This is a genomic window from Rhodococcus sp. NCIMB 12038 (assembly GCF_002165735.1).
Taxonomy (GTDB): domain Bacteria; phylum Actinomycetota; class Actinomycetes; order Mycobacteriales; family Mycobacteriaceae; genus Rhodococcus_F.
Genome location: NZ_NHML01000003.1, coordinates 170,762 through 226,675, shown reverse-complemented (window position 1 = coordinate 226,675; position 55,914 = coordinate 170,762). Strand labels below are relative to the sequence as shown.

General features: G+C 68.2%; 58 protein-coding genes and 3 pseudogenes (1 of these 61 running past the window's edge). 23 read left to right on the top strand and 38 right to left on the bottom strand.

What is annotated here, in order from left to right:
* Nucleotides 1-37 precede the first annotated feature (37 nt).
* On the bottom strand, nt 38-943 hold the full coding sequence (gene dapA / locus CA951_RS04785; protein WP_087555756.1) for a 4-hydroxy-tetrahydrodipicolinate synthase: 906 nt from the start codon (nt 941-943) through the stop codon (nt 38-40).
* A gap of 109 nt (nt 944-1,052) precedes the next feature.
* Between dapA and CA951_RS04780 the strand changes: the two genes are divergently transcribed.
* Nucleotides 1,053-1,298: a hypothetical protein gene (locus CA951_RS04780; protein WP_087555755.1), complete on the top strand. Its 246-nt coding sequence runs from the start codon at nt 1,053-1,055 to the stop codon at nt 1,296-1,298.
* 74 nt (nt 1,299-1,372) lie between these two features.
* On the top strand, nt 1,373-2,716 hold the full coding sequence (locus CA951_RS04775) for an NAD-dependent succinate-semialdehyde dehydrogenase (RefSeq protein ID WP_087555754.1): 1,344 nt from the start codon (nt 1,373-1,375) through the stop codon (nt 2,714-2,716).
* Between the two features lie 78 nt (nt 2,717-2,794).
* Here CA951_RS04775 and CA951_RS04770 read toward each other — a convergent pair whose 3' ends face one another.
* Together CA951_RS04770 and CA951_RS04765 are read right to left on the bottom strand one after the other, a co-directional pair.
* A complete protein-coding gene (locus CA951_RS04770) occupies nt 2,795-3,694 on the bottom strand; it encodes an alpha/beta fold hydrolase (RefSeq protein ID WP_087555991.1) in 900 nt (299 codons plus the stop codon).
* Between the two features lie 143 nt (nt 3,695-3,837).
* Entirely contained in the window at nt 3,838-4,173 is a 336-nt protein-coding gene (locus tag CA951_RS04765; protein WP_087555753.1) for a carboxymuconolactone decarboxylase family protein, read from the bottom strand.
* A gap of 282 nt (nt 4,174-4,455) precedes the next feature.
* Here CA951_RS04765 and CA951_RS04760 point away from each other — a divergent pair, with 282 nt between their 5' ends.
* The 3 genes and pseudogenes from CA951_RS04760 to CA951_RS45055 form a co-directional block, all read left to right on the top strand.
* Nucleotides 4,456-4,869, top strand: coding sequence for a cupin domain-containing protein (locus tag CA951_RS04760; protein WP_087555752.1), 414 nt, complete (start codon nt 4,456-4,458; stop codon nt 4,867-4,869).
* A 168-nt stretch (nt 4,870-5,037) separates the two neighbouring features.
* Nucleotides 5,038-5,886 carry a zinc-binding dehydrogenase gene (locus CA951_RS04755; protein ID WP_256973327.1) on the top strand — a complete coding sequence of 283 codons (849 nt, stop codon included), beginning with the start codon at nt 5,038-5,040 and terminating at the stop codon, nt 5,884-5,886.
* A gap of 71 nt (nt 5,887-5,957) precedes the next feature.
* A pseudogene (locus tag CA951_RS45055) lies at nt 5,958-6,551 on the top strand (class I SAM-dependent methyltransferase); the annotation flags it as partial.
* Nucleotides 6,552-6,704: 153 nt separating this feature from the next.
* Here CA951_RS45055 and CA951_RS04745 read toward each other — a convergent pair.
* The 4 genes from CA951_RS04745 to CA951_RS04735 form a co-directional block, all read right to left on the bottom strand.
* Complete coding sequence (locus CA951_RS04745) at nt 6,705-6,911, bottom strand: hypothetical protein (protein WP_087555990.1); 207 nt, start codon at nt 6,909-6,911, stop codon at nt 6,705-6,707.
* Between the two features lie 212 nt (nt 6,912-7,123).
* Nucleotides 7,124-7,747: a maleylpyruvate isomerase family mycothiol-dependent enzyme gene (locus CA951_RS04740; protein ID WP_087555751.1), complete on the bottom strand. Its 624-nt coding sequence runs from the start codon at nt 7,745-7,747 to the stop codon at nt 7,124-7,126.
* Between the two features lie 116 nt (nt 7,748-7,863).
* A complete protein-coding gene (locus tag CA951_RS43295; RefSeq protein WP_179220111.1) occupies nt 7,864-8,016 on the bottom strand; it encodes a hypothetical protein in 153 nt (50 codons plus the stop codon).
* A gap of 78 nt (nt 8,017-8,094) precedes the next feature.
* Entirely contained in the window at nt 8,095-9,315 is a 1,221-nt protein-coding gene (locus CA951_RS04735) for an MFS transporter (RefSeq protein WP_087555750.1), read from the bottom strand.
* Nucleotides 9,316-9,384: 69 nt separating this feature from the next.
* Between CA951_RS04735 and CA951_RS04730 the strand changes: the two genes are divergently transcribed.
* Nucleotides 9,385-10,323 carry a LysR family transcriptional regulator gene (locus tag CA951_RS04730; protein WP_087555749.1) on the top strand — a complete coding sequence of 313 codons (939 nt, stop codon included), beginning with the start codon at nt 9,385-9,387 and terminating at the stop codon, nt 10,321-10,323.
* A complete protein-coding gene (locus CA951_RS04725) occupies nt 10,320-11,084 on the top strand; it encodes a 2-phosphosulfolactate phosphatase (protein ID WP_087555748.1) in 765 nt (254 codons plus the stop codon). Before CA951_RS04730 ends, CA951_RS04725 begins: the two co-directional genes overlap by 4 nt.
* A 47-nt stretch (nt 11,085-11,131) precedes the next feature.
* On the opposite strand, the gene CA951_RS04720 is transcribed toward CA951_RS04725, so the two are convergent.
* Entirely contained in the window at nt 11,132-12,097 is a 966-nt protein-coding gene (locus CA951_RS04720; RefSeq protein WP_087555747.1) for an NAD(P)-dependent alcohol dehydrogenase, read from the bottom strand.
* A 345-nt stretch (nt 12,098-12,442) separates the two neighbouring features.
* Between CA951_RS04720 and CA951_RS04715 the strand changes: the two genes are divergently transcribed.
* Nucleotides 12,443-12,895 (top strand): histidine phosphatase family protein, encoded by a 453-nt coding sequence (locus CA951_RS04715; protein ID WP_087555746.1) that lies wholly within the window; start codon nt 12,443-12,445, stop codon nt 12,893-12,895.
* A 22-nt stretch (nt 12,896-12,917) separates the two neighbouring features.
* On the opposite strand, the gene CA951_RS04710 is transcribed toward CA951_RS04715, so the two are convergent.
* Both CA951_RS04710 and CA951_RS04705 read right to left on the bottom strand, forming a co-directional pair.
* Nucleotides 12,918-14,171, bottom strand: coding sequence for an alpha/beta fold hydrolase (locus CA951_RS04710; RefSeq protein ID WP_256973326.1), 1,254 nt, complete (start codon nt 14,169-14,171; stop codon nt 12,918-12,920).
* 373 nt (nt 14,172-14,544) lie between these two features.
* The gene (locus CA951_RS04705) at nt 14,545-15,159 is read right to left on the bottom strand and encodes a hypothetical protein (RefSeq protein ID WP_179220110.1); all 615 of its coding nucleotides are present in this window, start codon (nt 15,157-15,159) and stop codon (nt 14,545-14,547) included.
* Between CA951_RS04705 and CA951_RS45050 the strand changes: the two genes are divergently transcribed.
* Nucleotides 15,052-15,291, top strand: a complete 240-nt coding sequence (locus CA951_RS45050; protein ID WP_087555744.1) for a three-helix bundle dimerization domain-containing protein — start codon at nt 15,052-15,054, stop codon at nt 15,289-15,291. The genes CA951_RS04705 and CA951_RS45050 overlap by 108 nt on opposite strands.
* Before the next feature lie 196 nt (nt 15,292-15,487).
* Nucleotides 15,488-16,861: a wax ester/triacylglycerol synthase family O-acyltransferase gene (locus CA951_RS04695; protein ID WP_087555743.1), complete on the top strand. Its 1,374-nt coding sequence runs from the start codon at nt 15,488-15,490 to the stop codon at nt 16,859-16,861.
* A 184-nt stretch (nt 16,862-17,045) separates the two neighbouring features.
* Here CA951_RS04695 and CA951_RS04690 read toward each other — a convergent pair.
* Nucleotides 17,046-17,360, bottom strand: a pseudogene (locus tag CA951_RS04690) (LysR family transcriptional regulator); the annotation flags it as partial.
* A 47-nt stretch (nt 17,361-17,407) separates the two neighbouring features.
* On the opposite strand from CA951_RS04690, the gene CA951_RS04685 reads away from it, so the two are divergent.
* Nucleotides 17,408-17,848, top strand: coding sequence for a protein-tyrosine phosphatase family protein (locus CA951_RS04685; protein WP_087555742.1), 441 nt, complete (start codon nt 17,408-17,410; stop codon nt 17,846-17,848).
* Nucleotides 17,849-17,931: 83 nt separating this feature from the next.
* Here CA951_RS04685 and CA951_RS04680 read toward each other — a convergent pair whose 3' ends face one another.
* From CA951_RS04680 to CA951_RS04670, 3 genes are all read right to left on the bottom strand, one after another.
* Nucleotides 17,932-20,205, bottom strand: coding sequence for a polyribonucleotide nucleotidyltransferase (locus CA951_RS04680; protein WP_087555741.1), 2,274 nt, complete (start codon nt 20,203-20,205; stop codon nt 17,932-17,934).
* Nucleotides 20,206-20,517: 312 nt separating this feature from the next.
* The gene (gene rpsO, locus CA951_RS04675) at nt 20,518-20,787 is read right to left on the bottom strand and encodes a 30S ribosomal protein S15 (RefSeq protein ID WP_015890377.1); all 270 of its coding nucleotides are present in this window, start codon (nt 20,785-20,787) and stop codon (nt 20,518-20,520) included.
* Nucleotides 20,788-20,897: 110 nt separating this feature from the next.
* Nucleotides 20,898-21,872: a bifunctional riboflavin kinase/FAD synthetase gene (locus CA951_RS04670; RefSeq protein WP_025432373.1), complete on the bottom strand. Its 975-nt coding sequence runs from the start codon at nt 21,870-21,872 to the stop codon at nt 20,898-20,900.
* Nucleotides 21,873-22,048: 176 nt separating this feature from the next.
* Here CA951_RS04670 and CA951_RS04665 point away from each other — a divergent pair, with 176 nt between their 5' ends.
* Entirely contained in the window at nt 22,049-22,762 is a 714-nt protein-coding gene (locus CA951_RS04665) for a metal-dependent transcriptional regulator (protein ID WP_124392845.1), read from the top strand.
* 4 nt (nt 22,763-22,766) lie between these two features.
* Here the strand turns inward: CA951_RS04665 and truB are convergent, their stop codons facing one another.
* From truB to rimP, 11 genes are all read right to left on the bottom strand, one after another.
* A complete protein-coding gene (gene truB / locus CA951_RS04660; RefSeq protein ID WP_087555739.1) occupies nt 22,767-23,684 on the bottom strand; it encodes a tRNA pseudouridine(55) synthase TruB in 918 nt (305 codons plus the stop codon).
* 38 nt (nt 23,685-23,722) lie between these two features.
* Nucleotides 23,723-24,406 carry a 4'-phosphopantetheinyl transferase Npt gene (gene npt, locus CA951_RS04655; RefSeq protein ID WP_087555738.1) on the bottom strand — a complete coding sequence of 228 codons (684 nt, stop codon included), beginning with the start codon at nt 24,404-24,406 and terminating at the stop codon, nt 23,723-23,725.
* Nucleotides 24,403-25,332, bottom strand: coding sequence for a metallophosphoesterase (locus CA951_RS04650; protein WP_087555737.1), 930 nt, complete (start codon nt 25,330-25,332; stop codon nt 24,403-24,405). The genes npt and CA951_RS04650 overlap by 4 nt, the downstream gene beginning before the upstream one ends.
* A 1-nt stretch (nt 25,333) precedes the next feature.
* The gene (locus CA951_RS04645; RefSeq protein WP_087555736.1) at nt 25,334-26,722 is read right to left on the bottom strand and encodes an MATE family efflux transporter; all 1,389 of its coding nucleotides are present in this window, start codon (nt 26,720-26,722) and stop codon (nt 25,334-25,336) included.
* Between the two features lie 12 nt (nt 26,723-26,734).
* On the bottom strand, nt 26,735-27,736 hold the full coding sequence (locus CA951_RS04640) for a bifunctional oligoribonuclease/PAP phosphatase NrnA (protein WP_087555735.1): 1,002 nt from the start codon (nt 27,734-27,736) through the stop codon (nt 26,735-26,737).
* An 11-nt stretch (nt 27,737-27,747) separates the two neighbouring features.
* Nucleotides 27,748-28,236: a 30S ribosome-binding factor RbfA gene (gene rbfA / locus CA951_RS04635; RefSeq protein WP_015890370.1), complete on the bottom strand. Its 489-nt coding sequence runs from the start codon at nt 28,234-28,236 to the stop codon at nt 27,748-27,750.
* Between the two features lie 112 nt (nt 28,237-28,348).
* A complete protein-coding gene (locus tag CA951_RS04630; protein ID WP_015890369.1) occupies nt 28,349-28,639 on the bottom strand; it encodes a DUF503 domain-containing protein in 291 nt (96 codons plus the stop codon).
* Between the two features lie 101 nt (nt 28,640-28,740).
* The gene (gene infB / locus CA951_RS04625; RefSeq protein WP_087555734.1) at nt 28,741-31,668 is read right to left on the bottom strand and encodes a translation initiation factor IF-2; all 2,928 of its coding nucleotides are present in this window, start codon (nt 31,666-31,668) and stop codon (nt 28,741-28,743) included.
* Between the two features lie 104 nt (nt 31,669-31,772).
* Nucleotides 31,773-32,126 (bottom strand): YlxR family protein, encoded by a 354-nt coding sequence (locus CA951_RS04620; RefSeq protein ID WP_072937877.1) that lies wholly within the window; start codon nt 32,124-32,126, stop codon nt 31,773-31,775.
* A 44-nt stretch (nt 32,127-32,170) separates the two neighbouring features.
* Nucleotides 32,171-33,202: a transcription termination factor NusA gene (gene nusA / locus CA951_RS04615; RefSeq protein ID WP_087555733.1), complete on the bottom strand. Its 1,032-nt coding sequence runs from the start codon at nt 33,200-33,202 to the stop codon at nt 32,171-32,173.
* Nucleotides 33,199-33,771 carry a ribosome maturation factor RimP gene (gene rimP / locus CA951_RS04610; RefSeq protein WP_087555732.1) on the bottom strand — a complete coding sequence of 191 codons (573 nt, stop codon included), beginning with the start codon at nt 33,769-33,771 and terminating at the stop codon, nt 33,199-33,201. The genes nusA and rimP overlap by 4 nt, the downstream gene beginning before the upstream one ends.
* A 197-nt stretch (nt 33,772-33,968) precedes the next feature.
* Here rimP and CA951_RS04605 point away from each other — a divergent pair, with 197 nt between their 5' ends.
* From CA951_RS04605 to CA951_RS04590, 4 genes are all read left to right on the top strand, one after another.
* Complete coding sequence (locus CA951_RS04605) at nt 33,969-34,496, top strand: hypothetical protein (RefSeq protein WP_087555988.1); 528 nt, start codon at nt 33,969-33,971, stop codon at nt 34,494-34,496.
* Entirely contained in the window at nt 34,493-34,936 is a 444-nt protein-coding gene (locus CA951_RS04600) for a ferritin-like domain-containing protein (protein WP_087555731.1), read from the top strand. Before CA951_RS04605 ends, CA951_RS04600 begins: the two co-directional genes overlap by 4 nt.
* Before the next feature lie 98 nt (nt 34,937-35,034).
* A complete protein-coding gene (locus CA951_RS04595) occupies nt 35,035-35,520 on the top strand; it encodes a nuclear transport factor 2 family protein (protein ID WP_087555730.1) in 486 nt (161 codons plus the stop codon).
* A complete protein-coding gene (locus CA951_RS04590; RefSeq protein ID WP_087555729.1) occupies nt 35,517-36,344 on the top strand; it encodes an SDR family NAD(P)-dependent oxidoreductase in 828 nt (275 codons plus the stop codon). Before CA951_RS04595 ends, CA951_RS04590 begins: the two co-directional genes overlap by 4 nt.
* An 11-nt stretch (nt 36,345-36,355) precedes the next feature.
* Here CA951_RS04590 and CA951_RS04585 read toward each other — a convergent pair whose 3' ends face one another.
* Both CA951_RS04585 and CA951_RS04580 read right to left on the bottom strand, forming a co-directional pair.
* Complete coding sequence (locus tag CA951_RS04585; protein ID WP_087555728.1) at nt 36,356-37,204, bottom strand: ABC transporter permease subunit; 849 nt, start codon at nt 37,202-37,204, stop codon at nt 36,356-36,358.
* Entirely contained in the window at nt 37,201-38,139 is a 939-nt protein-coding gene (locus tag CA951_RS04580) for an ABC transporter ATP-binding protein (RefSeq protein WP_087555727.1), read from the bottom strand. Before CA951_RS04580 ends, CA951_RS04585 begins: the two co-directional genes overlap by 4 nt.
* Here CA951_RS04580 and CA951_RS04575 point away from each other — a divergent pair.
* Both CA951_RS04575 and CA951_RS04570 read left to right on the top strand, forming a co-directional pair.
* On the top strand, nt 38,138-39,430 hold the full coding sequence (locus CA951_RS04575; protein WP_256973319.1) for a sensor histidine kinase: 1,293 nt from the start codon (nt 38,138-38,140) through the stop codon (nt 39,428-39,430). The genes CA951_RS04580 and CA951_RS04575 overlap by 2 nt on opposite strands.
* Nucleotides 39,427-40,095, top strand: a complete 669-nt coding sequence (locus CA951_RS04570; RefSeq protein ID WP_087555726.1) for a response regulator transcription factor — start codon at nt 39,427-39,429, stop codon at nt 40,093-40,095. The genes CA951_RS04575 and CA951_RS04570 overlap by 4 nt, the downstream gene beginning before the upstream one ends.
* 29 nt (nt 40,096-40,124) lie before the next feature.
* Here CA951_RS04570 and CA951_RS04565 read toward each other — a convergent pair whose 3' ends face one another.
* Nucleotides 40,125-41,570: an MFS transporter gene (locus CA951_RS04565; protein WP_087555725.1), complete on the bottom strand. Its 1,446-nt coding sequence runs from the start codon at nt 41,568-41,570 to the stop codon at nt 40,125-40,127.
* 103 nt (nt 41,571-41,673) lie between these two features.
* On the opposite strand from CA951_RS04565, the gene CA951_RS04560 reads away from it, so the two are divergent.
* Together CA951_RS04560 and CA951_RS04555 are read left to right on the top strand one after the other, a co-directional pair.
* Nucleotides 41,674-42,273: a TetR/AcrR family transcriptional regulator gene (locus tag CA951_RS04560; RefSeq protein WP_087555724.1), complete on the top strand. Its 600-nt coding sequence runs from the start codon at nt 41,674-41,676 to the stop codon at nt 42,271-42,273.
* Nucleotides 42,274-42,330: 57 nt separating this feature from the next.
* Nucleotides 42,331-42,978, top strand: coding sequence for an FHA domain-containing protein (locus CA951_RS04555; protein ID WP_087555723.1), 648 nt, complete (start codon nt 42,331-42,333; stop codon nt 42,976-42,978).
* On the opposite strand, the gene CA951_RS04550 is transcribed toward CA951_RS04555, so the two are convergent.
* From CA951_RS04550 to CA951_RS04530, 5 genes and pseudogenes are all read right to left on the bottom strand, one after another.
* Entirely contained in the window at nt 42,979-43,941 is a 963-nt protein-coding gene (locus CA951_RS04550) for an alpha/beta fold hydrolase (RefSeq protein ID WP_087555722.1), read from the bottom strand.
* A 271-nt stretch (nt 43,942-44,212) separates the two neighbouring features.
* Nucleotides 44,213-44,509: a hypothetical protein gene (locus CA951_RS04545; protein ID WP_087555721.1), complete on the bottom strand. Its 297-nt coding sequence runs from the start codon at nt 44,507-44,509 to the stop codon at nt 44,213-44,215.
* A 98-nt stretch (nt 44,510-44,607) separates the two neighbouring features.
* Nucleotides 44,608-45,009, bottom strand: coding sequence for a hypothetical protein (locus CA951_RS04540; protein ID WP_087555720.1), 402 nt, complete (start codon nt 45,007-45,009; stop codon nt 44,608-44,610).
* Nucleotides 45,010-45,144: 135 nt separating this feature from the next.
* Nucleotides 45,145-46,875, bottom strand: a pseudogene (locus CA951_RS04535) (acyl-CoA dehydrogenase family protein).
* 68 nt (nt 46,876-46,943) lie between these two features.
* On the bottom strand, nt 46,944-48,689 hold the full coding sequence (locus tag CA951_RS04530; RefSeq protein ID WP_087555719.1) for a proline--tRNA ligase: 1,746 nt from the start codon (nt 48,687-48,689) through the stop codon (nt 46,944-46,946).
* A 56-nt stretch (nt 48,690-48,745) separates the two neighbouring features.
* Here CA951_RS04530 and yaaA point away from each other — a divergent pair, with 56 nt between their 5' ends.
* Nucleotides 48,746-49,489 carry a peroxide stress protein YaaA gene (gene yaaA / locus CA951_RS04525; RefSeq protein WP_087555718.1) on the top strand — a complete coding sequence of 248 codons (744 nt, stop codon included), beginning with the start codon at nt 48,746-48,748 and terminating at the stop codon, nt 49,487-49,489.
* Between the two features lie 56 nt (nt 49,490-49,545).
* Here the strand turns inward: yaaA and CA951_RS04520 are convergent, their stop codons facing one another.
* From CA951_RS04520 to CA951_RS04505, 4 genes are read right to left on the bottom strand one after another with little or no spacing between them, the layout of a single operon-like run.
* Nucleotides 49,546-49,938 carry a universal stress protein gene (locus CA951_RS04520; RefSeq protein ID WP_087555717.1) on the bottom strand — a complete coding sequence of 131 codons (393 nt, stop codon included), beginning with the start codon at nt 49,936-49,938 and terminating at the stop codon, nt 49,546-49,548.
* On the bottom strand, nt 49,935-51,494 hold the full coding sequence (locus CA951_RS04515) for a tripartite tricarboxylate transporter permease (RefSeq protein WP_072937858.1): 1,560 nt from the start codon (nt 51,492-51,494) through the stop codon (nt 49,935-49,937). Before CA951_RS04515 ends, CA951_RS04520 begins: the two co-directional genes overlap by 4 nt.
* A 1-nt stretch (nt 51,495) precedes the next feature.
* Nucleotides 51,496-52,029, bottom strand: a complete 534-nt coding sequence (locus tag CA951_RS04510) for a tripartite tricarboxylate transporter TctB family protein (protein WP_087555716.1) — start codon at nt 52,027-52,029, stop codon at nt 51,496-51,498.
* Complete coding sequence (locus CA951_RS04505; RefSeq protein ID WP_143543021.1) at nt 52,026-53,015, bottom strand: tripartite tricarboxylate transporter substrate binding protein; 990 nt, start codon at nt 53,013-53,015, stop codon at nt 52,026-52,028. Before CA951_RS04505 ends, CA951_RS04510 begins: the two co-directional genes overlap by 4 nt.
* A 67-nt stretch (nt 53,016-53,082) precedes the next feature.
* Here CA951_RS04505 and CA951_RS04500 point away from each other — a divergent pair, with 67 nt between their 5' ends.
* The gene (locus CA951_RS04500) at nt 53,083-54,699 is read left to right on the top strand and encodes an ATP-binding protein (protein WP_087555715.1); all 1,617 of its coding nucleotides are present in this window, start codon (nt 53,083-53,085) and stop codon (nt 54,697-54,699) included.
* Between the two features lie 30 nt (nt 54,700-54,729).
* Nucleotides 54,730-55,404, top strand: coding sequence for a response regulator (locus CA951_RS04495; RefSeq protein WP_087555714.1), 675 nt, complete (start codon nt 54,730-54,732; stop codon nt 55,402-55,404).
* A gap of 29 nt (nt 55,405-55,433) precedes the next feature.
* On the opposite strand, the gene CA951_RS04490 is transcribed toward CA951_RS04495, so the two are convergent.
* A protein-coding gene (locus CA951_RS04490) for a serine protease (protein ID WP_087555713.1) crosses the window boundary here: on the bottom strand, nt 55,434-55,914 show its 3' portion. The gene runs 281 nt beyond the window's last position; only the last 481 of its 762 coding nucleotides appear in the window; the start codon falls outside the window, past its right edge; it ends in the stop codon at nt 55,434-55,436.

Genomic DNA, 55,914 nt, shown 5'->3' with positions numbered 1-55,914 from the left:
ATGAGTCGATCCAGATCTCAGTGCCCACTCGGCCCGGTCAGCGCAGCAAATCTGACGCGAGCAGCCCCGTCCGAAGCGCTTCGTACTCGCCGTCGTCGAGAGCAAGTAGCGGGGACCTCACGGTTCTGTTCTGCAGGACAGCGAGCAACTGCAGCGCCCCTTTGATCGTCGTCGCACCGTAGTTGGGGACACCCATTACCGCACGCAGAGCCGGCTGCAGGCGGGCATTGATCTCCCGCGCGGTTTCGACGTCCCCCGAGAAGAAGGCCTCGATCATGGCGCGGATCTCGTCGCCCGCCACGTGACCGAGAACAGAGACGACCCCGCAGGCCCCGTACGCGAGGAAACCCAGGGTGAGGCTGTCGTCTCCCGAGTAAACCGCGTAGCCCAATTCGCGCAGCATGATCGCTTGTGTGGGGTCGCCGGCTGCATCCTTCACCGCGACCACGGACGGCCAGTCCGCCATCGCCTCGAATGTCGAGGGTGCCAGCTTGGTGCCGGCCCGGCTGGGAATGTCGTAGAGCATGACGGGGGCATCGACGGCATCCACGACGTAGCGAAAGTGTTGCAGTATCCCGCCTTGACTCGGCTTGTTGTAGTACGGCGTTACCAGCAGCAGCCCGTCGGCACCCTGCATGACAGCCTGGCGCGCCAATTCCAGCGTGTGGCGGGTGTCGTTCGTCCCCACCCCGGCAATGATCTTGGCGCGGTCGCCTACCGCGTCCTTGACCGCTCGCAGTATCCGACCATCTTCGGCGGTGGTAGTCGTGGCGGCCTCACCGGTTGTCCCGGAGACGACCAGTCCGTCGTGTCCGTGGTCGACCAAGTGCAGGGCGATTCGGGCAGTCGCCTCCTCGTCGATCTCGCCATCCACGGTGAACGCCGTAGCCATCGCGGTAAGTACGCGCCCGAACGGGGCGACAGGCGCTGACGGGAGTGTCATTGCCCCAGTGTATGCGCCATCAAACGGCGACAGCGTTGACCGAACCGGTTATTCACTGACTGCAACCACCAAGGTCGGCCGGCGGACGACGACCGCCACGGTCGTAGCCGTGACAACCGGTGAGCTGGTCGCGGCGGCCGTCGCGAAACGCCACCCTTTCGGACCGGCGGAAGAGTTCTCGATCATGCGGTGCGGCAACACGATCGGAGCACCGGGCTGTTCTGAGGTGGTTCTGGCACAGGATGTCAGGCCTGGAGAGATGGCATCGGTGAGTCGCGACGGCAGCGATCTGGTGGGCTCGGCCGATGCCGTCTCCGTCGCCCACGGCCGCATGCACGAGCTCACAACCGAATAGTCCCGGTGACTACCCACGGCAGTACCTCGTCGCGCGTAATACTGGGGTACCCGACCCTTCCGAGGAGACGCGACATGAGCCTGTACGCAGTAGTGGACCCGGCCACCGGGAAGACGGTGCGCGAATACCCGACTGCCACCGACGAGGAGATGCAGGCGGCGTTGTCCGCGGCGGACAAGGCGCACCGTGAGTGGTCGCGGCGCTCGACGATTTCCGAGCGGGCTGGACTGCTCACGCGAGTCGCCGAGTTACACACCGAACGCCGCGACGAACTGGCCAAGATCATCCAGCGGGAGATGGGCAAGCCACTCGATCAGTCGCTGGGGGAAGTGGACTTCAGCGCCGCGATCTACCAGTACTACGCCGACAACGCCGGGAAGTTCCTCGCCGACGAGCCCATCGACCTGGTCGAGGGCACCGGTTCCGCGCTGATCCGGCGGCGCTCGATCGGTGTGCTGATCGGCATCATGCCGTGGAACTACCCCTACTACCAGGTGGCCCGGTTTGCGGGTCCGAATCTGGCGCTGGGCAACACTATCGTGCTCAAACACGCACCGCAGTGTCCCGAATCGGCGGCGGCGCTGCACCAGATCTTCAGCGACGCCGGATATCCGGAGGGCGCCTACGTCAACGTCTACGCGACCAACGAGCAGATCGCCGACGCGATCGCCGACCCGCGAGTCCAGGGCGTGTCGCTGACCGGGTCCGAGCGTGCGGGTGCGGCGGTCGCCGAGATCGCCGGACGCAACCTGAAGAAGGTGGTGCTGGAACTCGGCGGTTCCGATCCGTTCATCGTGCTCAGTTCCGATGACCTCGATGCCACCGTCAAGGCGGCGGTGGAAGGTCGTTTCGAAAACACCGGGCAGGCCTGCAACGCTGCGAAGCGATTCATCATCGCCGAGGACCTGTACGACGATTTCGTCGGCAAGTTCACCACGGAGGTGCTCGCCTCTGCAGACGGCCTCGCGCCGCTGTCGTCGGTCGCCGCCGCAGACCGACTGGCCGAGCAGGTGCAGCAGGCGATCGCCGAGGGAGCCACCATTGCGTCCGAGGGTGAACGGCAGGGCGCCTTCTTCCCACCCGCAGTCCTGACGAATGTGTCACCCGATTCGCGCACGTACCGGGAGGAACTGTTCGGGCCGGTAGCGACCGTCTACAAGGCAGGCTCCGAGGCCGAGGCCGTCGAACTGGCCAACGACACCCCGTTCGGTCTCGGTTCCTACGTCTTCACCACCGACCCCGATCAGGCCGATCGTGTCGCCGACTCGCTGGACGCGGGCATGGTGTTCGTCAACGCCGTCGGCGCCGAAGGAGTCGAGCTGCCGTTCGGCGGTGTCAAACGTTCCGGTTTCGGTCGCGAACTCGGCAAATACGGGATCGACGAATTCGTGAACAAGAAACTCATCCGCATCAGCTGAACCATCGACTCCCGAGTTTCGACACGCTCGGGGTGGAGGTCGGTATCGACGCCTCTGGTGGTCTGGGGCTCGATGCCTTCAGCGGCGGACCGCGACAACGTCTTCGTCGAGGAATCCCTTCAACCCGCCGCTGAAGACATCGTTGTCGTCGCCGGCGACCATGTGACCGGCCCCGGTGACGTCGATCAGCTTCGCGGTCGGGATCAGCTCGAGCAGTTCCTTCGCGCCTTCCTCACTGACCACGTTGGATTGCTTGCCACGAACGAGCATCGTGGGAACGGTGATCGCGGCCGCGGCGTCCCGAGCGCGTTCGTATCGTACGATCGAGTCGGATTGGCGAGTGGGTTCGTCGCCGACGCGCAAGAACTCCGGATCCCAATGCCAGTACCAACGGCCATCACGCAGGCGAAGGTTCTTGCGCAGCCCCTGCGGGTTGGGCTTGCGGACACGGTTCGGGGTATACGCCGCGATCGCCGCTGCCGCGTCGTCGAGGCTCTCGAAACCCTCGAGGCCACTGCGCATGAAGGCCATGATCTCCGCGGTACCGCTCGTTTCGACCTTCGGCGCGATATCGACCAAAACCAGGCCGCGAGCGAGATCGGGATTCTCCCCCTGCCCGATCAACGAGGTCATACCGCCCATCGAGGCACCGACGAGTACCGGCTTCTCCCCCAGCTCTGTGATGACCGAGGTCAAGTCGGCGACCAACGCATCGATGCCGTAATCCCCGTCCGGTGCCCACTGACTGTCTCCATGCCCACGGGCATCCAGCGCAATGGCGGACCAGCCGTCCGCCGCGAGACTGCGTCCGGTGTTTCGCCAGGAATGCCGGGTCTGCCCGCCGCCGTGCAGCAGCAGGACCAGGCCCTTTCTGCCGACGCCTGATCCGCCGTCACCCGGCGTCGGTGGATCCCATCGGTCGCCGGCAAGCATGACACCATCACCGGTGAATTCGGATTGTGCGACTACGGGATCCATGGAGTTCCTCACCAACATCATCGAGTCGAGCATTCTCCACCATGGTGCACCACGGGGTGAACAGTAATTCACCCGGTGCGGGTGTTGTGCGCCGTTTTAGCCGTATGGCGGTGGTAAACCCCAGCTCGGCAGATGCGACGACTTCAGCCTTCTGCGCCCTCCCGCTCGTCGACAACGGTCCGCAGTGCGCGTATCGCGGCGGAGGCGGACGGCCAGCCGGCATAGAACGCGAGATGGGTGATGGCCTCGCCGATCTCCTCCGCGGCCAGGCCGTTGTCCAGCGCCTTCCCGAGGTGGAAGTGCAGCTGATCGGGGCGGCTTTGTGTCACCAGCGAGGCGATGGTCAACAGGCTGCGATCGCGCGGCGGCAGCTCGGGGCGAGTCCAGACGTCGCCGAACAGCACATCGTCAGTCAGCTCCACGAGTTTGGGGGCGAGCGAGCCGATCGCTTGCTGAGCCCTGGACGGTTGATCCACCATTGAGTCCTTCCGAATGGACTGCACAGGAACGTATTACGTCTGCTTCCACGACGGTCGAGGACTGCCCGTCATGCAATAATATATAATCTATCCAAATGCGATCGTCAAACTCCGTGCACCCGAGCAACCGATCACGATGCTCGACCCAGAGCCACGCCCTGTGCCCTCCACGGCACGCGGGGCCGCAACGCTGAGGGAGGTACTGCGATTGCCTGGAAGAGCAGGCCCCCCGCGAGCTCGGGTTCGACCTCGACCTCGACACCGACAACTGAGGAGCACATCATGGAGTTCATCACCCCCGTCCCCACGGGCAAGGGTCCGGCCGGACAATTCACCGGCGACGTCTGGTACGACATCATCTACGCAGGCGAGGAACCCTCGCGGGCGCGGACGAACATGGTTCGCTTCTCCCCCGCCGCCCGCACGTTCTGGCATCGCCATGTCCTCGGGCAAACCCTGCACGTCGTCTCCGGTGTCGCGCTGGTCGGTACGCGCGACGGTGTCGTCTTCGCAGCCCACCCGGGCGAGACCGTGACCTGTCCTGCCGGTGAGGAGCACTGGCACGGCGCCGCCGAAGACCGGTTCATGGAACACCTCGCGATCTGGGAAGGCGACGGATCCGGCACGCTGGAGACGACCTGGCTCGAGGAAGTCACCGACGAGCAGTACCACGCACCGCGCACCCGCCGCCCCTGAACAAGCCGAACACCACAAGAGGAGATCACCTGTGACCGACACGATGCGCGCACTCGTCGGCGGGATCGGCCCCGACTGGGTCCTCGAGGAGGTGCCCGTTCCGCAACCCGGACCGGGTCAGGTCCTGATCCGGTCCGGGTTGCGGCGACCAACAACGCCGACATCCCGATGCTCACCGGAGCCGACCCCACCGCGGGCGGGCACGGCAGGAAGTACATCGCAGGGTTCGAGTACGCCGGCGAGGTGGCCGCACTCGGCGAGGGTGTGGACACCTGGCAAATCGGTGACGCGGTGATGGGGTCGATCCCGTCGGCCTTCGCGGAGTACGTGGTCACCGACCACCGATTCGTCCTGCCCCGCCCGGAGGGACTCGACCCGGAGATCGCCTGCGCGTTGCCGACGGGCCTGCTCACCGAACACGGCGCGCTCACCACCGCCGGGTTCACGGCAGGGCAGAGCGTGCTGATCACCGGCGCCTCGACCGCGATCGGCCTCATCGGAGCCCAGATGGTCACGGCGTTGGGTGCCTCGCAGGTGATCGGCACGACGCGCAGCAGCGCCAAGCGGGACCTGCTGACCGGCGTCGGCGTCGATTCCGTCATCGTGACCGGCGAGCAGGACCTGACCGAGGCGACGCTCGCAGCCACCGACGGCCGCGGCGTGGACGTCGTGCTCGACCATGTCGCGGGGCAGACCTTCGCGGACTGCCTGCGGGCGACGAAGGAGGACGGTCACGTGGTCAACATCGGCCGCGTTTCCGGTCCGACCTCGACGATCGACATCGATCACCTGTCCTACCGTCACCTCACCGTCCACGGAGTGTCCTTCGGGTTCACCCGTGACTGGGAGATGTCCGCAGTCATCGCCGGCCTCCTGCCCGAGGTCCTTCCCGCCGTCGCCCGTGGTGAGATCCGTCCGGTCATCGACTTGACCGTGGAGTTCACGCAGTTCCAGCGGGCTGCCGATCGGCTGCGTTCCGGGGAGGCGCTCGGAAAGATCGTGATCACCCTTCTCTGACGACCGTTGCGGCAGTCGAGCCGCCAGTGACGAATTCGGCTACGCCGCGCCAGGACCCAGCGGCGGCTTCGATGCGCCATGATCGGATCGTGGCGATATTCAACGACTACGACAAGTACGCGTCGGCGTACGACGCCGACATCGAGGACAACGTGTACAACTCGTTGTACGAGCGCCCCGCGATGCTGGCGCTGGTCGGCGACGTCGCCGGCCGGAGGGTGCTGGATGCGGGCTGCGGCAGCGGTGTGCTGGCGCAGGCGCTCGTCGCCGCGGGCGCTGCAGTCACCGGCGTCGATGTCAGTACGAACCTGCTCGCAATCGCCCGAAACCGCCTGGGACCCGACGTCCCGTTGATCCAGGCAGATCTCGGCCGGCAGTTGCCCATCCGGTCGTCGACCTTCGACGTCGTCGTCGCGTCGCTGGTGATGCACTACCTCCACGATTGGTCGACGCCGTTGTCCGAGTTTCGACGGGTACTCGCGCCGGGCGGGTGCGTCGTCATCTCGACGCATCACCCGTTCGTGGACTTCAGGCCGTCCGGGCAGGGCGACTACCTCGGAACGTTCGAGTTCACCGAGGAATGGGTCAAGTCCGGCGAGACCTTCCTCATGAGGTTCTGGCACCGGCCGTTGCACGCAATGTTCGACGCCTTCACCGCGGCAGGATTCACCGTCGAACGCGTCTCGGAGCCGCGCCCCGGTACCGCTGTGCGTGATCGCTCCCCCGAACTCTTCGAGCAGCTCAGCCGTGAAGCCCCGTTCATCTTCTTCATCCTGCGCAGCGGCGGCCACCAGCCCATGCCGGCCGGGGAGACGCTGTCAGGGAATATGCATCAGCTTTCCGGCGAGGGTGAACAGGCGGCGGGCGAGCCTCATGACGGGCAGGCCCAGGGGAATCAGGAGGATCGTGACGCACAGTATCCCGCCGACGAGCCACACCACGGCCGCGACGATCCCCAGCACCGTGCCGAGTACGGCCGTGAGGATTCCCAGCACCACATCGAGCAGGCCCTTTAACAATCGCATGATGACCTCCTGGTTACAGTCTGCGCGCATGCGGACCGGATCGCACCTGCCGAAAGTGGCCTGCACCAGCGATGCTCGGTTGTGTCAGACCACCCGCTCGAGTGCGCGGACGTCTGCATCCAGTTTCCTGTACAGCCAGTAGACGGCGACGAACGCGAGCCCGGAGGCCGCGCACAATCCCACGACCGAATCGCGCCCCCTGCGGGACGATTTCAGAGCGCCACCGCCAGCGTGCCGACTCCCGGTCCGTCGAGGTCGTCCAGCGCCACCTTCCGGCCGGAGACGGCCAGAAGGAGTGACAGGGCGTTGCCGCTCACTTCCGGGCCGTCACCGATGGATACGTCGGCGTCCGCGGCCGTCAGCCGGACACGGGCGACAAGTTCCTTGGCGCCGCCGAAGGACGCCGGGGTGCGCGTCTGCAGGCGGAGCGATCTGACGACTGCCTCCGCCGGGTAGGAGCGGGTGAGACCCAGCGGTCGACGGATGTCCTCACCGTGGACGACCTCCTCGACGAGCCGGCTGTCGAGGGGCGCCGGGGGTGTCGACGTGCGCGACGCCACCCGGCGAAGCCGCTCCAGCGTCTCCTGCGGCGAGGCACCGCGTTCGCGTTCCACGCCGCGAGCGTTCTGGCGGTCGAAGTCGAACCGCGCCCGGGCGAGCCCGACCACGAACCCGAGGCGCGTCGTCCGAGCCGTGTCGACCAGGTGAGCGACCACGTCGTGGACCGTCCACTCGCCGCAGAGCGACGGCTCGTCCCACCGCTCGGCGTCGAGGTTCACGAGGTCGTCGATCAGCGCGGCACGCTCCGCGTGCACCATCGACCAGACATCTTCCACGGCTCTCTCCTTCGGTCGGACACATCGTCTACCGTGTAGGACTCCCCGATCCGCGGAAAATCGTCGGTCACCCGGTCGCGAATTCGACGTCCGGCAACTCGGGTTCGAGTGTCCGGTCAAGACCGGCGATCGTCACAGACTTCGGTTCGGCCGTCGAACGTACACGCGCACAGCGGGTTCGGTTCCGCTCCCCCGAACAGTGCGACCGCCAATCCCAGGACACCGATGCCGCCGGACAGCACGGCACCGAGCAGGAATACGTCAGTCATCAAGCACCCTCCCCCTTGTCTCTCGTCCCCCATTACAACAGGTCTGCCCTCGGATCGTAGCCCCGGCCCACCGGGGATTCACCGCGGCGGGTTTGCCTTCGGGAGAAGCGCGAGGACGAGGGCCAGCATCGTCAGGACGAGGACGAGCACGGCCACGCCGCCCCACTGCCCGCTCGCCCAGGCGATACCTCCGACCCAGCCGAACAGGCTGGATCCGGCGTAGTAGGAGACGTTGTACAGCGCCGTCGCCTGTGCACGGCCCGTTGTCGCATGCGCGCCGACCATGCCCGATGCGACGGCATGGCCGACGAAGAGTCCGGCGGTGACCGCGGCCAGACCGAGGAGGATCAGGATCAGCGATCCGTCGAGGCTCAGCACCGTCCCCCCGGCCATGAAGGCGCAGGCCAGCGCGAGCACGGTTCGGTGGCCGAGCCGTCCCACCAGCCAGCCCGCGGCGCGGGAGCCCGCAGTGCCCGCCAGGTATGCGAGAAAGATGAGCGACACCACCGTCGGCGCGAGATGATAGGGGGCCGTCTCGAGGCGGAAGGGAAGGTAGTTGAAGACCGCCACCATGCCGCCGACGAGCAGCGCACCGATGCCGAACAGTGCCAATAGCCGGACATCCCGTAGGTGAACGGCGAGCCTGCCGCCGGACGGGACGGAGGAGCGCCGCCCCCGCCCGGCGGGTAACAGCACGATCAGGACGGCCATCAGAATCGCCAGGCCCACTCCGAGAATCGCCAGCGCGGGACGCCACCCGAGATGATCCGCCACCGGGACGACCAGAAGCCGACCGCTCAGCCCACCCAAAGATGTTGCGGCAACGTAGGAACCGGCCAGCACCGCCGTCCGCGCCGGAGCCGCGACCTCGTGGAGCAGCGTCATCGCCAACGCGGGCAGTCCACCGAGCGCCACACCCTGCACGAAGCGTCCCGCCACCAGGGCCTCGAACGTGGGAAGCCAGGGGACGGCCACGGCGAGCAGCCCGGCGGACGCCGCCGCATACCGCATCGCGGTGGGACGTCCGACTCGATCCGAGAACCGGGCCCACGGCAACACCGACAACGCCAGCCCGAGGGTGGCCGCCGAGACCAGGAGCGACGCCTGTGCAGCACTGACGGAGGCGTCGTGCCCTATCTGCGTCAGAAGCCCTTGCGGCGCATACATCAACGCGAAGGTCGCCAGGCCCGCACACCACAGGGCCGCCGAGAGTCGGCGGTCCCGATTCGACTCCCTCGGCAGATCTCGCGAGGCCACCGGCTCGCGGGTGTCCCTCTCGGTGAAATGCGTAGCGGACATGCCTTCGACGGTAAGGACACGACCGATGAATCCAATGCATGTTGGGCGAAGAACTCATACAGTTGGATCATGAATAGTGAGGGGGTCAAGGCCCTGCTGCCGCACCTTCCCGTCCTGGTCGCCCTCGGCGAGGTCGAACACGTGACCGTTGCCGCCGCGATGCTCGGAATGCCACAGCCCACGGTCAGCCGGATAGTCCGCCGGCTGGAGAAGCAACTCGGCACACCCCTCCTGGAACCGGACGGGCGGGGCGTCCGGTTGACGGATGCAGGCCGGACGCTGGTGCCGTACGCGCAACGCGCACTCGAAGCGGTCGTGGACGGCCTCGACGCCGTCCGGACCCAGGACCGACGGACGCGTGCAACCGTTCGGATCGCCTTTCAGACGTCGCTCGGCGAGCACCTCGTGCCCGAGTTGATTCGGATCGTCCGCGCAGAGGATCCGGCGATCCGGTTCGTCCTCAGCCAGGGCGCGCGGCGCACGTGCCTGAACACCCTCGTCGACGGGGAGGCCGACATCGCCCTCGTTTCTCGTCTCAACCCTCCGCCGGACGGACTGACGGTCACGCCGCTGTTCGAACAGCCACTCGTCGTCCTGGTGACCTCCGACCACCCCCTGGCCGTCTCGACATCGACGACGATCCGCGACCTCGCATCCGAGCCGATCATCACGCTCAAGCCGTGCTACGGCCTCCGCGGATCCGTCGACGACCTGTTCGCACGGGCCGGCGCTCTCCCCACGATCGCGTTCGAAGGCGAGGACCTGCGGACCGTGTCCGGCCTGGTGGCGTCCGGCTTGGGCGTGGGCATCATGCCGGCCGCCGACACTCCCCCACCCGGCTGCGCGCAGATACGCCTCGACGATCCCCGGGCGACCCGGGACATCGGTGCCGCGCTGCTGCCCGGCGCCCCGCGATCCGCGGTCAGCACGGTGCTCACCGCCCTCGTCGCGCTCACCTCGACGGAGAACCGTCACGACGAGCAACCGAACCCGAGGGAGTCGACGTGAACCGCGAACATCTTCAACTGAACTACGGACTGCGATTCGACTGGGGTCTGCCGGGGGCGAAAGCCGTCGGGGCCGCCGCCGATGTCGCGGTCGTGGTGGACGTCCTCTCGTTCACCACCACCCTGACCGTGGCGGTCGACGCCGGCATCGACGTGCTGCCGTACCGATGGAACGACGATTCGGCGGAGCGCTACGCCCGCGAGTCGGACGCGGCCCTCGCCGTCGGGCGCAGCCGCGCGTCGAACGGGCAGATCAGCTTGTCGCCGAACACGATTCGACGCACCACCGCGCCGCGCAGGCTGGTCCTCCCCTCGCCGAACGGATCTAGCATCTGCTTCGAACTCGGCACCGGAGCCGGGGTGTGCGTCGGAGCGTCCCTACGGAATGCAACCGCGGTCGCCGGCTGGATCGCCCGGCACTGCCCGCCGACGTCGGTGGTGTCGGTGATCGCCGCCGGTGAGAAGTGGCCGAGCGGCGAACTCCGGCCGGCGATCGAAGACCTGTGGGGTGCGGGCGCCGTGATGTACGCACTGACCGCGACCGGCTGGGACGCCGAAGCGTCGCCGGAAGCACTGATGGCCATCGCCGCCTGGCGCGCCGTCGCGGACACCCTCCCGCAGTCCCTCGCGGCGTCTGCGTCGGGACGTGAATTGCGCGCAGCGGGATACCCGGAGGACGTCGCCATCGCCGCCGAAGTCGACCGGAGCACCGCCGTCCCGGTCCTCGAGGACCGCGTCTTCCGAGGACGGGAAGCCGGTTGACCGTCGGATGCGGCCGCCTCGATGTTCCGTTCGGGTGCCGAGCGTTCTCAAGCGCTGACGGTGACCGTCACATTGCCGACCTTGTGGCCCAGGTCGACGTATCGGTGTGCGTCGACGATCCGATCCAGCGGGAAGTTGCGATCGACGACGATGCGGAAACGGTCGGATTCGATCAGTTCCTTCACGTAGGCAAGTGCGCTCTTCTTCTCGACGGACATCCCCGGTCGAACGGTTCTTCCGCCGCGCACCGCGGTCCACGCACCGAGCGGCCAGTTGATCAGACCGGTCGTGGGGAGGTAACAGCCGTGCGGCGTGAGTGCCCGTCGGCATCGCGCGAACGAAGTCGGGCTGACGGTATCGAAGATGACGTCGTAGGCCTCGTGGTGTGAAGTGAAGTCTTCCGTGTGGTAGTCGACGACGTGGTCGGCTCCCAGGTCGGTGACCAGATCGGCGTTACGGGACCCGCACACCGCGGTGACTTCGGCGCCGAGGTGTTTGGCGAGTTGCACCGCGGCGGTTCCGATGCTCCCGGAGGCGCCGTTGACCAAGACGTGCCGGCCGCTACGGACGTGTGCCTTGTCGCGAAGGAAGTACAGCGCCGTCGAGGGGCCGTCGACCGCGGCGGCCGCCTCCTCGAAGCCGATGCGGGCGGGCTTCCGCTCGAGCGACGCGGACTCGGGCAAGCAGATGTATTCGGCGCACGCACCCAGATGGAATCCGGCGAATCCGAAAACCTGGTCGCCCGTGGCGAACCGGCGTACGTCCGCGCCCGCCGCTTCGATAATTCCGGAAAATTCGAGCCCGAGCATCCGCCGATTCCTCCGCGGCCGGGTGACGCCGAGGACGATGCGTCCCCAACGGGGCGACCCCCTGCGCATGAGGGTCTCGGCCCTCGTCACCGTCGTCGCGTGCACTCGCACCAGCACCTCGTCCGGCTTCGGTGTGGGTCGCGCAACATCACGGACGCTGAGGACTTCCGGTGGTCCGAACTCGGAGTACACGACTGCCTTCACCGGCAAATCCTCCTCCCGAAAGCTCGTCCGACATCGTCGCCGATCGATCCCATCATCGCTCATCCTCGGGCCTCGACGAGACTATCAACTCGAATCCACCGTGGTGCCCGACCCGGCCACCGGGCTACGACGGATCCGAACCTACTCATATCCCAGGGAAGATGCTCGCGCCCAACATATTTTGCGACGTCCGGAGCACTATCGCGGAGGTCCTGATCGACGGACGTGGACTGGTCCCGGGCCGCGTGGACATGGATTGCGTGCCTTCTCCGGGTCGCGCACAGTCACACCTCGAAGCGCCTATGCTGACCCGCACACGCACGCTCTCGTCGAGGGAGGCCCGGGATGTTCGTCCTGCTCCGGCACGCCCATGCGATTGGAAAGCAAGACTGGAGCGGGCCAGATGCCGACCGGCCCCTCAGCGCCCTGGGACGTGACCAGGCCGCCGGCCTCGTCGACACACTCGCCGGAGTCCAGCTACGCGTTCTGTACTGCAGCCCGACGACCCGGTGCCTCGACACACTCGCCCCCTTGGCCGCCGCCCGTCGCCTACCCATCCACGAACATCCGCTGCTCGCCCCCGATGCGGTTCCCGACGAACTGTGCGCCGCGCTGGACACCGTCGAACTCGCCGGCACCCTGTGGTGCACCCACGGCGAGGTCCTCACCGGGCTGGCGGCATGCACCCGCGCCGACGGAACACGCATGTACCCCATCGGGCAGACTGCGAAGGGCGGAGCCTGGCTGCTGAATGCACATGCCCCACCGCGCTATATCGCGCCCGTCCCACCGCAGTAGAGCCACGCTGTGGTTTCGGCGCTCAGGCTATGCGCCCCGTGTTCGAGCGGGTCGGCTCACGGGCTGTGGTGGCGAGCTGCTCGCGGATCAGGCGGAGGGTGATTTCGGGCTGCTCGAACTGGGGTACATGCCCGCAGGCTTGCAGCGTCACCGACCTGGCGGCGGGAACGGCGCTCGTGACGTGACGGGCAAATCGGGCCGGAACGAGTGTGTCGTGGTCGCCCCACAGGAACAGCGCGGACACCTCGAGGACCGCGATCCGGTCCCAGAGGCCGGTCTCCCCGAACGGTTCGTCGAGATACAGGCCGAGCAGCGCCGACCACAGCGCCCGGCGACGGGAGGCATGCCGCAACGACAGCTCCCATTCGTCGGCTGCGGCCTCGTACCAGTGCCGCGGCACCACGCCCGGATCCGCCAGCAGAGCCCGCAGCCCGGCACGGGCCCCCGCGTGGAGAAGGCGCGGCGGCACGGCGAGGGGAAGGCGCGCCACATCCAGCGGAAGCACCCGGGCCAGTGAGGTCAGTCGGCGCCGGTGACGGAAGGCCATCGCCGGGCACAGCAGCACCAACCCGGTCACAGCGTCCGGGTCGCGCAGTGCGAGTTCGAGTGCGACGCGGCCGCCGAGAGAGTGTCCTATCAGCGCGGCACCGCGGGCGTCGACCGCATCGAGGAAAGCCCGCAACCAGCGATGCAACTGTTCGGGGGTGTAACGCCAGGCCGGGGCCGCCGAGGATCCGAACCCGGGAAGATCGGGGCAGATCACACGATGGTCCGATGCGAGGTCGGCCAGCACCGGCAGCATGGAGGAGTTGTTTGCGCCGAGACCGTGCAGCAGCACCACCGGCCGTTGGTCCGGGTCACCCGCTTCGAGGTAAGCCGTGCGCACCCCGTAGGCGCTGGTCTCGCGGGCGCGTGCCCGCGTCGGCAATTCGACGTCGGGCGCGAACGTACCGCCGATCGCGAGGACCGTTGTCATGCTGCCGCGGATCACGAGTGCTCCGGACAGGAAGGCGTCGGCCACGCTGATGCGGCCCGCGAGCAGGTCGCCGAGCGTGGCCGCGTCGGTGCGGACGGTGCTGGTCGGGTGTGCAACCCCGCCGCGTCGGTACGTGACGGTGCCTTCGTCGATGCGGACGGTCCATGTGCCGTGGTCGGTGATGTCCAGGTTCATCGTGACCCGCCGGTGGCCGAGCGCGCTGCGGGTGACATCGCGTGGCAGATACTGGGCGAGACAGATTTCCGGATCACAGCTCACGGGTGAGCGTGCCATGGTCATGACCACTCCTTACCGCTCCGATACCCACCGGTCCAGGTCGGATCGCTGAGGAGGCACTCCCTCGTGAGAAGTGCATCGGTGCGTTGCTCCTCGGGAACGAAGTTTGTCCGTTCCCTCCTGGTTTCAACGCCGACAAGGCACCGGCTAATCCTCCGGGTCCGCATTTCGGTACGGCCTCCTCGCCACGCGTCCGGCCGAGAACACCACTGCCACGACCACCAGATACGCCGCCCAGATCAGCAGGAACGGACGCAGCCATCCCTCGTCGACCGTCTGCCCCCGGTCCCCGGTCCCCGACGCAATACAACGCAAAGTTGGTGGAAATCCCGTCGCCGCCGCGGCGCGGGCTCCACACCCAACTCCACCGGTCCGGTCACAGCCGCTGCACCTCGATCACGACCGCGGTGACTCGACCATCACCGTAGGCCATAGCCCCTCGGTCCTGTTCACCGAAAATACCCGCCACTGCTCCCCCATCGAATCCGGTGTGCGCGAGGGCATCATCCACCAGCGCCTCGACACGACCCAGCGCCGGAACGTCGCCGAGCCGGAACGCCCGCGCATCGAGATCTTCCAAGGCGGAGACCATCACCGGACTGGCTTCGCTCAACGACTCGCCGTCAAAGGTGTACCGGTCGAGCTGATCCGGTTTCGCCGGGTTCCGGACTGTCACATCCAGTGTCTCGACCGGCGCCACATCGACACTCGTCACCTGCACGTCTGTAACGCGGTACCGGGCGGCAAGCTCCGCCAGCCCCTCACGGACGAGGGCGTTCGTCATGCCCCCGCCACGTGTCCGCATCGCAGCATCGAAATCCGCTCGATCAACAGCCCCGGAAACCCCTTCCTCACAGCGGCCGACGGGACGACAATTTCCGTTATGGACGTCACCGAGCGGCAACACATCGACGTGGTGCGCGCACACCTCATCCAGCGATACCAATACGTCGACCCCGGCCGGGTCGAGAATGCGGTCGAGACCGCCCATCATCGATTCGACAGCTGCCGGATCCGGGACTTCGTGCCCCTGCTCGTCGAACGCGCTGCGGTGAAGGCACTCGACAAATCCCTGACAATCGCGCCGTCCAGCGCGTACCCGAGAGTGCACGAGTCGCCCTAGGCCTCACACTGCTCCGACGGCGGGAACCCGCCGCGACTCCCACAATCCACGGACCTGCGTGCCTGCGTGCCTGCGTGAGGTCCGGTGTCGGTGGTGTCGACGGAAACCACGATCCTCACGGGCGCGGTGTGCTCTGCTGGGGACCACAGAGGCCGGGAGGTGGGACGTGCGAGCTGAGGTCGGCGGGCTGGCGCCGATGAGCCCGACCGAGGCGATGTTCTTGCTGTTCGAATCCCCGTCGCACCCGATGCACGTGGCCACGCTGGCCCTGTTCGATCCCCCGAACGACACCGCACCCGGTGCCCACGCCGCCGACATGGTCGAGCGCCTGCACGCGAACACCGAGGCCTCCGAGCTGTTCCGCAAATTGCCCATCCGCCCCCTACACGGGTATCCGTGGTGGCGGTCGGAAAGGGTCGTCGATCTGGGCTACCACGTGCGGCACAGCGCCGTTCCCGGCGACGGCACCATGGCCGAGCTGCTGCGGCTGGTCTCGCAGATGCACTCGATCCCGCTCGATCCGCAGCACCCGATGTGGGAGATGCACGTCATCGAGGGCCTCACCGACGGGCGCACCGCCGTGTACACGAAATTTCACCTGTCCCTGACCGACGGCGCCTCCGGGATGCGGCTGCTGCACCGTACGCTCTCGGTCGATCCGGACAGCCGGGACTGCCCGGCGCCGTGGAGCCCGTCCGTCGCGGCACCTGCTCCACATCAGTCACTGAACCCCCGCGGAGTGCTGTGGTCCGGCCTGGGCATCACGCGGGAGATGGCCGCCGCCGTCCCTACTCTGGTCCGCGCCGGCTACCACGGCCTGACCGAGGAGACTCTCACGCTGCCTCTGCAGTCCCCGCCGACGATCTTCAACGCCCCAACCGGCCGCGCCCGAAAAGTCGCCGCCCGATCCTGGCCCCTGAAACGGCTGCGCCGACTCGCCGCCTGCACCGGCGCACCGTTGGACGTAGTGGTGTTGACGATGTGCGCGGGAGCGCTCCGCACGTATCTCCTCGACCAATACGCCCTTCCCGACGCGCCTTTGACCGCGATGCTCCCCGTCCCGCTCGACCTCGGCGAGGGCCCCACCATCGGGCCGGGCGGCGACCGTGGGATCGGGGCAATGGTGGTGTCCCTGGCCACCGACGAAGGCGACCCACTCGCCCGCCTGAACCGGATCGCCGACTCCGTAGCGCACACCAGCGGAGTTGTCGCCGCCCTGAGCCGTACCCAATTTCAACTGATCAGTGCCCTGACATTGAGCCCGATCATGCTCGACCCGGTCCGCCGGGTCCTCGACGACATCCCGCCGCCGTTCAACGTGATGATCTCCTTCACCCCGGGACCGACCCGGCCGCGGTATTGGAACGGCGCCCATCTGGACGCCGTCTACCCGATCCCGACCCTCGCGCGTGGCCAGGCGCTGAGCATCACACTGACCAGCCGTTCCGGGCAGTTGCACGTCGCGGTGGTCGGCGACCGCACCGCGGTCCCCCACCTGCATCGGATCATCGGCCACCTCGACACCGCACTGACCGATCTCGACACGGCGGTCGGTGCGGCCTCCCCGTGACGCCGACGGCGCATTACGCGAATGGTCCCCCACGCACGGTCATCGGCGGCGTTCGGGCTCCGGTGCGATGGGATTGCCCTGCCAGCGGGTCGAGTCGGGCACTCGATCCCCGCGCATCACGAGAGATGCCGGTCCGACTCGGGGAGGGCACATCGAGCGTGCCGTCCGCAAGCTGGGGTCCGGTTCACCTCTCCCACAACGAGACCACGACGTCCGGGTGCACGGCACTCACCTTGGCCAGCACGGACGGCAGCACGTGCGTGCTTGCCGGCATGTCGTATCCGATGTTCAGGGTTCCCGATCGCCCTTCCGCGGTGGCCTTTGCATTCTGCGCGGCCTTCTCCATCCGGAAGACGATCAACCGGGCCTGAGCCTCGAATTCCTCGCCCGCAGAGGTCAACTCGACCTCGTGCGAATTCCGCGCGACGAGTCGCACACCCAGAGACTTCTCGAGCTTCTGCAGTTGCGCACCGAGGGACGGCTGGGTGAGATGCAGCCGTGACGCTGCCCGTCATGAGGACAGATCCCCCGCATAGAGTGACGGCCATGATCGACACCTGGGACGCCGACGCTCCCGGAATACTCCGCCTGCCGTCCGGGCGCCTCGTCCGCGGCCGGGGGCTGCGGCGACCGCTCCCCGACGGTCCCCTGCCCGATTACGCCGTCTACCTGCTGGGGCGCACACCGCCTCCGGTGCAGTGGGACTCACGGTGGGTCCGGTGGCCCGATTTCGCGCTGCCCCGGGACCGCCACGACACCCTGGATGCACTGGGCGAGGTGTGGCGCCGCGCCGCGTCCGAGCGGGTGGAGGTGGCATGCGGGGGCGGCCGCGGCCGGACGGGCACCGCGCTCGCCTGCATCGCCGTCCTCGACGGGGTGCCTGCGCGGGACGCCGTCGCGTACGTCCGGCAGCACTATCACCGGCACGCGGTCGAGACGCCATGGCAGCGGCGGTATGTCGGACGGTTCACCACCGCATCCTCCTGACCCCCCGACCCGTACGACACGAGAACGCCGACGGCCCCGCACGAGATTCGTGCGGGGCCGCCGGCGTGATGACCGGGAGAAGGCTACTTCTCGGCAGCCGCCTCTTCGCTCTGCTCGGCCGGAGCCGCAGCACCGTCTTCCTCGACAGGGATCAGCGAGATCTTGCCGCGGTTGTCGATGTCGGCGATCTCGACACGCAACTTCGAGCCGACACTCACGACGTCCTCGACCTTGGCGATGCGCTTGCCGCTGCCCAGCTTCGAGATGTGCACCAGCCCGTCGCGGCCGGGGAGGAGCGACACGAACGCACCGAAGGCGGTGGTCTTGACGACCGTCCCCAGGAAGCGCTCGCCGACCTTCGGCAGCTGCGGGTTGGCGATGGCGTTGATCATGTCGATCGCGGCCTGCGCGGACGGGCCGTCCGTCGCACCGACGAACACGGTGCCGTCATCTTCGATGGAGATGTTGGCGCCGGTCTGCTCGGTGATGGAGTTGATCATCTTGCCCTTGGGGCCGATGACCTCACCGATCTTGTCGACGGGAACCTTGATGGCCGTGACGCGCGGGGCGAACGGGCTCATCTCGTCGGGGGTGTCGATGGCCTCGGCCATGACCTCGAGGATGGTCGCCCGTGCGTCCTTGGCCTGCGACAGCGCGCCGGCGAGGACCTTGGACGGGATGCCGTCGAGCTTCGTGTCCAGCTGCAGCGCCGTGACGAAGTCCTTCGTGCCCGCGACCTTGAAGTCCATGTCGCCGAACGCGTCCTCGGCACCGAGGATGTCGGTGAGCGCGACGTACCGGGTCTCACCGTCGACCTGGTCGGAGACGAGGCCCATGGCGATACCGGCGACGGGAGCCTTCAACGGCACACCGGCGTTGAGCAGCGCGAGCGTCGACGCGCACACGGAGCCCATCGAGGTGGAGCCGTTGGAGCTGAGGGCCTCCGAGACCTGACGGATGGCGTACGGGAATTCCTCGACGCTGGGCAGCACGGGCATGAGTGCCCGCTCCGCCAGCGCGCCGTGACCGATCTCGCGGCGCTTCGGCGAACCGACGCGTCCGGTCTCACCGGTGGAGTACGGCGGGAAGTTGTAGTGGTGCATGTACCGCTTGGACGTCTCGGGTCCGAGCGAATCGACCTGCTGCGCCATCTTCACCATGTCGAGGGTGGTGACACCCAGGATCTGGGTCTCGCCGCGCTCGAACAGGGCGGAGCCGTGTGCACGCGGAACGATGGCGACCTCGGCCGACAGCGAACGGATGTCCGTGATGCCGCGGCCGTCGATGCGGAACTGGTCGCGCAGGATGCGCTGACGGACCAGCTTCTTCGTCAGCGAGCGGAATGCCGCGCCGAGTTCCTTCTCGCGTCCCTCGAAGTTCGGGGCGACCTGCTCGAGGACCTCGACCTTGACCTCGTCGGTCTTGTCGTCGCGCTCCTGCTTGCCGGCGATGGTCAGTGCCGCGCTGAGCTTCTCCGCTGCGGCGGCCTCGACGGCGGCGAACACGTCGTCCTGGTACGCCGGGAAGACGGGGAAGTCACCGGTGGGCTTGGACGCCTTCTCCGCGAGCTGCTGCTGCGCGGTGCACAGGCGAGCGATGAACGGCTTGGCGGCCTCGAGGCCCTCGGCGACGATCGTCTCGGTGGGAGCCTGTGCGCCGCCGTCGATCAGGGAGATCACGTTGTCTGTGGCCTCGGCCTCGACCATCATGATCGCGACGTCGGCGTCGTCACCGCTGCCGGAGACGATGCGGCCTGCGACGACCATGTCGAAGACGGCGTTCTCGAGCTGATCGACGGTGGGGAAGGCAACCCACTGGCCGGCCTTGTTGTCGTCCGACGTGATGAGTGCGACGCGCACGCCACCGACGGGGCCGGAGAACGGCAGTCCGGCGATCTGGGTGGAGGCGGACGCGGCGTTGATCGCGACCACGTCGTACAGGTCCTGCGGGTTCAGGCTCATCACCGTGACGACGACCTGGATCTCGTTGCGCAGACCGTCGACGAACGACGGGCGCAGCGGCCGGTCGATCAGGCGGCAGGTCAGGATCGCGTCCGTGGAGGGGCGGCCCTCACGACGGAAGAACGAGCCGGGGATACGGCCCGCGGCGTACATGCGCTCCTCGACGTCCACCGTCAGGGGGAAGAAGTCGAAGTGCTCCTTGGGATGCTTGCTGGCGCTCGTCGCGGACAGCAGCATCGTCTCGTCGTCCAGGTAGGCGACGACGGCGCCGGCGGCCTGCTGTGCGAGGCGACCGGTCTCGAAACGAATGGTGCGGGTTCCGAAGGACCCGTTGTCGATCACGGCGGTGGATTCGAACACGCCCTCATCGACCTCTACTGCGGAATTCTCTGACATCTCTTCTTTTCACTTCCCTCTCGTCTTCGCCGTACCCGCGGGGGCGTTCTCACCCTCCTGGCGAGAACTGCGCACCTGAGGGACATCCCCCTCTCGAGTTCTCGGGATGTCACTGTGCGGAGGCGGTCGTCGATCGAAGTCCGCCGGACCGTGTCCGGAAGACCACTACCGAAGACCGACACCACATTCTCGGGTGCATACGGTAGTGCTGCCCTCGGCAGCTAACACCGATAGCCAGCGAGGCCCAGTCTAAGCAAGGCCCCGCCGGCTACCGGAGTGATTTGCGATCGAAATGATCGCTGTTTGCGAAACTCAGCGACGCAGGCCGAGACGCTCGATCAGCGAGCGGTAACGCGCGATGTCGACCTTCTGGACGTACTTGAGCAGACGACGACGGCGTCCGACCAGCAGCAGGAGGCCGCGGCGGGAGTGGTGGTCGTGCTTGTGCATCTTGAGGTGTTCAGTGAGATCGACGATGCGCTTGGTGAGCATGGCCACCTGCGCCTCCGGCGAACCGGTGTCGGTCTCGTGCAGGCCGTACTCGCTCAGAACCTGCTTCTTTTCTTCGGTGGTCAATGCCACTTGTTCACTCCTGGTGATGACGTTCGCGTGCAAGGATCGAAACTCGGCGCGGCCGCCGCGAACCGCAGCGCACGCCAGCGGTCTACTTTACCAGCTGAAATGCGAGCGCTTTACCGCACGTCCTCCGACGCCGCCAGGATCGCGCGGGCGCGTTCGGCGTCCTTGCCCATCGCGACGATGAGGTCGTCGACGGAATCGAACTTCTCCATCCCCCGGAGACGTTCGACGAGGTCGACGGCCACGTGCTGGCCGTACAGGTCGGCTTCCCGGTCGAGGACGAAGGCCTCCACGGTGCGCGTCCGCCCGGAGAACGTGGGATTGGTGCCCACCGACACGGCAGCCATGTACCGCTCGCCGGACGTGACGGTGCCCAGGTCGACTCCGTGCCCGAGCACGGTGAACCAGGCGGCGTACACGCCGTCCGCGGGGATCGCGGCGTACATCGGCGGCGCGACGTTCGCGGTCGGGTACCCGAGCTGCCGTCCACGACCGTCGCCGTGGACGACGACGCCCTCGACGCGGTGCGGGCGCCCGAGGGCCTCCGTCGCGGCGGCCATGTCACCGGCGTCCACGCAGGAGCGGATGTAGGTGGACGAGAACGTGACCGCGTGCTCCGCGAGCAGTGTCACACCGTCGACCGCGAACCCGAACCGGTCGCCGATCTGCCGCAGCAGGTCGACGTTGCCCGCGGCCTTCTTGCCGAACGTGAAGTTCTCACCGACGACGACATCCGCCACGTGCAGGCGCTCCACGAGGATCTCGTGGGCGTACCGCTCGGGCGTCAGCTTCATGAATTCGGCGGTGAACGGCATGACACAGAACACGTCTATGCCCAGCTCCTCCGCGAGCTCCGCCCTGCGGGCGAGCGTCGTGAGCTGGGCGGGATGACTGCCCGGACGAACCACTTCCATCGGATGAGGATCGAAAGTCATGAGCACGCTGGGTATTCCACGCGTGCGGGCAGCCGCCACCGCTCGACTGATCAATTGGGCGTGACCTCGGTGCACGCCATCGAATACGCCGATCGTGAGAACACAACGACCCCAGTCGGCAGGAACCTCGTCGAGACCACGCCATCTCAGCACGAGTGGCAGCCTACGGTGCCGCGCGCCGATGTTCATCTTCGGACCGCCTGTCCGGCGGTCGGGCGTGGCGGGGAAACGTCACGACCTCGCGGTTCACGGTCGTCGGTAACGCCCCCCGGGGACGGATCAGGTGTGTCGATGTGTCTCGCCGGTAAGACTTGCCTAAGCTCGGGGGCGTGGCCGTGAACAAGAATGACCAGAGCGTGACCGAGGACTCGACCTCCGAGACCGGGGCGCTCTCGGCAGTGGCGCAGGACTACCTGAAGGTCATCTGGACCGTTCAGGAGTGGTCGCAGGAGCGGGTGTCGACGAAACTGCTCTCCGAGAAGATCGGGGTGTCGGCGTCCACCGTGTCGGAGGCCATCCGGAAACTGTCCGACCAGGGCCTCGTCGATCACGCCCGCTACGGGTCGATCGCCCTGACCGAGGCGGGTCGCGTCGCCGCCGTCGGGATGGTCCGCAGGCACCGCCTCATCGAGACGTACCTGGTGCACGAACTCGGGTACGGCTGGGACGAGGTGCACGACGAGGCGGAGGTGCTCGAGCACGCCGTCTCGGATCTGATGATCTCCCGGATGGACGCCAAGCTCGGTCATCCCGAACGTGATCCGCACGGCGATCCGATCCCCGCGGTCGACGGGTCGGTGCCCACTCCCCCGGCACGGCAGCTCAGCGACTTCGTCAACGGTGAGAGCGGCCGCATCGCCCGCATCTCGGACTCCGACCCGGCCATGCTGCGGTACTTCGACTCGGTGGGTGTGGCACTGGACGTCACGGTGACGGTGCTGGAGCGACGCGACTTCGCCGGCACCGTGTCGGTCCGGATCGGCGTCCAGGAAGACACCGTCGAGCTCGGAAACCCCGCAGCCCAGGCCATCTGGCTGGTGTGAGCGGCTACCTCAGGGTCGCGGGACGGACCACCATCACCGAACTCGCCCGCTTTCCCCGCTCCTGGAGCAGCGCGATGGTGTGCCCGCTCGGATCGATCGCGGCGTAGACGCCCTTGATGCCGATCGGCTCGAGCCAGCGACCCTGACTGATCGCTTCGGCTTCGTCCGCGTCGACCTGCCGGTGCGGGAACGCGGTCTGCGCGGCGGCGTCGATGTCGAGACTGACACCCGGCTCCTCGGCCAGCTGTTCCAGCGTGCGCGCGTGCTCGAGCGTGAACGGACCCACCCGGGTCCGTCGCAGCGACGTGAGATGCCCGCCGACGCCGATCAACGCGATCCCCAGATCACGTGCGAGAGCGCGCACATAGGTTCCGGACGAACATTCCACCTCGACGTCGAGGTCGACGAACGTGCCCTCGGTGCGCCTGGCGATCACCTCGAACCGGGACACCGTGACCGACCGGGGCGCGAGTTCGAACTCCTCCCCCGCCCGGATCAGCGCGTGCGCCCGCCGGCCGTCCACCTTGATGGCGCTCACGCTCGACGGGATCTGCTGGATGTCCCCGGTGAGGGTGCGCACCTGCGCCGCGATCTCCTCGTCCCTCACACCGGAAGCATCCGCCGACGCGACGACGTCACCCTCGGCGTCGTCGGTGGTGGTGGCCTGCCCCAACCGGATCGTGGCCGTGTACGCCTTGGTGGTGAGCGCGAGAAGCCCCAGCAGCTTCGTCGCCCGCTCGATACCGAGCACCAGCACCCCGGTGGCCATCGGGTCCAGAGTGCCCGCGTGGCCGACCTTCCGGGTGCCGAGCAGCTTGCGGCACCGGGCCACCACGTCGTGGCTGGTGACGCCCGCGTCCTTGTCGACGATGAGCAGTCCGGCGCCGACGAGACCGGAAGAGGGCTTTTCACGTGCAGACACGAGGCCCGATTCTGCCAGCCGCCGTCACGGCACCGAAATCAGTGCACCGCAATGGCGGTGATGATGAGTCCGTCGGACACCATCCACCGTCCGTCGAACGAGGCCAGCGGCGGTCCGTCGACGGTCTCCCCGGAGATGAGGAGATCCGAATGGAACGTGCCCGTGCCATCGCCGGACGCCTCGAACGTGATGTGCGCGTCCTCGAACCCGAGCCACCGGGCGGTCAGCGGGAACCATGCCTTGTACGTGGCTTCCTTGGCGCAGAACAGCAGCCTGTCCCGGTGCACCGGATCACCGGTAGCCGAGCGCCACTGCCCGGAGTCCGCCGCACCCGACAGCCAGTCGCGTTCGGCGGGCAGGCTCACCGCGTCCAGCACCCCGTCGGGCAGCGCGTCGTGCGGTTCGGCGTCGATGCCGACGGACCGCACCTGCATCGCGTAACCGAGCGCCGCGCCGCGGTAACCGTCGCAGTGAGTGAGGCTCCCCACCACCCCGCGCGGCCACACGGGGGAACCCTTGTCGCCCCGCAGAACAGGGGCCTGGTCCACACCCAGCTTCGTCATCGCCAGGCGGGCGCAGTGACGTGCGGTGGTGAATTCGCGTCGCCGCTTCTCCACCGCCCGCCCGATCAGCGCCTCCTCCTGCGGGTGCGGACGCAACCCCGCCGGATCCTCGAACAGTTCCGAGGACACCACACCGGCAGGCAGAATTCTCTCGATCACAGAGCCCCCCTCGCCCGCATCTTCTCCACTTCGGCTTCCTGTTCGGGAGTGACCTTGAAATGGCCGCCCCATTTGTTCAGCGTGCCCGGCGGATACTCCGGCACCGGGAGGATCTGCCGCAGCAGATTGTCCGGCAGCCCCCGCCGCTGCCACTCCCGCGGATAACCGAGCGACACCTCCTCGAACCGCACCCCGTCGTAGTAGGTGGTGCGCGGAATGTGCAGATGCCCATACACGGCACAGACGGCGTTGTACCGGGTGTGCCAGTCCGCGGTCAGTTCGGTGCCGCACCACAGGGAGAACTCCGGATACCACAGCACCTGCGTCGGCTGACGCACCAACGGGAAGTGGTTGATCAGAACCGTGCGGGTGCCGGCGGGCAGGGCGTCCAGCCGCGCCTTCGTCGTCTCGACGCGGTTGCGGCACCACGCGTCCCGGGTTCCGTACGGTTCGCTCGACAGCAGGAATTCGTCCGTGGCCACCACGTTCTTCTCCCGCGCGATCGCGAGGCCCTCCTCCTTCGTGGTGGCGCCGTCGGGCAGGAACGTGTAGTCGTACAGCAGGAACATCGGGACCAGCGTCACCGGGCCGTCCTCCGCCTCCCACACCGGGAACGGGTCCTCGGGGGTGATGACCCCGATCTCGCGGCACATGGTGACCAGATAGTCGTAGCGGGCGGCGCCGTGGATCTGCACCGGGTCCTTCGCCGTCGTCCACAGTTCGTGGTTGCCCGGAACCCAGATGACCTGCGCGAAACGACTGCGCAGAAGTTTCAGCGCCCACCGGATGTCGTCGGTCTTCTCCGAGACGTCCCCGGCGACGATCAGCCAGTCCTCGGGCGAGTCCGGGTAGATGTCCTCGGTGATCGGACGGTTTCCCCGGTGCCCCACATGGGTGTCGCTCACCGCCATCAGTTTGGGTGCCACGTCAACCACCTTTCCGATCGTGCTCCGCCGCCGGACCGCTGTCCGATCCGTGCCGTGCCTGCAGGTCGGCCCCGACCACTGCCCAGCGGCCCGTTCCGACCCGCCACACGACCGCAAGCATCCGAAGAATTAAGAACACCGTCAGGCCCGTCCAGATTCCCCCCAGGCCCCAGTCGTTCAGCATCGACAGCCAGATCAGTGGCAGGAACCCGGCCAGCGCGCAGGCCAGCGTGGCGTTCCGGAGGAAGGCGACGTCCCCGGCCCCGAGCAGCACGCCGTCGAGCGCGAACACGACGCCGGCCACCGGCATGATCGCGACGAAGAACCACCAGGCGACCGCCATCTCGTCGAGAACGGCCCGGTCGGAGGTGAACAGTTCGGGGATCACGCCGTGGCCGAGGGCGAAGACCAGGGCGAGTCCGGTCGCGAAGATCGTGGACCATCGGGTGATGCGCCACGACAGTCGCGTCGCGCCGGCGGCGTGCCCGGCGCCCAGTGCGGCACCGACGAGCGCCTGTGCGGCGATCGCCAGGGAGTCGAGGGTGAGGGCCACGAGGTTCCACAGCTGCAGCACCACCTGGTGGGCGGCGACCGCAGCGGCGCCGAACCGGGACGCGACGGCGGCGGCCGAGAGGAAGCACGCCTGGAACGCCAGGCTCCGCAGGATTAGGTCGCGGCCGAGAACCATCTGAGCCCGCATGACGTGCCACCGCGGCCGCAACGGCACCCGCTCCACCACCAGCGCCCCGACGAACAGACTCGCGGACACAGCCTGCCCGATCACGTTCGCGACCGCCGAGCCCTCGAGTTCCAGCCGCGGCGCGCCCCACAATCCGTGCACCAGCACGGGGCAGGCGACAGCGGACACGACGAGACCGGCGATCACGAATCGCAGGGGCCGCACCGTGTTCTGCACACCGCGCATCCAGCCGTTGCCTGCCATCGCGATCAGGATCAGCGGGGCGCCGAACACGGCGATCCGCAACCAGCTCCCGGCGGCCGCGGCGATGTCGGAGCCGCCGGCGATCGCCGACGTGACCGGCCGTCCGAACAGGTGGACCAGCGCGATCACCACCGCGCCGATGCCCAGCGCCAGCCACGTGGCCTGCACGCCCTCCCGGACCGCGCCGCGCTCGTCGCCGGCGCCGTGCATGCGGGACGCGCGCGCCGTCGTGCCGTAGGACAGGAACGTCAGCTGGGTGCTGACCTGAGCGAGGATCAGACCGCCGACGGCAAGACCCGCGAGCGCCAGCGCACCCAGCCGGCCGACGACGGCGATGTCGAAAAGCAGATAGATCGGTTCGGCCGCGAGCACACCGAGCGCCGGCAACGCCAGCCCGAACACCGTCCGGGCGGTCGCGTCGCCCGTGATCTCCGAAACCTCAGCCAACGATTTCGGACCTCAGCCGAGCGATTCGACGAGCGCGGTCACGATCTCGTCCGCCGAAGTCACGGCCGTGTAGCCGGCAGCGAACCGGTGACCGCCGCCGCCGAGGTACCCGGCGACGATCGAGACGTCCACGTCGGACTTCGACCGCAGCGACACCGAATACGTGCCGTCGGCCGCCTCCTTGAGGACCGCCGCGACCTCCGCCTCGGACGTCGTCCGGACGATGTCGATGACGCTCTCGATCTCCTCCGAGCGCAGATCCCCGACGTAGGCCTGCCGGATGACGGCGTAGACGAGTCCACGCCCGCCCGCCGCCTCGGGGACGAGCGTCGCCGACCCGAGCACCGACGACAACATCGGCAGCCACCCGAACGGGTGGGTGTCGAGCAGGCGACGGGCGATGCGGGCTCCATCGATGCCGGTGGCGAGGAGCCGCTCCGCGAGAGTGTGCGTGCCGGGCTGCACCCAGCGGAACGAACCGGTGTCGGTCACGAGACCCGCGTACAGGCAGTGCGCGAGATCGGCGTCGATGTCCACACCCCACACGTCGAACATCTGCGCCACGACCGCTGTCGTCGACTCCGCCGACTCGTCGATCAGGTTCATGCGACCGAACCGGGTGTTGGACCGGTGGTGATCGATGACGAGGGTCTCCCCCGCGTTCGCGAGCCGGTCGGCGAGCTTCCCGAGACGTCCGGCGCTGCCGCAGTCGACGGTGACGAGCAGATCGACATTGCGGCGCACCTGGTCCGCCGGCACCAGCAGGTGAGTGCCCGGCAGTTCCCGCATCGACTCCGGCAGTTCGTCGGGCGCGCCGAACGCGACCTGCACCGGAATCCCTTTGCGCTCGAGCACCAATGCCAGGGCGAGTCCACTGCCGATCGTGTCGGCATCGGGTTGGACGTGGCACAGAATCGTCACCGACGTCGCGTTCTCGAGAACGGCGACCGCCTGCGGCAGAAACACCTCGTGGCGATCGAGATCAGACAGGGACGTCTCCTGAGTGTGGGTCATGTCGGTTCGTGTCAGTCCGCCTGGCGGGAACGGGACGGCTCGTCGACTTCGGCGTCGTCCGCGTCCTCGACTCGGGGTTCCTTGTACGGATCGGGGTCACCGGCCGGCGACGCACCGGCCGCGACCCGCGCGACCTCGTCGTCGGCGGCGCGGGCGCGGGCGAGGAGTTCCTCCATGTGCCGTGCCGTGTCGGGGACCGTGTCCGCGACGAACGTCAGCGTCGGCGTGAACCGGACTCCGGTGCCTGCACCCACCTTCGAGCGCAGAACGCCCTTCGCCTTCTCCAGTCCCGCGGCCGCGGACACGAGGTCCGGTTCGGACTCGAGGTCGGCGCCCATCACGGTGTAGTAGACGGTGGCGTCGTGGAGGTCGGCCGTCACCTTGGTATCGGTGATCGTGACGAACGCCAGGCGAGGGTCCTTGATTTCGTGGTCGATCGCCGTCGCGACGATCGTGCCGATGCGCTTGGCGAGTTTTCGTGCCCGGGCGGGATCCACCATGACAATCAGACTCCTCTCCCTGGCCGCTCGATAAGTTGTGAAGTTGCGGTGTAGCTGTAGTTCATTCTGCACGCCGGGCCGCGGACGCGGCGGGCGGGCAGGGCGCTCCGAATCAGTCCTCGGGGCCGAAAATCCTTCGCCGGACCGCAAGGAGTTGCAGTTCCGGCATCCCGGCGACGTGCCGTTCGCACGTGTCGAGCACCTCGTGTACGTGATCGACCGCCGAACTCGCCATCGTGACGCCGAGCATCGACCGGCGGTACCGATCCTGTTCCCCGGTCTCCGCCGCCGAGACGCCGTAACGTCGCAGCTCCGCCAGAACCGGTTTGACCATTGCACGCTTCTCTTTGAGAGATCGCACGTCACCGAGCAAGATGTCGAGCTCGAGCGCACCGACGTACAAACTTTCCTCCTTCGGGGAGACGTGCGCTCCCCCGGCCGATCGACTCGGCCGGAGAAGCGCACGCCGGATGACGCTGCTACGTCACCCCAAACGGATGGCGACTAGTCGCGCGGCTTTTCCCGAAGCTCGTAGGCCTCGATGACGTCACCGACCTTGATGTCGGAGTAGGTGAGCGTCAAACCGCACTCGTAACCCTCGCGTACCTCGACAGCGTCCTCCTTCTCCCGCTTCAGCGAGGAGATGGTGACGGTCTCGGCGACAACCGTGTTGTCACGCAGCAGCCGGGCCTTCGCATTGCGACGGATGGTACCCGAGGTGACGAGGCAACCGGCAATGTTGCCGACCTTGGACGAACGGAACATCGCGCGGATCTCCGCCTTGCCCAGCTCGACCTCTTCGTAGATCGGCTTGAGCATGCCCTTGAGAGCCTTCTCGACTTCGTCGATGGCCTGGTAGATCACCGAGTAGTACCGGATGTCGACGCCCTCGCGGTTCGCCAACTCGGTCGCCTTGCCCTCGGCGCGCACGTTGAACCCGATGATGATCGCGTTCGACGCAGCGGCCAGGTTGACGTTGGTCTCGGTGACGCCACCGACACCACGGTCGATGACCCGCAACTGCACCTCGTCGTCGATCTCGATGCCGTGCAGGGCCTCTTCCAAGGCCTCCACGGTTCCCGAGTTGTCGCCCTTGAGGATGAGGTTGAGCTGCGACGTCTCCTTGAGAGCCGAATCCAGGTCCTCGAGGCTGATGCGCTTGCGGCTCTTCGCGGCCAGAGCGTTGCGCTTCCGCGCATTGCGCCGGTCGGCGATCTGACGGGCGATGCGGTCCTCGTCGACCACGAGCAGGTTGTCGCCTGCACCGGGGACCGACGTGAAGCCGACCACCTGGACGGGACGCGAGGGCATGGCCTCGAGCACGTCGTCGCCGTGCTCGTCGACCATGCGGCGCACACGTCCGTATGCGTCGCCGGCCACGATCGAGTCGCCGACCCGCAGCGTTCCGCGCTGGATGAGCACGGTCGCGACGGGGCCGCGTCCACGGTCGAGGTGCGCCTCGATGGCGACACCCTGAGCGTCCATGTCCGGGTTGGCCCGCAGGTCCAGGGCAGCGTCCGCCGTCAACAGCACCGCTTCGAGCAGTGCGTCGATGTTGGTGCCCTGCTTCGCCGAGATGTCGACGAACATGGTGTCTCCGCCGTATTCCTCGGCGACCAGTCCGTACTCGGTGAGCTGCTGCCGGATCTTGTCCGGGTTCGCGCCTTCCTTGTCGATCTTGTTCACCGCGACCACGATCGGCACGTCGGCCGCCTGGGCGTGGTTGATCGCTTCCACCGTCTGCGGCATGACGCCGTCGTCGGCGGCGACGACCAGGATCGCGAGGTCGGTGGCCTTGGCACCACGGGCACGCATGGCCGTGAAGGCCTCGTGACCGGGGGTGTCGATGAACGTCACGAGACGCTCGTTGCCGTCGAGCTCGGTCAGCACCTGGTAGGCACCGATGTGCTGCGTGATGCCGCCGGCTTCGCCCTCACGGACGTTTGCCTTACGGATCGTGTCGAGCAGTCGGGTCTTACCGTGGTCGACGTGGCCCATGACGGTGACCACCGGCGGGCGGGACTCGAGGTCCTCTTCGCCGCCTTCGTCCTCGCCGTAGGTGAGGTCGAAGCTGTCGAGCAGCTCGCGGTCCTCGTCCTCCGGGCTGACGACCTGGACGACGTAGTTCATCTCGCCGCCGAGCAGTTCCAGCGTCTCGTCGTTGACCGACTGGGTCGCCGTCACCATCTCGCCGAGGTTGAACAGTGCCTGCACCAATGCTGCGGGGTTCGCGTCGATCTTCTCCGCGAAGTCCGACAGGGAAGCACCGCGGGCGAGGCGAATGGTCTCGCCGTTGCCACGGGGCAACCGCACGCCGCCGACGGCGGGCGCCTGCATGGAATCGTATTCCTGGCGCTTCTGACGCTTCGACTTGCGACCACGACGCGGGGCGCCACCGGGACGACCGAAGGCACCTGCTGCCGCACCGCGCTGACCGGGGCGTCCACCGCCACCGGGACGACCGCGGAAACCACCTGCGGGTGCTCCGCCACCGGGCGCGCCTGCGCCGGCACCGGGTGCTCCGCCGCCGCGGTATCCACCGCCGCCGCCACCACCGGGACGACCGCCGGGGGCTCCGCCGGGACGGCCGGGACGACCGCCGGGAGCGGGACGTGCCGAACGAGCAGGCATCGCGCCCGGGTTCGGGCGAGGAGGCATCGAGCCGGGGCTCGGACGAGGTCCACCCTGACCCGGTGCCGGACGGGGACCGCCCTGACCGGGAGCCGGACGAGGTCCACCCTGACCGGGAGCCGGACGGGGACCGCCCTGACCCGGTGCGGGACGAGGTCCACCCTGGCCGGGAGCCGGACGGGGTGCACCCGGACGCGGCGCGCCGGGAGCGGGACGGGGTGCCGGACGCTCGGCGGGAGCCGAGGAGTACGGGTTGTTACCGACGCGCGGGGGCTTCGGTCCGGGGCGGGGTCCGCCGGGCTTGGCGCCCGTGGACGGAGCCGCGGGGGCACTGGCGGCCGCCGGGGCGGCCGGGGCTGCGGGTGCGGCCGGAGCCGGGGCAGCCGGGGTCGGGCGACCGGGCTTGGGAGCATTGCTCGCCGGTGCAGCCGGGATGGCTGCGCTCGCTGCGGGTGCGACCGGTGCCGGGGCCTGAGCCTCGGGAGTGGCCGCGGGTGCTGCTGCAGCGGGTGCGGCCGGAGCCGGGGCTGCCGGCTTGGGGCCGGGACGGGGTCCGCCCGGCTTGGCCGAGGTCGCGGGGGTGCTCGGCGCACCCTCGCCGGGCTTGGCAGCCGGACGGGCTGCGGAATCAGCCGACTTCGCCGACGGGAAGGACTCCCGCAGACGCCTGGCGACGGGCGCCTCCACTGTGGAGGACGCCGACTTCACGAACTCGCCCTGCTCCTTGAGCGTTGCGAGTAGTTCTTTACTTGTGACACCGAGTTCTTTAGCCAACTCGTGCACGCGGGCCTTGCCTGCCACTGCTCTCCTCACTGATGAGGTCGAGCAGGAGGCTCCCTGAGAGGGGCCCGCACGACCTCGGGTTATCTCCGATGGACGATCATCGCTGGTGCTTCACGGTGTGCTCATGAGTGCTTGTGCCTGTTCTGTTCGAGAGGTACTGCTCTGGGTGGGTGCCCTGCGCGTACCCAGTGGTCGACTTCTGACGTGTCGACACTTCCGGACACTCGCAGCGCTCTGCCGAATGCTCGGCGTCGTTCCGCGAGACTCAGGCAAACCTCGACGGGGTGCAGCCACGCACCTCGACCGGGAAGCCTGCGCCTCGGGTCCGGGGCGAGAACATGACCTTGCGGCCCGCTCTCACTAACCACAACCCTGAGCAGATCGACAGCCAGCGCGCGCTCCCTACATCCTATGCATGTTCGGACCGGTGAACCGGTAGGAACGCGCGCGGAATCGGGATGCTCATGCTGAACCATTGACCACTCTACCGCCGACTTGCCCCGATCTCCGCATTCCCGGCTCAACGACTGGTCGCGGCGGGTCCGCCTGCCGACTCGGGAGCGGGTGCGGCGTCGCTGCGGATGTCGATCCGCCAACCGGTCAAGCGCGCAGCAAGACGGGCATTTTGCCCTTCCTTGCCGATGGCGAGGGACAGCTGGAAGTCCGGGACGACGACACGCGCGGCCCGCGCCTCGGGATCCACGACAGTGACGGAGACCACTTTCGACGGTGACAGCGCGTTGCCGACGAACCGGGCCGGGTCGTCGTCGAAGTCGATGATGTCGATCTTCTCGCCGGCGAGTTCACTCATCACGTTGCGCACCCGCTGACCCATCGGCCCGATGCACGCACCCTTCGCGTTGAGCCCCTGCACCCGCGACTGGACGGCGATCTTCGACCGGTGGCCGGCCTCGCGGGCGACGGCGATGATCTCGACGGAGCCGTCCGCGATTTCCGGGACCTCGAGCGCGAACAGTTTGCGGACGAGGTTCGGGTGGGTGCGCGACAACGTGATCTGCGGTCCGCGCTGGCCACGGGCGACACCGACGACGTAGCACTTGAGCCGCTCGCCGTGCTCGTAGTTCTCCCCGGGCACCTGCTCGGCGGGCGGGATCAGTCCTTCGGCGCCGCTGGCCTCGCTCCCGATCCGCACCACGACCATGCCGCGCGAGTTCGCCCTCGTGTCGCGCTGGATCACGCCGCCGACGATCTCACCCTCGTGGGTGGAGTACTCGCCGAAGCTCCGCTCGTGCTCGGCGTCGCGCAGCCGCTGGAGGATGACCTGGCGCGCGGTGGTCGCGGCGATCCGGCCGAACCCTTCCGGGGTGTCGTCCCATTCCTCGCCGACCATGTTGCCGTCGGCGTCGACGTCGTGTGCCATCACCCGCACGATGCCGCTCTTGGTGTCGACGTCGATCCGGGCGTGCTGCTTGTGCCCTTCGGTGTGCCGGTAGGCGGTGAGCAGCGCCGTCTGGATCGTCGAGATGACGGTCTCGATCGAGATGCCCTTGTCGGCTTCGATGGCGCGCAGCGCCGCAATGTCGATATTCACTTGTCCAGCCCCTCTACTACTTCTTCATCTTCCGACGCGTCGGCGTCCGCAGGTGCCACGCGACCCTCGGGTATCCCGCCCGCGAGTTCCAGCTCCCTCGGGTCGGGTTTCGAGAATTCCACCTGCACAACAGCTTTCTGAATATCCGGGAGCGCGATGCGCCGAACGTCCGGACCGGTGCGCGAGCCGATCACCACCGCGACCGAGTCGCCGTCGAGGGCCCCGATCCGGCCCACGACGGTCTCGTGCGCGAGGTCGATGCGGGCCTTGCGGCCGCGGGCACGGCGCCAGTGCCGCTCGTGCGTGAGCGGCCGGTCGATACCGGGAGAGGTGACCTCGAGCGTGTACGGGGACTCCCCGAAATCGGACACCGAATCGAAGACCTCGGAGATCGCGTGGCTCAGGTTCGCGACCGCGTCGAGTTCGAGTCCGGCGTCGCTGTCCACCATGATCCGGACCGCGCTGTGCTTACCCGCGAGGGTGACCGCAACATCCTCCACGTCGTAGCCCTGACGTTGCACCAGATCGGAGATGAGCTCCGTCACCCTCTCCTTGGATGGAACCGGCATCGGGGAAGCTCCTCGTTTCAGTTGTCGCTCGTCGTGTGTCGTGGTCTGCAGGTCATCGTGCCGCACAGGGCAGCGCCTCGAACCCGCCGGGACGGGTTCGAGCATCTAAGAGTAACGCCGATTCGAGGCGCCCGTGACCAGCCCCGGTGCTCGATTCCCGGGATCGCGGCCCGACCTGGCACCATGGACCGGTGCTCATGCCCACCGTCTCCCGGCCCCCGACTTCCGGTCCGGCCGTGTCCCGGCGCACCGCTCTCCGGTTCGCAGCAGCCTCCGCGTTCGGCGTCGCGAGCGTCCCCCTTCTGGCGGGATGCGCCGACGGCGAGGACGCCGATGTCGAGGTCGATTCACTGCTCGCGCAGTCGCGTCTGGCGCGTCGCGACGCCGCGGGCGCGGCGGCGACCATCGCACTGCTGCCCGACCGTGGCGCCGCACTCGAACTGGTGCGCGCCCAGCGGACCGCGCACGCCGACGCGTTGGACGCCGAAATCGCCAGGGCCGCAGGAACGTACCCGGACGGCACCGCACCGACGACGTCCGCTCCCCCGTCGGCGACACCGACCGCACCCGCACCTCCGCCCGGTCTCGAGCAGTTGCGGGCCGACCTGGCCGAGTCGCAGCGCAGTGCGGCCGACTCGGCCCGCGCGCTGACCGGGTACCGCGCGGGACTGTGTGCGTCGATCAGCGCCGCGTGCGGAACGTACCTGGCGGTGGTGCTGCCGTGACGACACCCACCGAAGCCGAGAGCAGGACCCTCGGCGACGCGCTGGCCGCCGAACATTCCGCGGTGTTCGCCTACGGGGTCGTCGCCGCCTTCTCGAACCCCACCCGGGCGGCGCAGGTGGCCACCGCCGCCGCGGCCCACCGGGCCCGCCGGGACGAACTCCTGGACACGCTGACCGCGGCGGGCCTGACGGCCCCGGCCGCCGAAGCGGGCTACACGCTGCCGTTCCCGGTCGCCGACCCGATCACCGCCGCGCAACTCGCGGCCCAGGTCGAGGCGGACACCGCCGTCGCGTGGCGGGCGGTCGTCGAGCACGGCGAGACGCCGGACACCCGCACGCTCGGCGTGACCGCGCTGACCGACACCGCCGTCCGGGAGGCCACCTGGCGGGTGGCCCTCGGAACCGATCCGGTGACCGACCCGTTTCCCGGCCAGCCCTGACGCGCAGGTTCCCGCCCACCGGGAATGTGCCCCCACCCGGCGCGCTCCCGGCCTAGCGTCTCTCCCGACACACTGAACGGCAACGGGAGGACGGCGGCGTGGACGAACGCTCGGTGGAGCAGCGTGTGGCGGACCTGGAGCGGGTGACCGCGATCAAGGCCCTCAAGTACCGCTACTGGCGAGCGTGCGACGGCAAGGACCCGGACGCGTTCCGTGCCTGCTTCGTCGCGTCCGGGGCGTCCGTCGACTTCGGCCCGCTCGGCCGGTTCGACGACGCCGACCGGCTCACGGACATCTTCCGCAGGATCGCGCTTCACGAGGTGGACGGCAAGCACGTGATTCTGGACATGCACCACGGCTTCCATCCGGACATCGTGCTGCACGGCGACACCGAGGCGACCGGTACGTGGACGCTGCAGTTCCGCCAGGTCGATCTGCTGAAGCGGACGGAGATGGTGTCCGCCGGCGAGTACGACGACGCCTACCGGTTCGAGGACGGCGTCTGGCGAATGTCGCGATGCCACTTCACCACTCGATGGTCGATCACCCGCCCGCTCACCGAGGACACGGCGGTCGTCCAGTGAGCGCCGGGGTAGCACTGGTCACCGGGGGAAGCCGCGGCGTCGGCAAGGGTGTCGCGACCTCGCTGGGAGCCGCCGGGTGGACCGTTTACGTCACCGGGCGCGGCCCGGTCACCGCGGACAGTCCGCTGTCGGCGTCGGCGCGAGCGGTCACCGACGCCGGGGGCACCGGCATCGCGGTGGCCTGCGATCACCGCGTCGACGAGGAGGTGCACACCCTGTTCACCCGGATCTCGGACGAGCAGGCGGGCCGACTCGACTTGCTGGTCAACAACGTGTGGGCCGCACCCGAGGGATTCGGCGGGTTCAGCACACCGTTCTGGGAACGACCCCTCGACGACTGGGACTCGCTGATCGGCGTCGGACTGCGCGCCCACTACGTCGCGTCCGTGGAGGCAGCCCGGTTGATGGTGCCCCGGCGGTGCGGGTTGATCGCGAATATCTCGTCGTTCGGAACCCGGGGGCATCTGCACTCGGTGCTCTACGGCATGTCCAAGGCCGGGTTGGACAAGATGGCCAGCGACATGGCTGCGGAGCTGGCGCCGCACGACGTCCGTGCGGTCTCACTGTGGCCGGGCATCGTGCGCACGGAGATGATCGTCGCCAGCGGGATGGAGACCATCGCCGGCTTTCCCGTCGCGGACGCCGAGTCTCCGGAGTTCGTCGGCGAGGTGATCTGCGCCCTCACCGCGGACCCCACCCTGCCCGAGCGGAGCGGCCACACGTTCGTGACGGCGGAGCTGGCCGTCGAATACGGCATCACCGACACGCAGGGCCGCACCCCGCCGTCGCACCGGGAACCGTTCGGCGGCGGCCCCCTGTTCTGAGTCGCCGACTCTCAGTTCACGTCGCGGCGGCGGACGAGCCAGAGCGTGCCCACCGCAAATGCGGCGACGTAACCGGCCAGGACGAGTACCGACGTGCTGCCGTCGAGGATGTTCAGGACACCGGGGGTGGTGTCGCCGCCGAAGTCGCGGAGGGAGCCGGCCAGCGAGCCCGCGGCGGTGCCGGGGAGGAGGTCCGTCACCACCGACACGGGGTCGAGGATGGCGGCGACTCCGCGGAGCAGGTTTTCGACCACCAGCACCCACACGAGGCCGAGACCGACGGACAACGCGGGCCCCCGCGCGAGGGCGCCGACGAGGACACCGGCAGCGGTCCACATGGCGAGGATGAGCATCCCGGAGGCGAGCGCCTTCAGCATCGGTGAGGCGGCAGGCAGATTCGCCGGCTCCGACTCGACCGTGGCGATGACGGTGGCCACCCCGACGTCGACTGCCGCCACGGTGAGGACGAGTCCGATCACCACGGTCAGCAACGCGAGGAGCGTTCCGGCGAGTGCGGCCGATCGCGAAGGCCCCTGGGTGAACACGGTCTTCCACGTCCCCCACCCGTAGCCGCTGCCGATGGTGAGGGCGCCGAGGATGAGCATCAGCGCACCTCCGAACATAGCCATGCCCTGGGTGAACACCTGGGGCACCGCCGAGGGCAGCATCTGCGCGAGCAGCACGTCCGGGGGCGCGGACGACGCCATGTCGGTAGTGCCGCCGGTCTTGAACGTGATGTAGTTGAACAGGTAGACGAAGACCAGGTTCAGCACGATCCACGCGGCGAGCAGCACCCACATGGACGGCCATTTCCGCAGTCGGAGAAGCTCGGCTCGGGTGCTGGCGATCACTGCGTTCATGACATTCTCCTCGGATCGTTGCTTGCCGTGCGGTCGCCGGGACTGCCGTCCGACGTCATCGCGAAGAAGACGTCCTCGAGCGACCGCTCCCGCCGGGACAACTCGTACAGGTCTATTCCCGCGTCGACGAGAACACGGGCCACCTTCGGCGCCAGTTCCGGCGACACGGCGACGGCGAGCGCGTCCCCCCGCGTGTCGACGACGTCGGGTCCCAGCAGCTCCTCGAGCACCACCGCCGCCCGTTCCCTCGGATCGGCGCGCACCAGCAGGCTGGTGCCACCGCGCAGTTCGGCGACGGTGGACTGCGCGATCAGCTCCCCGCGCGAGATCACGCCGACGCGATCGCAGATCTCCTGCACCTCGCTGAGCATGTGGCTGGAGAGCATGACGGAATGCCCGGAATCGGCGAGTTCGACTATCAGTTCCCGCATCTCGGCCATCCCGGCCGGGTCGAGCCCGTTGGTGGGTTCGTCCAGGATCAGCAGGTCGGGTTCGCCGAGAAGTGCGGCCGCGACACCGAGACGCTGCTTCATCCCGAGCGAGTAGGTGCGGAAACGGTCGTGTCCGCGATCGCGCAGGCCCACCCGGTGCAGCGCGGATTCCACCGCGTCGTCCGGCAGCCGGCGATACCTGCTCAGTACCCGCAGGTTGTCACGACCGGAGAGGTAGGGGAAGAAGCCGGGGCCTTCGATCAGCACCCCGGTGCGGGCCGCCGCCGTGCTGTCACCGGGTGCGCACCCGAAGAGCGTCGCGGTCCCGGAGGTCGGCCGGACCAGGCCAGTGAGCATGCGCAGTGTGGTGGTCTTGCCTGCACCGTTCGGGCCGAGGAACCCGTACACCTCACCCGTTCGCACGGTCAGGCTGACGGCGTCGACCGCCGTGTGTTCGCCGTAGCGTTTGGTCAACCTGTCGGTGACCACGATGTCGGAAGTCATGACTCCAGCCTCGACTCCGCGGACGACGCGCACATCCGCCTGCGCGCGTCACCTCACGTACGTGTCGCGGACGATGACAGCGTCGCCGGAACCGGTCTACGTTCGGGTGGTGCACACCGACCGGAGGGACACGTCGATCGCCCCGCGGGACGCCCTGATCGCGCTGGGCGTCGCAATCGTGCAGGTCGTCGGCAGTGTGGGCGCCAACCACAACCAGTCGTGGGCGACGCCGCTGGACGCGGGGGGCTTCGTGTTGGTGCTGTGCGGTCCGCTCGCGTTGCTCTTCCGGCGACGGTGGCCGGTCACGGTCCTGCTCGTCGTCCTGGCCGTCACGGTCCTGTACGTCGCCCAGGGTTACGGGTACGGCCCCGTGTTCCTGTCGCTCGTGGTCGCGTTTCTGAGCGCCGCGACGGCCGGGTCGCGCTGGCACACGTATCCGATCCTCGCGGTCGGTTACGTGCTGATCGTCTTCGCCGTGCCGGCGGTGTCCGCTTCTGAGGCCCCGTCGCTCCTCGCCCTCACCGGTATCGCGGCCTGGTTGCTGGTGCTCCTCGCCGCCGCCGAGATCATCCGTCAGCGCCGCGGGACGCTCGACGCCCGCAGGCAACGCGCCGAGGCGGCGCAACGCAGCACCCTGGACGAGCAGCGCCGCCGGGCCAGCGAGGAGCGGCTCGCGATCGCCCGTGAGCTGCACGATGTTCTGGCACACAGTCTTTCGCTCATCAACGTGCAGGCGTCGGTCGCACTCGAGCTGTGGGACAGCAGACCCGAACAGTCGCAGGAGGCACTGTCCGCGATCAAGGTCGCGAGCCGCGACGCGATCGGCGACGTCCACGCGCTGCTGGCGTCGCTGCGCGGCGGCGACGACAGCCCGCCCACCGCGCCCACCGCCGGGATCGGGGACCTGGACAGCGTGGTCGAGCGCGCCCGCGCCGCGGGTCTCGCGGTGACGACGGTCGTCGAGGGCGCACCGCGGCCGTTGCCCGTCGTGGTCGACGTCGCTGCGGCGCGCATCGTGCAGGAGTCGCTGACCAACGTGGCCCGCCACTCCGGCGGCTCGTCGGCCGATGTCACGGTGACGTACTCACCCACGTCCGTCCGCGTCCGGATCGATGACGACGGACGAGGCCCGGACGGCGCATCGACCGGTGGCGGCGGAAACGGCATCCCCGGCATGCGGGAACGCGCCCGCGCCCTCGGTGGTGAGCTGACCGCCGGGAGCGGACCGGGCGGCGGTTTCCGGGTGCAGGCGACGCTCCCCCTCGCCCACGACCCGGCGGGCCGGGCATGACGATTCGCGTCCTCGTCGCCGACGACCAGGCCCTCGTGCGGGCGGGTTTCGCCGCCCTGCTCGACGCCCAGCCGGACATCACCGTGGCCGGTCAGGCCGAGAACGGGGAGCAGGCGGTGAGCCTGACTCGCACACTGGTTCCCGACGTCGTCCTCATGGACATCCGGATGCCGGTGCTCGACGGACTGGAGGCGACCCGGCGGATCGCTTCTGATCCTGCGCTGTCCGGTGTGCGGGTGGTGGTGCTCACCACGTTCGAACTGGACGAGTACGTGTTCGAGGCCATGCGCGCGGGGGCGACGGGTTTTCTCGTCAAACACACCGAGCCCGCCGAACTGGTGCGGGCGGTCCGCGTGGTGGCCGACGGGGATGCCCTGCTGTCGCCGTCCGTCACGCGGAAGCTGGTCGCGGAGTTCGCGACTCACGCCAAACGGCCGCCCCAGTCCAGTCGCCTCGACGACCTCACCGATCGTGAACGCGAGGTGATGATCCTGATCGCCGAGGGTCTCACCAACGCCGAGATCGGTTCGCGGCTGTTCCTGAGCCCGGCCACCGCCCGCACGCACGTCAGCCGGATTCTGCTGAAACTCGGTGCCAGGGACCGCACCCAACTGGTGGTCCTGGCGTACGAGTGGGGCCTGGTCCGGCCGGGCTGGCAGGACTGACGACCGGCCCGGCCCGCTCAGGTCGACTTTCACGTCGACGCCAGGACCGCCTTCGATCGTCCGGGCATGAGGGCGGCGGCGACGACCGCGACCGCCACGGATCCGGCTCCCACGTACAGGGCCGGCGCGAGGGCGTCGATGTATCCCGTCGGCGTGAGACTGCCGCCCGCCCCGAGGAACACCGCGGTCAGCAACGCGATCCCCAGCGCGACTCCGATCTCCCGGAGCGTCGCGTTGGTCGAACTGGCCGTGCCGTGGTCGGCCTCGGGCATGTCGGCGAGGACGGCGGTCGCGTTGGGGGCGAACGTCAGACCCATTCCCGCACCGGCCATCACGAACGCCGGCACCATACTGGAGTAGGTGGCGCCGGGAACGATGAGCGACGCCATCCAGAGCAGTGACAGTCCCTGCAGCACCAGGCCGGTGACGAGGAGCGTCCGGACGCCCAGCCGAGGCGCGAGCAACCCTGCGATCGGCGCCACCACCATGGGGGCCGCCGTCCACGGGAGCGTCCGCAGGCCTGCCTCGAACGGGGTATACCCCATGACGATCTGGAGGTACTGCGACAGGAGGAAGACGGCACCCATCATTCCCAGCGTGAACGTCAGCCCGATCACGTTGGCCAGGGAGAACTGGCGGGACCGGAACAGCCGCAGCGGCATCACCGGAAACGGTGTGCGCAACTCGCGCACCACGAACGCCACGAGCAGCACCACCGCCGCGACGAGGGCGCCGAGAACCGTGGCATCGGTCCAGCCGTCGTCGTTGCCGTGCACGATGCCCCAGACTCCGAGGAACACCGCGGCGCCGGCCAACACGACGCCGAGCGGATCCAGCGGTTGCCGCTTCCCCTTCGACTCGCCGAGCGCATAGAGCGCCAACGGGATCGCGACCGCGGCGACGGGAACGTTGATCCAGAACACGGCCTGCCACGACACCCCGTCGACGACGGCGCCGCCGATCACCGGGCCGAGAGCGATTCCGAGGCCCGAGACGCCGCCCCAGATCCCGATGGCGAGGGCCCGCTTGGCGAGCGGCACGGCGCCGGCGAGCAGGGTGAGGGAGAGTGGCATGATCGCGGCCGCGCCGACGCCCTGGACGGCACGCGCCGCGATCAGCATCTCGGAGGTGGTCGACAGCGCCGAGGCGATCGATGCCAGCGCGAAGAGCACTATGCCCCAGAGGAATACACGCCGGCGGCCGAGCCGGTCGCCCAGCGCCGACAGCGTCAGCATCAAGGTCGCAAAGGCCAGCGTGTAGGCGTTCATGAACCACTGCAACTGCCCCACCGACGCACTCAGGTCGCGTTGGATCACCGGCAGGGCGCTGGTCATCACCAGGTTGTCGAGGGTGGCCATGAACATCGGGATCGAGGCGGCGGCGATCGCCAGCCACACCGGCACCGTCCGGCCGCTGCGATGCCCCGGGGGCGGCGGCGCCGATTCGTGTTCGAGGCGTTCGGAGAGTGTCGTCATGACGGGACCTCACATCCGAGTCGTGGGTAGAGGAAATCAGAAGTTGTAAGCATCAGATGATTACTTATTTCGCAGACTAGTAATCAACTGATAACATGTCAACATGGCACCGCCCGTGAAACAGACCCGTATGAGCGCGACGGAACGGCGCGAACTCGTATTGGCCGCCGCCTCCCGCGCGTTCGCCAGGGACGGTTATCACGGCACCAGCACCGACGCCGTCGCACGCGAGGCGGGCGTGTCGCAGCCGTACGTGGTCCGCATGTTCGGTTCGAAATCGCGGCTGTTCGCCGACGTCTTCGACCGCGCGATGTCGCGGATTCTCGACACCTTCGAGCCCTGGTTCGACGGTGTCGCCGCCGACCCCGAGAACGACGAGTCGTGGCTCCCGATGGGCGTCGCGTACACCCAGTTGCTCGAGGACCGCGACCTCCTGCTCGTGATGATGCACGGCTTCACGTCCGGCGCGAACCCGGAGATCGGCGCACTGGCGCGCGACTGGATGTCCCGGCTCTACACGCAGATCCGCACACGCACCGGCTGCAGCCCCGAACGGGCCCGCATCTTCATCGCCAACGGAATGCTGCTCAACACCCTGCTCGCCATGCAGGTACCCGAGCATGCCGGGCAGGATCCGGCGCTCGAGGAACTCGCCGTGTGCGCATTCGGAAACACCCTGGACGCCGCAGGCTCCGAGAACTGATCCGTGATCGGCGATTTCCGCTCTTGATCTTGCTCATCGGACACACTGGAGGGCACGATGGAAGCGTGCGGAAGGGGTGTCCCCGTGGACCGAGCCGTTGAGTCTCGACTGAGCTATTCCGACAGGGAGGGTCACCACCACACCGTGGACCTCTCCCCCACTTCCGCGCGCGTCACGATCGGACGGTCGCCCGGCTCCGATCTCCTTCTCACGGAGGACGACGAGGTCTCGCGACTCCATGCCGTGCTCGAATGCGTCGGCTCGCACTGGACCATCCTCGACGACGGACTTTCCCGTAACGGCACGTTCGTCAACGGCGAGCGGCTCGCGGGCAGGCGGCGGCTCCGGCAGGGCGACAGCATCCGCATCGGCGGAACCAAGATCCGGTACCTGGAATTCGGTGGCGCTCTCGACGAGGCCACCCGAATGGGGACCGACATGCCCGACGTCCGGTCCCTCACCGACACCCAGCGGGCGGTCCTGACGGCGCTCTGCAGGCCGTACAAGCACGGCGCCGCGTTCGCGAATCCCGCCTCGAACCAGCAGATCGCGCAGGAACTGTTCCTCAGCGTCGACGCGATCAAGACTCACCTGCGCGCACTGTTCGCGAAGTTCGGCGTCGGCGATCTCCCGCAGAATCAGAAGCGGGTCAGCCTGGCCGAGCGGGCCATGCGCAGCGGCATCATCAACGAGCGCGATCTCTGATCAGCACGCGGCCATCAGCTCGCGGTCGCGCGCGGCCGTCTCACCGTGGGCGATTCGCTCGACGAGTCCGATGATGGCGAGCGCGACGTCGGCCGCGCGGTCGAGGATCACCGAGTGTCCCGCGCCGTCGACGCTCACGAGTTCCGAAGCGGGGAGCTTCGAGGCCATCGCGACGGAATGCTGGAACGGGGTCAGCATGTCGACCGAGCCGCACAGGATCAGTGACGGAATGTGCGCGAGCGCCGTCAGGGAGTGCCGCTCGTCGAACCCGAGCAGGGACTCGAGGAAGCTCGACATGGTGACGACGGACGTCGTGTTGACCATGGCCGAGACCAGAGCCGCGAGCCGCGGATCGACGACCCGGTTGCGGGCGCTCGCCGCGCGGGCGATCGCCGTGCAGACGGTGCGACCCACCCGCTTCGATCCGTGCACGACCCGCGGTGCCCGCCGCACCGCGGTGCGGAACAGCGACACCGCCGGGCTGCGCAGGTGGCGACCGAGACCGGCCTCGGCGAGATCGCACGCTGCGGTGGAGATCAGGGCCATGCCCACGATCCGCGAGCCGATCGTGTGCGGGTTCTGCCGCGTGTAGGACAGTGCGGTCATCCCGCCCATCGAGTGCCCGACGAGGACGACCGGACCGTGCGGTGCGACGGCGTCCAGGACGGAGCCGAGGTCGCGGCCGAGCTGATCGATCGTGTAGGTGGCGGCCGGCGCCTCCCCCGACTCGCCGTGCCCCCGGTGATCGTAGAAGACCATGCGAACATCGTTGCGCCAGAAGCGGACCAGCTGTTCGCGCAGTGCCCACCAGGATTCGGTGCGCAGGCAGTGACCGTGGACGAACACCACCGTGGTGGCCGCGTCGGGCGAACCGAACTCGCGAACCGCGAGCGGGACCCCGTCGTCGGTCCTGACCGTGAGACGACGACCTTCGTGCTCATGTGCAACCGGGGTGTTCGTCATGATGGCCTCCTCGGTTTCTTCGCTCGCGGCTGGTGAAGCGTTACGTTCTTGCTTGTCCCCTACTCTGCCGCGCACGGTCGGCACCAACCAGAACCCCCAGTGGTGGCCTCCGCACCCGGAGGTGTCGCGCATTCCACCCCTGGGGTGGGTGGACACGGGCATGCCGGAAATCCCCCTCCGGCTCGCCCGCGGCTGGAGGGTGTTCTCTGCTGCCGATTCAGGATGCGGTGTCCGGACGGGCACCACCAGGCACCCCGGGGTGGGGAACCCGTCACCCCCAGGGTTGCCCCTGACCGCCGCCGAAGTCGTAGCCACCGACGCTCGCGCCGTTCGGCCCGGCATTGATGCCGTCGACGGCGATCACGGTGCCGACAGCCGCTCCGCCGATGGTCACGGTGCCGCCCTGGGGGCTCGGTCCGGGCGCCAGATTGCTCACGGAAGGATCGTCGGAGGGGGTGTCCGGGGCCGCGGACGCGATGCCTGCACCTGCGGCGAGGACGAAGAATGCGGCCGCGACGGTAGCACCCGTGCGTGTCAGAGCGGTGGAGAAGTCGAAGGACATCGACATGGAAGAACCTTTCGCAGTGCGAGATGGCGGGCCGAGGGGCCGGCACCTGGCGGTGGCGGCCCCTCGAACTTCAGGAAGATCGCGTAATCACAGCTCGGTCAGAAGCAGAAGACGAACGTGCAGTTTTCGGTGCTGTCCCCGGCTCCTGCGCCACCGTTGCCACCCGCACCACCGGTGGCCGGACCACCGTTGCCACCCGCGCCGCCGTTGGCGCTGCCTCCGTTGGCGTTGCCGCCGTTGCCGACGTTCGTGTTCACCGTTGCGCCGTCTCCCACTGCCGCGCCACCGATGATGACACCGCCCTGGTTGTTGACGTTGCCGTCAGCGGAGCCGCCGTTGGCGCTGCCGCCTGCACCGCCGGCGCCGCCCTGCGAGCTACCCGGAGCTCCGGCGCCGCCGGCTCCGCCTGCGGGGTCGGCCGAGGCGATTCCTGCTCCGGCGGCGAGGGCGAAGCCCGCGATCGCGAGAGCGGAGAGGGTGCGCTTGAAGGTGTGTGCCATGTGTGGATCTTTCTGTGGGGGTGGGGTTTTGCTTGCCACATAAGAATGCGCTGAGAGCGCCCACCCGGACAGATACCCCAGGGGGCGCAAGCGGCACCCCGAGGGATGACGCCGCCCCACCCCGTGGAGCCGTGCCTACGGCCGCATTTCGTACGCCCCGTCGTAGCTCTCCACCTGCGCCCACACCCGCGAGAATCGTTCCGCGTCCACGACCGGCCTGCGGATCGCATCGAGTGCCCACTGCTGCTGAGCGTCGGTGGCGGACGATTTACCGTGCAGCGCAACGGCATAACGGGAGAAGTCGCGGATCTGGAAGTCGAAGATCTGGTCGATCAGGTCGCGGTCGATGCCGGCGATGTCGGCCTGCTCGAGAATCAGGTGCCCGTAGACCACGAGCGAGAACAGGTGCCCGAGGTCGAGCAGGAAGTCGAGGTCCTTCTGCTGGTCGGCGTCGGGCGGGGCGGTGGTGAGCAGTTCCCGCAACGCCGTCGCCTGCTCGTGGAACCGGGCCACGTTGGGGACGTCCGAATGCGCCTCGTACGCCTTCGTCCAGTCGTGGAACTGGATCTTGCCCGCGCCGCGGGTCGGTCCCTGCGCCCAGAAGAACGCGTCGTCGGCGGCGTCGAGCCTGGTGCCGATCTCCGGGTACTCCGCGGGGTTGAGCAAGTAGTTCGGCATGAACTTCAGGATCAGGCCGACGTTGACGTGCACCGTGCCCTCGAGCTTCGGCAGGGTGCCGATCAGCTGGGCGGCCTCCCGGAAGTAGGTGTTCTTCTCGTAGCCCTTCGCCGCGATCACGTCGTGCAGGAGCGCGATGACCTTCTCGCCCTCGGACGTGACCTTCGCCTTCGTCATCGGGTTGAACAGCAGGTACCGGCGGTCGTCGAGACTCGCGCTGCGGAAGTAGTCGACGGAGCGGGCGCTGAACAGCTTCATCGCGACCAGCCTGCTGTACGCGTCGACGAAGTTTCCGCGCACGTGCGGGAAGTCGGTGACGGGGTTTCCGTACAGAATCCTGTTGTGCGCGTGGGTGATCGATTCGTAGAACGCGTGCTCGGAGATACCGATGGAACCGGTGCACAGGTTGAACTTGCCGACGTTGACCGTGTTCAGCGCGGCCTCGAACGCGGCGACCCCGGTGTGCAGGATGTCCTCTTCCCGCACCGGGTAGTCCTCGAGCCGGAACGTGCTGACGTACATCTGGCCGTGCACCACGTTGCCCTGCAGGTGGTACGCCGGGTGGCGGCTGTCCGCTACGAAGAAGACGTAGCCGTCGCTGCCCTCGACGTCGGTGCGCCTGCCGAACACCGACACCATGCCCGCGACGTTGCCGTTGCCGATGTAGTACTTGTCGCCGCTCGCGGTGAACGCGAGATCCGGGTCGTCCCCGGCGGGGGTCAGCAGCATGTCCGTCGAGTAGACGTCCGCACCGTGTTCCCGTTCCGACAGACCGAACGCCAGCACACCACCGTCGTCGAGGAGTTACGCGGCGCGATCCTTCGCGGCCCGGTTGCCGCTCATCCAGATGGGGCCGAGACCCAGGACCGTCACCTGCCACGCGTACCAGTACGCCAGGCCGTAGAACCCGAAGATCTCACTGAGCGCGGCGTTGCGTGCGGCGTCCCAGCGTTTGCCCGGATCGCCGCCCGCCGATTCGGCGGGCGTGAGGAACGTGGCGAACAGCTTCTCCCGTTTGACGAACTCCAGGAAGTCCTCGGGCCAGACCGCCTCGAGATCGTCCTCGATGAGCCGCTTCTTGCCCCGCGACTCGAACCACTCGATCAGCGCCCGCAGCAGTCTGCGCGTCTCCGGATCGAAATGCTCGGGATCGTAGGAGTTCGGATCGAACAGCAGGGAGTTCGTCACAGCAGGCCTTTCGTCCGGACGTGTCAGGCCAAGCTAACAGTCCGGACGAAAGGCGTGGGGCGGATTGATCAGCCCCTGACGGTCTTGACGATCTCGCTCAGCGCCGACTCGGCGGCCACCTCGCGGCTCTCGCCGGTGAAGCGGTCCCGCACCTCCACCTTGCCCTCGCCCCAGCCGCGGCCGACGACCACGACCAGCGGGACACCGAGCAGTTCGGAGTCCTTGAACTTCACGCCCGGCGACGCCTTGCGATCGTCGAGGATGACCTCGAGACCGGCCTTGTCGAGGTCGGCGGCCAGTCCCTCGGCGCCCTCGCGAGCGGTGTCGTCCTTGTTGGCGATCACCACGTGCACGTCGGCGGGCGACACCTCGGCCGGCCAGCGCAGGCCCTTCTCGTCGTGGTGCTGTTCCGCGATCACGGCGACGAGGCGGGAGACACCGACGCCGTAGGACCCCATGGTGGGCCGGACCGGCTTGCCGTTCTCGCCGAGCACGTCCACGGAGAACACGTCCGTGTACTTGCGTCCCAGCTGGAAGACGTGACCGATCTCGATGCCCCGGGCAGCGACGAGTTCACCGGCGCCGTCGGGTGACGGGTCGCCGCCACGGACCTCGGCGGCCTCGATGGTGCCGTCCGGGACGAAGTCGCGGCCCGCGACGAGCCCGACCACGTGCTTGCCCTTCTCGTCGGCTCCGGTGATCCAGCTGGTGCCGTCGACGATGCGGGGGTCGACGAGGTACCGGACACCGTTGGCCTGCAGCGCCTTCGGTCCGACGTATCCCTTGACCAGGAACGGGTTGGCCTCGAAGTCCGCTTCGGTGAGCAGTTCGAACTCCGCGGGCTCGAGCGAGGCGCCGAGACGCTTGTCGTCCACCTCGCGGTCGCCGGGAACACCGATGGCGAGCAGTTCCCACTCGCCGCCGGGCTGCCGGGTCTTGACGAGGATGTTCTTCAGCGTGTCCGCGGCGGTGACGGTCCGGCCGAGGTCGGCGTCGTTCGCCCACGCGACGAGCGTCGCGATCGTGGGGGTGTCCGGGGTGTCGTACACCTTCGCGTCGGACAGTCCGTCGAACGGAATCGGCTCGGGAGCCAGCGTCTTCACGGCCTCCACGTTGGCGGCGTAACCGGACTCGACGCAGCGGACATAGGTGTCCTCACCGATCTCGCTCTCGGCGAGGAACTCCTCCGATGCGCTGCCGCCCATCGCACCGGACGTCGCCGACACGATCACGTACTTGACGCCGAGCCGGGCGAAGATCCGCTCGTACGCGTCGCGGTGCGCCTGGTACGACTCGGTGAGCCCCTCGTCGGTGAGGTCGAAGGAGTACGAGTCCTTCATGACGAACTCGCGGCCACGGAGAATGCCTGCCCGCGGACGCTCCTCGTCGCGGTACTTGGTCTGCACCTGATACAGGGTGACCGGGAAATCCTTGTACGAGTTGTACTCGCCCTTGACGGTGAGCGCGAACAGTTCCTCGTGGGTGGGGCCGAGCAGGTAGTCGCCGCCCTTGCGGTCCTTCAGGCGGAACAATCCGTCGCCGTACTCGGTCCAGCGGTTGGACGCCTCGTACGGTTCCCGCGGCAGCAGCGCGGGCAGGGAGATCTCCTGCGCACCGATGCCGTTCATCTCTTCCCGCACCACCCGCTCGACCTCACGCAGCACGCGCAGACCCAGCGGCAGCCACGAGTAGACACCGGGCGCGATTCGACGCACGTAACCGGCGCGGACCAGCAGCTTGTGGCTGGGGACCTCGGCGTCGGCGGGGTCGTCGCGCAGCGTGCGGAGGAACAGGTGGGACAGGCGGGTAATCACGGGATACCAGAATAGTCGGCTGGGACGAGGCCGGGCGCGTCGGTAGGGTTTCCTGCGTGCTGGTGCTACTTCCTCCCTCCGAAACCAAGTCCGACGGCGGCGCCGACGCGCCCCTCGACCTGGCCGAGCTGTCCATGCCGCAGCTCACCGAAACCCGCGAAATGCTGGTCCAGGCGCTGGTCACGCTTGCGGCGGACGGGGAGGCGTCGCAGCTCGCGCTCGGCCTCGGCCCCACCCAGGCCGACGAGATCGAGCGCAACGCCAAACTGTGGGTCTCCCCCACCCGGCCCGCACTCGAGCGGTACACGGGTGTGCTGTTCGACGCGCTCGACGCGAAATCGTTCACCAGGGCGCAGAAGTCCAAGGCGCTGACGCGGCTGGCGATGGGGTCCGCACTGTTCGGTGCGGTCCGCGCCGGTGACCTGATCCCCGCCTACCGGCTGTCGGGCGGATCGAAGCTACCCGGGCTGAGCACCCTCCGGGCGTTGTGGAAGCCGGAACTGTCCCGGGCGATCACCGCCGAGGCGGACGGTCTCGTCGTCGACCTGCGGTCGGGGACGTACCAGCAGCTCGGACCGATCCCCGAGGCCGTGATCGCCACGGTTCTCACCGAGAAGCCGGACGGCACCCGGAGCGTCGTCAGCCATTTCAACAAGCATCACAAGGGTCTGCTGGCGCGTGCGCTCACCGTGTCCCGCGCCGAACCCCAGGACGTTCGCGGGGTGGCGCGGGTGGCGGCGAAGGCCGGACTCCGCGTCGAGGTGGCGTCGGACCGCGAGCTGATCATTCTCACCGACTGACCCCCACCCGTGAGTACTTCTCAACCGCCGGCGGTTGAGAAGTACTCACGGGTGCGTCAGCGCTCGTCGGGCTTGACAGCCAGGACCGGTTTGCGGCAGGACAGCAGCAGTCGCTGGGCGGTGCTTCCCATCAGCAGCTTCCCGACGGGGGTGCGGTCGCGGATGCCGATCACGAGCAGTTCCGCGTTCGGCGCCGTCATCGCCTCGAGGATCACGTCGACGGTCTCGTCCCCGACGATCTGCCGGACTTCGTGGTCGATCCCGCTGCCGGCCAGTTTGCCTTCGAGTTCCTGCAGGTGCGCGTTGTCGGCGAACGACTGATCGGCGAGGGAGTCGCCCTTCGACGAGTTGATCACGAGCAGCGACGTTCCGCGCAGCTGTGCCTCCGCGACGCCGTGTTCGAGGGCCGCCCCTCCGAACTGGTCGGGGGTGTATCCGACGACGATCATGCGTGTGCCTTCTCTCTGGTGTCGGTCGAGTCGCCGCCGGCCGGTCCGTCAGGGAAATCGGGTGCCGCGACGGGGTAGTGCGCGCGGACGACCTTGGCGACGAGGGGTGCGATGAGGAGCACGGCGATCACGATGTAGACGATGATCGCGACGGGCTCGGTGAACAGGCTGCCCCAGTCGCCGCCGCCGAGTTGCAGGCTCTGCCGCAGTTGCCGTTCGATGCGCGGCCCGAGGATGACGCCGATGATCAGTGGCAGCACCGGCAGCCCGAACCTCCGCATCATCAGACCCAGCAACCCGAATGTCAGCAGCAGCGCCAGGTCGAGCCATTGGAGGTTGACGGCGAACGCGCCCAGGGCGGCGAAGAACAGGATGCCCGCGTACAGGTAGGGCCGCGGGGTGCGGAGCAGCTTCGCCCACAGCGGAGCGAGCGGAAGGTTGAGCACCAGCAGCAGGAAGTTGCCGATGAACAGGCTGGCGATCAGCGTCCAGATCAGCAGCGGTTCCTTCTCGAACAGGGTCGGTCCCGGCTGGATGCCGTACGACACGAAGGCCGTCAGCATGACCGCGGCGGTGGCGTTGGTGGGTAGCCCCAGCGAGAGCATCGGCACGAGTGTGCCTGCCGCCGAAGCGTTGTTGGCGGCCTCGGGGCCTGCGACACCTTCGATGGCGCCCTTGCCGAATTCGTCCTTGTGCTTCGACAGCTTCTTCTCGGTGATGTAGGAGAGGAATGTGGGCAGTTCGGCGCCGCCCGCGGGCAGCGCACCGAACGGGAACCCGTAGGCGGTGCCCCGCAGCCACGGCTTCCAGGACCGCTTCCAGTCGCTCTTGCCCATCCAGGGCCTGCCGACGGGGATGACCTCGGCCGGTTTGCGGCGGAGGTGCGCGGCGACCCAGAGGGCCTCACCGAGCGCGAACACGGCGACCGCGACGACGACGATGTCGATCCCGTCCGACAGTTGCGGGATGCCGAACGTGGCACGCGGCTGGCCGGTGAGGAAGTCGATGCCGACCAACCCGATCGCGAGACCGAGGAGCAGGGAGATGCATCCGCGGAGTTTGGAGGTTCCGAGGACCGCGGTGACGGCGACGAGGGCGAGCAGCATGATCGCGAGGTAGGACGGCGCACCGAGGGTGACCGCGAAACTCGAGACGGCAGGCGCGAAGAGCACCAGAAGCATCGTGCCGATGGACCCGGCGACGAACGACCCGATCGCGGCGGTCGCCAGGGCCTGCGCGGCCCTGCCGGCTCTCGCCATCTTGTTGCCTTCGATGGCCGTGATCACCGAGGACGACTCGCCCGGCGTGTTCAGCAGGATCGACGTCGTCGACCCGCCGTACATGCCGCCGTAGTAGATGCCGGCGAACATGATGAACGCGGCGCTCGGGCTGACGTTGTAGGTGACGGGCAGCAGCAGGGCGACGGTCATGGCCGGTCCGATGCCCGGGAGCACACCGACCGCCGTGCCGAGCAGGACGCCGATGCAGGCGTAGAGCAGGTTCATGGGGGTGGCCGCCTGCTCGAACCCCTGCAGCAGCCAGTTCAGATTGTCCATGTCAGAGAATTCCGTCCAGAATGCCTGCGGGCAGCGGTATTCCGAGCCCGACGTAGAACGCGTAGAAGCTGCCGAATCCGAGCACGGCCCCGATCGCGATGTTGCGCACCCAGTGTCTGCTTCCCAGAATGGTTGCGGCCCCGGCGAACAGGAGTGTGCCGATGATCGCCCAGCCCAGGAAGTCGACGAGCGCGATGGTCAGTACGAACAACCCGACGAGCAGACCGACCGTCTTCCAGTCGCCCGGGGAGTCCGGATCGACGTCCTCGCCGCTGTCGGCGTCCCCGGTGGAGCCGCGCAGGATCGCAACGCCGAACACCACCGACAACACCAGCAGTCCCCCACCGATGACGAGCGGGAACAGTCGCGGGCCCACCGGGTCGACCTTCGCGAAGCCCTCGCTGAGCGACAGCGCGTCGACGACGAGGAACACCCCGATCACGGCCAGCACCGCGCACACGACGAACTGCGCGTAGTCCCTCCGCTTCGGCGCCCTGTCCGCGGAGACGACGGACGGTTCTGCGGGCGCGGTCATGCCAGCCCCAATTCGGCCAGCGTGGACGAGACCCGCTCGTCCTGGTCCCGGAGGAACTGCTCGAACTCCGGTCCCGTCATGAAGGCGTCACTCCAACCGTTCTTCACCAGGGCCTCCTTCCATTCCGGTGTGTCGTGCAACTTTTGAAGCGCCTCGACCATGTCGGTCTTGGCGCCGTCGGACAGCCCGGGCGGAGCCAGGACGCCCCGCCAGTTGGTGAAGGTCAGGTCCACCCCGGCCTCGGTGAGCGTCGGCGCGTCGACACCTTCGACGCGCTCGTTTCCCGACACCGCGAGGACCCGGACCTGGCCGGCCTCGATCTGGTCGACGTACTCGCCGAGCCCCGACGTGCCCGCGGTGATCTTCCTGCCGAGCAGAGCCGTCAGCAGGTCGCCGCCGCCGTCGTAGGGCACGTAGTTCACCGCGTTCGGGTCCACGCCCACCGCGCGCGCCGTCTCCATCGGGAACAGGTGGTCGGGGCCGCCAGGCGAGGAACCGCCGCCGATCGTGATCGACGCCGGGTCGGCACGCCAGGCGGCCACGAAGTCGTCGATGGTCTGCAGCGGTGAATCCGCGGGCACGAGAATGCCCTCCTGCTCCTCGACCACCTTGGCCAGCGCGGTGGCATCGGAGACACGGGCGGTCGAGCCGTTGGTGTAGCCGGCGCCGACGACGCCGAGGCCCATCATCATCATGAGGTCGTCGTTGCCGGCCTCGTTCATCAACCGGGCCATCGCCACCGTTCCACCTGCGCCGATCACGTTGAAGACCTCGACGCGGCCCGTGATGTCCTCGTCTTCCATGATCTTCACCGCGGTCCGCGCGGTGAGGTCGTAGCCGCCGCCCGGACTGTTCGGAACCATCATCCGCACCCTGTGCAGGCCCTCGTCCTCGCCGCGGGTGACCCCGCAGCCGGCCGCGAGGAGGCCTACGAGCGCGAGCAGGAGCAGCGCGCGTACCCTGCTCCCGCTGCCTGTTCTCGACATCGTTCCCCATTTCGCCATGAATGTGATCTTCCGCAATACTGAACCTCGGGCGTGATGCACGTCACCTATGCGAACGAAACGGAACTTAAGTTCATTGTGGTCACCACTTCATCCCCGCGTTCGTAGCCTCGCGGGCCAGGTCCTGCTCCTCCAACTCGTCGTCGTCGGCGTCGTGCTGCTCGCGGTCGCCGCGGTGTCGGTCCACCAGTCGACCGTGGAATTCCGCGACCTCCAGGGGCAGCGCATGATCGCGGTGGCCGAGAACGTGGCGTCGACGCCGGTGGTGCGCGACCAGCTGTCGGACCGCTCCGTCGAGCGGGTGCTGGCACCGGAGGTCGATCGCGCCGTCAACCTGTCGGGCGCCACACTCGCCGAGATCGTCGCGCCGAACGGGGCGGTCACCGTGTCGTCGGACCCGACCCGGCTCGGGGTTCCCGCGGAACTCGGCGCCAGCGACGTGATGACCGGACGCGCCTGGTCGGGCGACGTGGACGTCGACGGGCGCCACGCCATCGTCGGACACGTCCCGATCCTGTCCGCCACCGGGGACGTCCTCGCGGTCGTCTCCGTCAGCGACGACTACCCGTCCATCTGGGACCTGCTCAGCAGCGCGGGGGCGCGCCTGCTCCTGTATCTCGGAATCGGCGCCGGTCTGGGGCTGCTCGGCTCGTGGCTGCTGTCGCGCCGGATCAAGACCCACACCCGCGGACTCGAAATCGCCGAGATCGCAAGCCTCGCCGACCATCGCGAGGCCCTGCTGCACAGCATCCGCGAGGGGGTGGTCGCGGTGAACCCCGACGGAGTGATCACCGTGCTCAACGACAGCGCCCAGGAACTACTCGACCTCACCAGCGACGCCGTCGGCAGGCACGTCGACGACGTCGCGCTCGACCCCGCTGTGCGGCAGTATCTCCTCACCGGGGAGGACGGCCGCGACGTGGTGCTGTCGACGTCGTCGCGGATGCTCGCGCTGAGCCGCCGCGCCGCGACCAGCCAGGGCCACAAGATCGGCACCGTCACCACGATGCGCGACAGCACCGAACTGGCGTCGATGCAGAGCCAGCTGTCTTCGCACAAAAGTGTCACCGACACCCTGCGGGCGCAGACGCACGAGTTCGCCAATCAGCTGCACACGATCTCGGGGCTGACACAGCTCGGCGACTACGACGCGGTCACCGAGTTCGTCGGCACCCTCACCCGCCGCCGGGCGGAGATCAGTGATGCTGTCACGCAACGCATCTCGGATCCGGCCGTGGCCGCGCTGCTGATCGCGAAGACGTCGCTCGCCGCCGAGACCGGAGTGGCACTGACTCTGGAACCGGACTCGCACCTGCACGCCCTCGACCCCGAACTCGCCACCGACGTGATCACCGTGCTGGGCAACCTCATCGACAACGCCGTCGACGTGTCCGAGGGCGGCCGGGACGCGCGGATCTCGATCCGGATCACCGACGACGACGGCATTCTCATCGAGGTCGCCGATTCCGGCCCCGGAGTTCCCGAGACGATGCGGGAGGAGATCTTCTCCCGCGGGGTCACCTCGAAGCCCGGCACACCCGGCGGCCGCGGAATCGGTCTCGCCCTGGTCCGTCTCGTCAGCTCCCAGCACGGCGGGTCCGCGGCCGTCTCGGACGCACCCGGCACCGGTGGTGCCTTGTTCACCGTCCACGTGCCGCGTAGCTAGACTCTCCGACCATGACAGGACGGCGTGGCAATGTATGAGGTCCTGGTCGTCGACGACGACTTCATGGTCGCGGAGATCCACCGCCGATTCGTCGACAAGACACCGGGGTTCACCACGGTCGGGGTGGCGCGGACCGCCGCGGAGGCCCTCGAATCGGTACGCACCGGCAACCCCGACCTCGTGCTCCTGGACGTGTACCTACCGGACATGTCGGGTCTCGACGTCCTGCAGCGACTGCGCGCCGAGGGCAACGCCGTCGGCGTCATCATGATCACCGCCGCCCGGGAGATCGACACCGTCAGCCGCGCACTGCACGGCGGCGCGTCCGACTACCTGGTCAAGCCGTTCGACTACACCCAATTGCAGGAGAAGCTCGAGAACTTCCGGCGCCGCGCCCGCGCCCTCGAATCCCAGTCCGGCGCAGACCAATCACTGATCGACTCCCTCTTCGGGGGCAAGGGCAAGAATCCGGAGCCGAGCAGGCTCCCGAAGGGACTCAGCGCCGAAACCGGCCGCCTCGTGCTCGACATCCTGCGGTCGAAGGGCGAACTGTCGTCGACCGAGTGCGCCGAACTCGCCGGACTCTCCCGGGTCAGTGTGCGCCGCTATCTCGAGCACTATCTGTCCGAGGGACTGCTGGAGGTCCGCCTCGAGTACGGGGGTGCGGGCAGGCCCGTGCGCCGGTACCGTCCCGCTCCCCGCTGACCCCGGACTCCGGACTCCGGACTCCTCCGTCAGGATCGGGTGCAGGTGCCGGGCAGCGCGAACGGTGTCGAGTCGCCCGTGCCGCGGCTCTCCGCGCGCTGCAGCAGGTCGAGCGTCGCGGCGCCGAAGGCCGGCGAGTAGGACACCGAGTCGGTGCACCCGCCGTGGTCCAGGCCCCCGACGAGGGCGACGACCCGCGGACCCGCCACCCACGGGCCACCGCTCGTTCCGTCGCCGAGACCGTTGCAGACCACCGTCGGAAAGCTGTCCGTCGACGTGGTCGCGGCCGTGCACGACACCGGACTGTCGCCCAGCGTCGGATAGCCGGTGACCGCCACCGTGGTCTCGGCTGCCGGGGCGGGTGCCAGTTCGAAGCCGCCACCGACCACCGATTCGATGGAGGCGGGCACGGTGGTTCCACTCGGCGCCACGCGGAGGACGGCGTAGTCGTGCTGGGGATCCTGCGACTCCAGCCAGGCCGGGTCGACGTAGATCTGGGACACCGTCCAC

Excerpts from the sequence above, each read along its gene's own strand:
- CA951_RS04560 (WP_087555724.1), top strand. The coding sequence starts at position 41,674 with ATGGCACCGCCCGTGAAACAGACCCGTATGAGCGCGACGGAACGGCGC.
- CA951_RS04565 (WP_087555725.1), bottom strand. The coding sequence starts at position 41,570 with ATGACGACACTCTCCGAACGCCTCGAACACGAATCGGCGCCGCCGCCC.
- rimP (WP_087555732.1), bottom strand. The coding sequence starts at position 33,771 with ATGCCGGTTCCATCCAAGGAGAGGGTGACGGAGCTCATCTCCGATCTG.
- CA951_RS04545 (WP_087555721.1), bottom strand. The coding sequence starts at position 44,509 with ATGTCGATGTCCTTCGACTTCTCCACCGCTCTGACACGCACGGGTGCT.
- CA951_RS04515 (WP_072937858.1), bottom strand. The coding sequence starts at position 51,494 with ATGGACAATCTGAACTGGCTGCTGCAGGGGTTCGAGCAGGCGGCCACC.
- CA951_RS04685 (WP_087555742.1), top strand. The coding sequence starts at position 17,408 with ATGATCGACACCTGGGACGCCGACGCTCCCGGAATACTCCGCCTGCCG.
- CA951_RS04775 (WP_087555754.1), top strand. The coding sequence starts at position 1,373 with ATGAGCCTGTACGCAGTAGTGGACCCGGCCACCGGGAAGACGGTGCGC.
- CA951_RS04575 (WP_256973319.1), top strand. The coding sequence starts at position 38,138 with ATGACTCCAGCCTCGACTCCGCGGACGACGCGCACATCCGCCTGCGCG.
- CA951_RS04770 (WP_087555991.1), bottom strand. The coding sequence starts at position 3,694 with ATGGATCCCGTAGTCGCACAATCCGAATTCACCGGTGATGGTGTCATG.
- CA951_RS04555 (WP_087555723.1), top strand. The coding sequence starts at position 42,331 with ATGGAAGCGTGCGGAAGGGGTGTCCCCGTGGACCGAGCCGTTGAGTCT.
- CA951_RS04715 (WP_087555746.1), top strand. The coding sequence starts at position 12,443 with ATGTTCGTCCTGCTCCGGCACGCCCATGCGATTGGAAAGCAAGACTGG.
- dapA (WP_087555756.1), bottom strand. The coding sequence starts at position 943 with ATGACACTCCCGTCAGCGCCTGTCGCCCCGTTCGGGCGCGTACTTACC.
- CA951_RS04755 (WP_256973327.1), top strand. The coding sequence starts at position 5,038 with ATGCTCACCGGAGCCGACCCCACCGCGGGCGGGCACGGCAGGAAGTAC.
- CA951_RS04735 (WP_087555750.1), bottom strand. The coding sequence starts at position 9,315 with ATGTCCGCTACGCATTTCACCGAGAGGGACACCCGCGAGCCGGTGGCC.
- CA951_RS04580 (WP_087555727.1), bottom strand. The coding sequence starts at position 38,139 with ATGACTTCCGACATCGTGGTCACCGACAGGTTGACCAAACGCTACGGC.
- CA951_RS04680 (WP_087555741.1), bottom strand. The coding sequence starts at position 20,205 with ATGTCAGAGAATTCCGCAGTAGAGGTCGATGAGGGCGTGTTCGAATCC.
- CA951_RS04765 (WP_087555753.1), bottom strand. The coding sequence starts at position 4,173 with ATGGTGGATCAACCGTCCAGGGCTCAGCAAGCGATCGGCTCGCTCGCC.
- CA951_RS04620 (WP_072937877.1), bottom strand. The coding sequence starts at position 32,126 with ATGGTTCAGCATGAGCATCCCGATTCCGCGCGCGTTCCTACCGGTTCA.
- CA951_RS04505 (WP_143543021.1), bottom strand. The coding sequence starts at position 53,015 with ATGTCGAGAACAGGCAGCGGGAGCAGGGTACGCGCGCTGCTCCTGCTC.
- CA951_RS04640 (WP_087555735.1), bottom strand. The coding sequence starts at position 27,736 with ATGACCCACACTCAGGAGACGTCCCTGTCTGATCTCGATCGCCACGAG.
- CA951_RS04585 (WP_087555728.1), bottom strand. The coding sequence starts at position 37,204 with ATGAACGCAGTGATCGCCAGCACCCGAGCCGAGCTTCTCCGACTGCGG.
- CA951_RS04495 (WP_087555714.1), top strand. The coding sequence starts at position 54,730 with ATGTATGAGGTCCTGGTCGTCGACGACGACTTCATGGTCGCGGAGATC.
- CA951_RS04710 (WP_256973326.1), bottom strand. The coding sequence starts at position 14,171 with ATGACCATGGCACGCTCACCCGTGAGCTGTGATCCGGAAATCTGTCTC.
- CA951_RS04695 (WP_087555743.1), top strand. The coding sequence starts at position 15,488 with ATGAGCCCGACCGAGGCGATGTTCTTGCTGTTCGAATCCCCGTCGCAC.
- CA951_RS45050 (WP_087555744.1), top strand. The coding sequence starts at position 15,052 with ATGGACGTCACCGAGCGGCAACACATCGACGTGGTGCGCGCACACCTC.
- rbfA (WP_015890370.1), bottom strand. The coding sequence starts at position 28,236 with ATGGTGGATCCCGCCCGGGCACGAAAACTCGCCAAGCGCATCGGCACG.
- CA951_RS04510 (WP_087555716.1), bottom strand. The coding sequence starts at position 52,029 with ATGACCGCGCCCGCAGAACCGTCCGTCGTCTCCGCGGACAGGGCGCCG.
- CA951_RS04745 (WP_087555990.1), bottom strand. The coding sequence starts at position 6,911 with ATGCGATTGTTAAAGGGCCTGCTCGATGTGGTGCTGGGAATCCTCACG.
- CA951_RS04520 (WP_087555717.1), bottom strand. The coding sequence starts at position 49,938 with ATGATCGTCGTCGGATACACCCCCGACCAGTTCGGAGGGGCGGCCCTC.
- CA951_RS04705 (WP_179220110.1), bottom strand. The coding sequence starts at position 15,159 with ATGGGCGGTCTCGACCGCATTCTCGACCCGGCCGGGGTCGACGTATTG.
- CA951_RS04550 (WP_087555722.1), bottom strand. The coding sequence starts at position 43,941 with ATGACGAACACCCCGGTTGCACATGAGCACGAAGGTCGTCGTCTCACG.
- CA951_RS04605 (WP_087555988.1), top strand. The coding sequence starts at position 33,969 with ATGCCCACCGTCTCCCGGCCCCCGACTTCCGGTCCGGCCGTGTCCCGG.
- CA951_RS04500 (WP_087555715.1), top strand. The coding sequence starts at position 53,083 with ATGCGAACGAAACGGAACTTAAGTTCATTGTGGTCACCACTTCATCCC.
- CA951_RS04760 (WP_087555752.1), top strand. The coding sequence starts at position 4,456 with ATGGAGTTCATCACCCCCGTCCCCACGGGCAAGGGTCCGGCCGGACAA.
- CA951_RS04540 (WP_087555720.1), bottom strand. The coding sequence starts at position 45,009 with ATGGCACACACCTTCAAGCGCACCCTCTCCGCTCTCGCGATCGCGGGC.
- CA951_RS04570 (WP_087555726.1), top strand. The coding sequence starts at position 39,427 with ATGACGATTCGCGTCCTCGTCGCCGACGACCAGGCCCTCGTGCGGGCG.
- CA951_RS43295 (WP_179220111.1), bottom strand. The coding sequence starts at position 8,016 with ATGACTGACGTATTCCTGCTCGGTGCCGTGCTGTCCGGCGGCATCGGT.
- CA951_RS04730 (WP_087555749.1), top strand. The coding sequence starts at position 9,385 with ATGAATAGTGAGGGGGTCAAGGCCCTGCTGCCGCACCTTCCCGTCCTG.